This is a genomic window from Bartonella harrusi, from assembly GCF_024297065.1.
GTDB classification, from domain to species: Bacteria; Pseudomonadota; Alphaproteobacteria; order Rhizobiales; family Rhizobiaceae; genus Bartonella; species Bartonella harrusi.
Genome location: NZ_CP101114.1, coordinates 1,266,430 through 1,320,358 on the forward strand (window position 1 = coordinate 1,266,430; position 53,929 = coordinate 1,320,358).

Annotated in this window: 71 protein-coding genes, 1 tRNA gene and 7 pseudogenes (2 of these 79 running past the window's edge); 55 read left to right on the plus strand and 24 right to left on the minus strand. The window is 38.1% G+C overall.

The genetic code is table 11. The features are described 5' to 3' along the window. Together NMK50_RS05940 and NMK50_RS05945 are read right to left on the minus strand one after the other, a co-directional pair. A protein-coding gene (locus tag NMK50_RS05940; RefSeq protein WP_254769709.1) for a sulfite exporter TauE/SafE family protein crosses the window boundary here: on the minus strand, positions 1-701 show its 5' portion. The gene continues 220 nt to the left of window position 1, outside the view; 701 of the gene's 921 nt are visible here — the first part of the coding sequence; it begins with the start codon at positions 699-701; its stop codon lies off the left edge, out of view. A gap of 161 nt (positions 702-862) precedes the next feature. Continuing rightward, positions 863-1,681 carry a hypothetical protein gene (locus NMK50_RS05945; RefSeq protein ID WP_254769710.1) on the minus strand — a complete coding sequence of 273 codons (819 nt, stop codon included), beginning with the start codon at positions 1,679-1,681 and terminating at the stop codon, positions 863-865. Between the two features lie 539 nt (positions 1,682-2,220). Here NMK50_RS05945 and NMK50_RS05950 point away from each other — a divergent pair. The 3 genes from NMK50_RS05950 to NMK50_RS05960 all read left to right on the plus strand — a co-directional run bounded on the left by NMK50_RS05950 (position 2,221) and on the right by NMK50_RS05960 (position 5,622). Continuing rightward, positions 2,221-2,967, plus strand: coding sequence for an electron transfer flavoprotein subunit beta/FixA family protein (locus NMK50_RS05950; protein WP_254769711.1), 747 nt, complete (start codon positions 2,221-2,223; stop codon positions 2,965-2,967). Positions 2,968-3,036: 69 nt separating this feature from the next. After that, positions 3,037-3,957 carry an electron transfer flavoprotein subunit alpha/FixB family protein gene (locus NMK50_RS05955; protein WP_254769712.1) on the plus strand — a complete coding sequence of 307 codons (921 nt, stop codon included), beginning with the start codon at positions 3,037-3,039 and terminating at the stop codon, positions 3,955-3,957. Positions 3,958-3,960: 3 nt separating this feature from the next. Continuing rightward, positions 3,961-5,622 carry an electron transfer flavoprotein-ubiquinone oxidoreductase gene (locus NMK50_RS05960; protein ID WP_254769713.1) on the plus strand — a complete coding sequence of 554 codons (1,662 nt, stop codon included), beginning with the start codon at positions 3,961-3,963 and terminating at the stop codon, positions 5,620-5,622. 644 nt (positions 5,623-6,266) lie between these two features. Here NMK50_RS05960 and NMK50_RS05965 read toward each other — a convergent pair. The 6 genes and pseudogenes from NMK50_RS05965 to NMK50_RS05990 form a co-directional block, all read right to left on the minus strand. After that, positions 6,267-6,491: pseudogene (locus NMK50_RS05965) on the minus strand (Arm DNA-binding domain-containing protein); the annotation flags it as partial. A 471-nt stretch (positions 6,492-6,962) separates the two neighbouring features. Then, positions 6,963-7,754, minus strand: a complete 792-nt coding sequence (locus NMK50_RS05970; RefSeq protein ID WP_254769714.1) for a pyrroline-5-carboxylate reductase — start codon at positions 7,752-7,754, stop codon at positions 6,963-6,965. Between the two features lie 57 nt (positions 7,755-7,811). Further along, a complete protein-coding gene (locus NMK50_RS05975) occupies positions 7,812-8,057 on the minus strand; it encodes a hypothetical protein (protein WP_254769715.1) in 246 nt (81 codons plus the stop codon). Positions 8,058-8,162: 105 nt separating this feature from the next. Continuing rightward, a complete protein-coding gene (locus NMK50_RS05980; RefSeq protein WP_254769716.1) occupies positions 8,163-8,531 on the minus strand; it encodes a YraN family protein in 369 nt (122 codons plus the stop codon). A 23-nt stretch (positions 8,532-8,554) separates the two neighbouring features. Then, positions 8,555-9,442, minus strand: a complete 888-nt coding sequence (gene rsmI / locus NMK50_RS05985) for a 16S rRNA (cytidine(1402)-2'-O)-methyltransferase (RefSeq protein ID WP_254769717.1) — start codon at positions 9,440-9,442, stop codon at positions 8,555-8,557. 810 nt (positions 9,443-10,252) lie between these two features. Beyond that, on the minus strand, positions 10,253-11,347 hold the full coding sequence (locus tag NMK50_RS05990; RefSeq protein WP_254769718.1) for an Mrp/NBP35 family ATP-binding protein: 1,095 nt from the start codon (positions 11,345-11,347) through the stop codon (positions 10,253-10,255). Positions 11,348-11,942: 595 nt separating this feature from the next. On the opposite strand from NMK50_RS05990, the gene rpmH reads away from it, so the two are divergent. The 8 genes from rpmH (at position 11,943) to NMK50_RS06030 (ending at position 18,029) form a co-directional block, all read left to right on the plus strand. Then, a complete protein-coding gene (gene rpmH / locus NMK50_RS05995) occupies positions 11,943-12,077 on the plus strand; it encodes a 50S ribosomal protein L34 (protein WP_011181069.1) in 135 nt (44 codons plus the stop codon). A 130-nt stretch (positions 12,078-12,207) separates the two neighbouring features. Continuing rightward, positions 12,208-12,576, plus strand: coding sequence for a ribonuclease P protein component (gene rnpA / locus NMK50_RS06000; protein ID WP_254771202.1), 369 nt, complete (start codon positions 12,208-12,210; stop codon positions 12,574-12,576). A 13-nt stretch (positions 12,577-12,589) separates the two neighbouring features. After that, on the plus strand, positions 12,590-14,428 hold the full coding sequence (yidC, locus tag NMK50_RS06005) for a membrane protein insertase YidC (protein ID WP_254769719.1): 1,839 nt from the start codon (positions 12,590-12,592) through the stop codon (positions 14,426-14,428). Then, entirely contained in the window at positions 14,425-15,072 is a 648-nt protein-coding gene (gene yihA / locus NMK50_RS06010; RefSeq protein WP_254769720.1) for a ribosome biogenesis GTP-binding protein YihA/YsxC, read from the plus strand. The genes yidC and yihA overlap by 4 nt, the downstream gene beginning before the upstream one ends. 135 nt (positions 15,073-15,207) lie before the next feature. Next, the gene (locus NMK50_RS06015) at positions 15,208-15,900 is read left to right on the plus strand and encodes a glutathione S-transferase family protein (RefSeq protein ID WP_254769721.1); all 693 of its coding nucleotides are present in this window, start codon (positions 15,208-15,210) and stop codon (positions 15,898-15,900) included. Positions 15,901-16,374: 474 nt separating this feature from the next. After that, positions 16,375-17,187: a 4-hydroxy-tetrahydrodipicolinate reductase gene (gene dapB / locus NMK50_RS06020; RefSeq protein ID WP_254769722.1), complete on the plus strand. Its 813-nt coding sequence runs from the start codon at positions 16,375-16,377 to the stop codon at positions 17,185-17,187. Positions 17,188-17,216: 29 nt separating this feature from the next. Then, the gene (locus NMK50_RS06025) at positions 17,217-17,837 is read left to right on the plus strand and encodes a 2,3-bisphosphoglycerate-dependent phosphoglycerate mutase (RefSeq protein ID WP_254769723.1); all 621 of its coding nucleotides are present in this window, start codon (positions 17,217-17,219) and stop codon (positions 17,835-17,837) included. A 107-nt stretch (positions 17,838-17,944) separates the two neighbouring features. Beyond that, positions 17,945-18,029: transfer RNA gene (locus tag NMK50_RS06030), tRNA-Leu, on the plus strand. A gap of 78 nt (positions 18,030-18,107) precedes the next feature. Here NMK50_RS06030 and NMK50_RS06035 read toward each other — a convergent pair. The 9 genes and pseudogenes from NMK50_RS06035 to NMK50_RS06075 form a co-directional block, all read right to left on the minus strand. After that, a complete protein-coding gene (locus NMK50_RS06035) occupies positions 18,108-18,332 on the minus strand; it encodes a helix-turn-helix transcriptional regulator (protein ID WP_254769724.1) in 225 nt (74 codons plus the stop codon). A gap of 230 nt (positions 18,333-18,562) precedes the next feature. Beyond that, positions 18,563-18,916, minus strand: a complete 354-nt coding sequence (locus NMK50_RS06040; protein WP_254769725.1) for a DUF488 domain-containing protein — start codon at positions 18,914-18,916, stop codon at positions 18,563-18,565. 59 nt (positions 18,917-18,975) lie between these two features. Then, a pseudogene (locus tag NMK50_RS06045) lies at positions 18,976-19,598 on the minus strand (lambda exonuclease family protein). A gap of 1 nt (position 19,599) precedes the next feature. Next, on the minus strand, positions 19,600-20,361 hold the full coding sequence (locus NMK50_RS06050; protein WP_254769726.1) for an ERF family protein: 762 nt from the start codon (positions 20,359-20,361) through the stop codon (positions 19,600-19,602). Positions 20,362-20,857: 496 nt separating this feature from the next. Next, positions 20,858-21,289 carry a hypothetical protein gene (locus NMK50_RS06055; RefSeq protein WP_254769727.1) on the minus strand — a complete coding sequence of 144 codons (432 nt, stop codon included), beginning with the start codon at positions 21,287-21,289 and terminating at the stop codon, positions 20,858-20,860. Beyond that, positions 21,286-21,885 (minus strand): LbetaH domain-containing protein, encoded by a 600-nt coding sequence (locus NMK50_RS06060; RefSeq protein ID WP_254769728.1) that lies wholly within the window; start codon positions 21,883-21,885, stop codon positions 21,286-21,288. Before NMK50_RS06060 ends, NMK50_RS06055 begins: the two co-directional genes overlap by 4 nt. Before the next feature lie 12 nt (positions 21,886-21,897). Continuing rightward, complete coding sequence (locus NMK50_RS06065) at positions 21,898-22,626, minus strand: Rha family transcriptional regulator (RefSeq protein WP_254769729.1); 729 nt, start codon at positions 22,624-22,626, stop codon at positions 21,898-21,900. Positions 22,627-22,688: 62 nt separating this feature from the next. Next, on the minus strand, positions 22,689-23,078 hold the full coding sequence (locus NMK50_RS06070; protein WP_254769730.1) for a hypothetical protein: 390 nt from the start codon (positions 23,076-23,078) through the stop codon (positions 22,689-22,691). A gap of 213 nt (positions 23,079-23,291) precedes the next feature. Further along, positions 23,292-23,591 (minus strand): helix-turn-helix domain-containing protein, encoded by a 300-nt coding sequence (locus NMK50_RS06075; protein WP_254769731.1) that lies wholly within the window; start codon positions 23,589-23,591, stop codon positions 23,292-23,294. 92 nt (positions 23,592-23,683) lie between these two features. On the opposite strand from NMK50_RS06075, the gene NMK50_RS10610 reads away from it, so the two are divergent. The 12 genes and pseudogenes from NMK50_RS10610 to NMK50_RS06125 all read left to right on the plus strand — a co-directional run bounded on the left by NMK50_RS10610 (position 23,684) and on the right by NMK50_RS06125 (position 29,978). Continuing rightward, positions 23,684-23,824 (plus strand): helix-turn-helix domain-containing protein, encoded by a 141-nt coding sequence (locus NMK50_RS10610; protein WP_254770610.1) that lies wholly within the window; start codon positions 23,684-23,686, stop codon positions 23,822-23,824. A gap of 240 nt (positions 23,825-24,064) precedes the next feature. After that, positions 24,065-24,388: a dATP/dGTP diphosphohydrolase domain-containing protein gene (locus NMK50_RS06080; RefSeq protein ID WP_254769732.1), complete on the plus strand. Its 324-nt coding sequence runs from the start codon at positions 24,065-24,067 to the stop codon at positions 24,386-24,388. Further along, positions 24,385-24,789, plus strand: coding sequence for a hypothetical protein (locus NMK50_RS06085; protein WP_254769733.1), 405 nt, complete (start codon positions 24,385-24,387; stop codon positions 24,787-24,789). The genes NMK50_RS06080 and NMK50_RS06085 overlap by 4 nt, the downstream gene beginning before the upstream one ends. Positions 24,790-25,194: 405 nt before the next feature. After that, a complete protein-coding gene (locus NMK50_RS06090; RefSeq protein ID WP_254769734.1) occupies positions 25,195-25,653 on the plus strand; it encodes a crossover junction endodeoxyribonuclease RuvC in 459 nt (152 codons plus the stop codon). A gap of 3 nt (positions 25,654-25,656) precedes the next feature. Beyond that, entirely contained in the window at positions 25,657-25,950 is a 294-nt protein-coding gene (locus tag NMK50_RS06095; protein WP_241438038.1) for a DUF1376 domain-containing protein, read from the plus strand. 40 nt (positions 25,951-25,990) lie between these two features. Next, positions 25,991-27,091, plus strand: a complete 1,101-nt coding sequence (locus NMK50_RS06100) for a DUF1376 domain-containing protein (RefSeq protein ID WP_254769735.1) — start codon at positions 25,991-25,993, stop codon at positions 27,089-27,091. Beyond that, the gene (locus NMK50_RS06105; protein WP_254769736.1) at positions 27,009-27,512 is read left to right on the plus strand and encodes a hypothetical protein; all 504 of its coding nucleotides are present in this window, start codon (positions 27,009-27,011) and stop codon (positions 27,510-27,512) included. The genes NMK50_RS06100 and NMK50_RS06105 overlap by 83 nt, the downstream gene beginning before the upstream one ends. A gap of 168 nt (positions 27,513-27,680) precedes the next feature. After that, the gene (locus tag NMK50_RS06110; protein ID WP_254769737.1) at positions 27,681-28,019 is read left to right on the plus strand and encodes a hypothetical protein; all 339 of its coding nucleotides are present in this window, start codon (positions 27,681-27,683) and stop codon (positions 28,017-28,019) included. 270 nt (positions 28,020-28,289) lie between these two features. Continuing rightward, positions 28,290-28,481 (plus strand): Rha family transcriptional regulator, encoded by a 192-nt coding sequence (locus NMK50_RS06115; protein WP_374112213.1) that lies wholly within the window; start codon positions 28,290-28,292, stop codon positions 28,479-28,481. Positions 28,482-28,485: 4 nt separating this feature from the next. Then, positions 28,486-28,824: a hypothetical protein gene (locus NMK50_RS10615; protein ID WP_374112164.1), complete on the plus strand. Its 339-nt coding sequence runs from the start codon at positions 28,486-28,488 to the stop codon at positions 28,822-28,824. Next, complete coding sequence (locus tag NMK50_RS06120) at positions 28,821-29,135, plus strand: hypothetical protein (protein ID WP_309486012.1); 315 nt, start codon at positions 28,821-28,823, stop codon at positions 29,133-29,135. Before NMK50_RS10615 ends, NMK50_RS06120 begins: the two co-directional genes overlap by 4 nt. A 307-nt stretch (positions 29,136-29,442) precedes the next feature. After that, positions 29,443-29,978 (plus strand): annotated as a pseudogene (locus NMK50_RS06125) (hypothetical protein). Here NMK50_RS06125 and NMK50_RS06130 read toward each other — a convergent pair. The 3 genes from NMK50_RS06130 to NMK50_RS06140 all read right to left on the minus strand — a co-directional run bounded on the left by NMK50_RS06130 (position 29,965) and on the right by NMK50_RS06140 (position 31,603). Next, positions 29,965-30,822, minus strand: a complete 858-nt coding sequence (locus NMK50_RS06130; RefSeq protein ID WP_254769738.1) for a hypothetical protein — start codon at positions 30,820-30,822, stop codon at positions 29,965-29,967. The pseudogene NMK50_RS06125 and the gene NMK50_RS06130 overlap by 14 nt on opposite strands. Positions 30,823-31,010: 188 nt before the next feature. Continuing rightward, positions 31,011-31,304 carry a HigA family addiction module antitoxin gene (locus NMK50_RS06135; RefSeq protein ID WP_004856691.1) on the minus strand — a complete coding sequence of 98 codons (294 nt, stop codon included), beginning with the start codon at positions 31,302-31,304 and terminating at the stop codon, positions 31,011-31,013. Between the two features lie 17 nt (positions 31,305-31,321). Continuing rightward, positions 31,322-31,603, minus strand: coding sequence for a type II toxin-antitoxin system RelE/ParE family toxin (locus NMK50_RS06140; RefSeq protein WP_254769739.1), 282 nt, complete (start codon positions 31,601-31,603; stop codon positions 31,322-31,324). A 189-nt stretch (positions 31,604-31,792) separates the two neighbouring features. On the opposite strand from NMK50_RS06140, the gene ssb reads away from it, so the two are divergent. From ssb to NMK50_RS06200, 12 genes are all read left to right on the plus strand, one after another. Beyond that, positions 31,793-32,236 carry a single-stranded DNA-binding protein gene (ssb, locus tag NMK50_RS06145; RefSeq protein ID WP_254769740.1) on the plus strand — a complete coding sequence of 148 codons (444 nt, stop codon included), beginning with the start codon at positions 31,793-31,795 and terminating at the stop codon, positions 32,234-32,236. 118 nt (positions 32,237-32,354) lie between these two features. Next, a complete protein-coding gene (locus tag NMK50_RS06150) occupies positions 32,355-32,588 on the plus strand; it encodes a hypothetical protein (RefSeq protein WP_254769741.1) in 234 nt (77 codons plus the stop codon). Further along, positions 32,548-33,078, plus strand: a complete 531-nt coding sequence (locus NMK50_RS06155; protein ID WP_254769742.1) for a hypothetical protein — start codon at positions 32,548-32,550, stop codon at positions 33,076-33,078. The genes NMK50_RS06150 and NMK50_RS06155 overlap by 41 nt, the downstream gene beginning before the upstream one ends. 69 nt (positions 33,079-33,147) lie before the next feature. After that, a complete protein-coding gene (locus tag NMK50_RS06160; protein ID WP_254769743.1) occupies positions 33,148-33,348 on the plus strand; it encodes a type II toxin-antitoxin system HicA family toxin in 201 nt (66 codons plus the stop codon). Beyond that, a complete protein-coding gene (locus NMK50_RS06165) occupies positions 33,345-33,740 on the plus strand; it encodes a type II toxin-antitoxin system HicB family antitoxin (RefSeq protein ID WP_254769744.1) in 396 nt (131 codons plus the stop codon). Before NMK50_RS06160 ends, NMK50_RS06165 begins: the two co-directional genes overlap by 4 nt. Before the next feature lie 322 nt (positions 33,741-34,062). After that, complete coding sequence (locus tag NMK50_RS06170) at positions 34,063-34,383, plus strand: hypothetical protein (protein ID WP_254769745.1); 321 nt, start codon at positions 34,063-34,065, stop codon at positions 34,381-34,383. Positions 34,384-34,425: 42 nt separating this feature from the next. Continuing rightward, positions 34,426-34,965: a hypothetical protein gene (locus NMK50_RS06175; RefSeq protein ID WP_254769746.1), complete on the plus strand. Its 540-nt coding sequence runs from the start codon at positions 34,426-34,428 to the stop codon at positions 34,963-34,965. Between the two features lie 86 nt (positions 34,966-35,051). After that, complete coding sequence (locus NMK50_RS06180) at positions 35,052-35,303, plus strand: AbrB/MazE/SpoVT family DNA-binding domain-containing protein (protein ID WP_254769747.1); 252 nt, start codon at positions 35,052-35,054, stop codon at positions 35,301-35,303. Beyond that, positions 35,300-35,698, plus strand: coding sequence for a type II toxin-antitoxin system VapC family toxin (locus NMK50_RS06185; protein WP_254769748.1), 399 nt, complete (start codon positions 35,300-35,302; stop codon positions 35,696-35,698). Before NMK50_RS06180 ends, NMK50_RS06185 begins: the two co-directional genes overlap by 4 nt. Positions 35,699-36,022: 324 nt before the next feature. Next, positions 36,023-36,613 carry an antA/AntB antirepressor family protein gene (locus NMK50_RS06190; RefSeq protein ID WP_254771150.1) on the plus strand — a complete coding sequence of 197 codons (591 nt, stop codon included), beginning with the start codon at positions 36,023-36,025 and terminating at the stop codon, positions 36,611-36,613. A 563-nt stretch (positions 36,614-37,176) separates the two neighbouring features. Next, positions 37,177-37,911 carry an antA/AntB antirepressor family protein gene (locus tag NMK50_RS06195; protein WP_254769749.1) on the plus strand — a complete coding sequence of 245 codons (735 nt, stop codon included), beginning with the start codon at positions 37,177-37,179 and terminating at the stop codon, positions 37,909-37,911. Then, the gene (locus NMK50_RS06200) at positions 37,908-38,186 is read left to right on the plus strand and encodes a hypothetical protein (RefSeq protein ID WP_254769750.1); all 279 of its coding nucleotides are present in this window, start codon (positions 37,908-37,910) and stop codon (positions 38,184-38,186) included. Before NMK50_RS06195 ends, NMK50_RS06200 begins: the two co-directional genes overlap by 4 nt. Positions 38,187-38,246: 60 nt before the next feature. On the opposite strand, the gene NMK50_RS06205 is transcribed toward NMK50_RS06200, so the two are convergent. Continuing rightward, complete coding sequence (locus NMK50_RS06205; RefSeq protein ID WP_254769751.1) at positions 38,247-39,293, minus strand: Fic family protein; 1,047 nt, start codon at positions 39,291-39,293, stop codon at positions 38,247-38,249. Between the two features lie 92 nt (positions 39,294-39,385). On the opposite strand from NMK50_RS06205, the gene NMK50_RS06210 reads away from it, so the two are divergent. The 13 genes and pseudogenes from NMK50_RS06210 to NMK50_RS06270 all read left to right on the plus strand — a co-directional run bounded on the left by NMK50_RS06210 (position 39,386) and on the right by NMK50_RS06270 (position 48,908). Further along, complete coding sequence (locus NMK50_RS06210; protein WP_254769752.1) at positions 39,386-39,967, plus strand: hypothetical protein; 582 nt, start codon at positions 39,386-39,388, stop codon at positions 39,965-39,967. Continuing rightward, positions 39,960-41,888: a phage terminase large subunit family protein gene (locus NMK50_RS06215; protein WP_254769753.1), complete on the plus strand. Its 1,929-nt coding sequence runs from the start codon at positions 39,960-39,962 to the stop codon at positions 41,886-41,888. Before NMK50_RS06210 ends, NMK50_RS06215 begins: the two co-directional genes overlap by 8 nt. Before the next feature lie 3 nt (positions 41,889-41,891). Next, positions 41,892-42,140 (plus strand): phage head-tail joining protein, encoded by a 249-nt coding sequence (locus NMK50_RS06220; RefSeq protein ID WP_254769754.1) that lies wholly within the window; start codon positions 41,892-41,894, stop codon positions 42,138-42,140. Further along, positions 42,140-43,528 carry a phage portal protein gene (locus NMK50_RS06225; protein WP_254769755.1) on the plus strand — a complete coding sequence of 463 codons (1,389 nt, stop codon included), beginning with the start codon at positions 42,140-42,142 and terminating at the stop codon, positions 43,526-43,528. The genes NMK50_RS06220 and NMK50_RS06225 overlap by 1 nt, the downstream gene beginning before the upstream one ends. Beyond that, on the plus strand, positions 43,518-44,585 hold the full coding sequence (locus NMK50_RS06230) for a S49 family peptidase (RefSeq protein ID WP_254769756.1): 1,068 nt from the start codon (positions 43,518-43,520) through the stop codon (positions 44,583-44,585). Before NMK50_RS06225 ends, NMK50_RS06230 begins: the two co-directional genes overlap by 11 nt. Positions 44,586-44,695: 110 nt before the next feature. Beyond that, on the plus strand, positions 44,696-44,848 hold the full coding sequence (locus tag NMK50_RS06235; RefSeq protein ID WP_241437293.1) for a hypothetical protein: 153 nt from the start codon (positions 44,696-44,698) through the stop codon (positions 44,846-44,848). Continuing rightward, positions 44,845-45,213: a head decoration protein gene (locus NMK50_RS06240; protein ID WP_254769757.1), complete on the plus strand. Its 369-nt coding sequence runs from the start codon at positions 44,845-44,847 to the stop codon at positions 45,211-45,213. Before NMK50_RS06235 ends, NMK50_RS06240 begins: the two co-directional genes overlap by 4 nt. 12 nt (positions 45,214-45,225) lie before the next feature. Beyond that, positions 45,226-46,302, plus strand: coding sequence for a major capsid protein (locus tag NMK50_RS06245; RefSeq protein WP_254769758.1), 1,077 nt, complete (start codon positions 45,226-45,228; stop codon positions 46,300-46,302). A 1-nt stretch (position 46,303) separates the two neighbouring features. Continuing rightward, positions 46,304-46,654 (plus strand): head-tail joining protein, encoded by a 351-nt coding sequence (locus NMK50_RS06250; RefSeq protein ID WP_254769759.1) that lies wholly within the window; start codon positions 46,304-46,306, stop codon positions 46,652-46,654. A 109-nt stretch (positions 46,655-46,763) separates the two neighbouring features. Beyond that, entirely contained in the window at positions 46,764-47,072 is a 309-nt protein-coding gene (locus tag NMK50_RS06255) for a hypothetical protein (protein WP_254769760.1), read from the plus strand. A gap of 37 nt (positions 47,073-47,109) precedes the next feature. Further along, the gene (locus tag NMK50_RS06260) at positions 47,110-47,595 is read left to right on the plus strand and encodes a hypothetical protein (protein WP_254769761.1); all 486 of its coding nucleotides are present in this window, start codon (positions 47,110-47,112) and stop codon (positions 47,593-47,595) included. A gap of 308 nt (positions 47,596-47,903) precedes the next feature. After that, entirely contained in the window at positions 47,904-48,638 is a 735-nt protein-coding gene (locus tag NMK50_RS06265; RefSeq protein ID WP_254769762.1) for an antA/AntB antirepressor family protein, read from the plus strand. Continuing rightward, positions 48,635-48,908 (plus strand): annotated as a pseudogene (locus NMK50_RS06270) (hypothetical protein). Before NMK50_RS06265 ends, NMK50_RS06270 begins: the two are co-directional and overlap by 4 nt. A gap of 51 nt (positions 48,909-48,959) precedes the next feature. Here the strand turns inward: NMK50_RS06270 and NMK50_RS10690 are convergent. After that, positions 48,960-49,040 (minus strand): annotated as a pseudogene (locus NMK50_RS10690) (BrnA antitoxin family protein); the annotation flags it as partial. Positions 49,041-49,283: 243 nt separating this feature from the next. Here NMK50_RS10690 and NMK50_RS06275 point away from each other — a divergent pair. Both NMK50_RS06275 and NMK50_RS06280 read left to right on the plus strand, forming a co-directional pair. Beyond that, positions 49,284-49,664: pseudogene (locus tag NMK50_RS06275) on the plus strand (hypothetical protein); the annotation flags it as partial. Positions 49,665-49,735: 71 nt separating this feature from the next. Beyond that, positions 49,736-50,653, plus strand: a complete 918-nt coding sequence (locus tag NMK50_RS06280; protein WP_254769763.1) for a YopJ/AvrA family T3SS effector serine/threonine acetyltransferase — start codon at positions 49,736-49,738, stop codon at positions 50,651-50,653. A gap of 42 nt (positions 50,654-50,695) precedes the next feature. Here the strand turns inward: NMK50_RS06280 and NMK50_RS06285 are convergent, their stop codons facing one another. Further along, a complete protein-coding gene (locus NMK50_RS06285) occupies positions 50,696-51,013 on the minus strand; it encodes a type II toxin-antitoxin system HicB family antitoxin (RefSeq protein ID WP_254769764.1) in 318 nt (105 codons plus the stop codon). Next, positions 51,003-51,275, minus strand: coding sequence for a toxin HicA (locus NMK50_RS06290; protein ID WP_254769765.1), 273 nt, complete (start codon positions 51,273-51,275; stop codon positions 51,003-51,005). Before NMK50_RS06290 ends, NMK50_RS06285 begins: the two co-directional genes overlap by 11 nt. Before the next feature lie 59 nt (positions 51,276-51,334). On the opposite strand from NMK50_RS06290, the pseudogene NMK50_RS06295 reads away from it, so the two are divergent. The 5 genes and pseudogenes from NMK50_RS06295 to NMK50_RS06315 form a co-directional block, all read left to right on the plus strand. Then, a pseudogene (locus NMK50_RS06295) lies at positions 51,335-51,884 on the plus strand (hypothetical protein). Next, a complete protein-coding gene (locus NMK50_RS06300) occupies positions 51,865-52,554 on the plus strand; it encodes a phage baseplate assembly protein V (RefSeq protein ID WP_254771203.1) in 690 nt (229 codons plus the stop codon). Before NMK50_RS06295 ends, NMK50_RS06300 begins: the two are co-directional and overlap by 20 nt. Beyond that, positions 52,551-52,892, plus strand: a complete 342-nt coding sequence (locus NMK50_RS06305; RefSeq protein ID WP_254769766.1) for a GPW/gp25 family protein — start codon at positions 52,551-52,553, stop codon at positions 52,890-52,892. Before NMK50_RS06300 ends, NMK50_RS06305 begins: the two co-directional genes overlap by 4 nt. Continuing rightward, positions 52,889-53,716 (plus strand): baseplate J/gp47 family protein, encoded by an 828-nt coding sequence (locus NMK50_RS06310; protein WP_254769767.1) that lies wholly within the window; start codon positions 52,889-52,891, stop codon positions 53,714-53,716. Before NMK50_RS06305 ends, NMK50_RS06310 begins: the two co-directional genes overlap by 4 nt. Next, a protein-coding gene (locus NMK50_RS06315) for a phage tail protein (protein ID WP_254769768.1) crosses the window boundary here: on the plus strand, positions 53,716-53,929 show its 5' end (the start). It continues 893 nt past the right edge of the window; only the first 214 of its 1,107 coding nucleotides appear in the window; its start codon is at positions 53,716-53,718; its stop codon lies beyond the right edge, outside the window. Before NMK50_RS06310 ends, NMK50_RS06315 begins: the two co-directional genes overlap by 1 nt.

Genomic DNA, 53,929 nt, shown 5'->3' on the forward strand with positions numbered 1-53,929 from the left:
TGCAAAACTGTGGTAAAGGAAGACACAAATGTAATCTGAAAAAGTGAAGTTCCAATCACCACACTGGTTGGAACACGTAGAAGATAAATCAGTGCTGGTATCATGAAAAACCCACCACCAATGCCCATAATAGAGGATAACAAGCCAACAATAAGACCAATTCCTAAAACTGGAATGATGCTGACATATATCATTGATGTCCGAAAACGCATTTTGAATGGCAAATGATGGATCCAATTATGTCTCCCAGCAAGACGAATATTGACTTTTGGTGCCTTGCGCTGGTGAAGCATATCGCGCCAACTTTCAATAATCATCAAGCTTCCTACACTGCCAAGAAGAATCACATAAAGAAGTGAAATGATAAGATCTAATTGTCCCCATTTTTTCAGAATAGAAAAAATCTGCGTTCCAAGGATAGAGCCTATCCCCCCTCCAACCACTAAAAAAAGGCCAAGTTTAATATCCAGAGTGCGTCTTCTAAAATGTGTAATTGCGCCGATTATAGATGATGCAATCATTTGGTTAGCGCCTGTTCCAACAGCAATAGCAGGAGGTATATTATAAAAAATCAACAAAGGTGTGATAAGAAAACCACCACCAATCCCAAAAAGACCTGAAAAAAAACCAGCAACGATCCCCATCCCTATCAAAATCAGCATGTTGAGCGACATTTCAGCAATTGGTAAATAGATACTCACTTACAAAACTTTCAAAATAATTTGGTTTTTTAGATAATTTGAGAGCTCCTCTCTCATATTCCTTTTCTCCAGCAATCTTTTTGTCTGTAAAAGAACATTTTAGAAAACCATATATGTCTTTGCAAAATAATAAATGCATAAAACATCTTACATCAATATTCTTAAATCATAAAATTAAAAAGATCTTCTCTTAAAACTCCATAAAAACATAATGTTATCACTATAGTAGATATCATAATTAAAAAATACCAAAAAAAATTCTTAACTGGAAAACGGAACAAAGAGATAGTTCCTTTAGACTCAGCATCTAAAGAAAGAGACAAATTATTCTCCGTGCAATAATCAGATACTTGAACATCGGAGCACTTTTCCTCTATTTTCGAATCCACCACACGCTTCGCAGCCTCTTTTGAAGAAGGCTGCATGACATCTCTTGGCAAAGAACTTTTATGCTCTTTTTGCGAAAAGTTTTCAAGATCTGTTTGGCTTTTGGTTGTACAGCTTTGTCTTGAAACGTTTGGTACTTCTTGGAGCAACGGACGTTCTTGGTTTTCTCCACACGTCATATCAGCAAGCTTCTGCACAACAGAATCAAGCGACTTTGAATGAGACATGCGTTGTTTTATCACTGCTTCTTCTAGATTTGTCTTTTCATTTTGCAAATTCTGAACAAGCGATTTAATCTGCTCCAAGTACTCAAAAAGCTTTCTTTCTCTTTGACGACGAATATAGTGCTCGGCCAAAATTGCCCGACTAATGTCATCCAAATAAGATTTTAAACCCTCTTCCACAAAACTTTGCGATATCAAAGGACGCGGTGAATGTTTCTTCTGCATTTGTGCATAAACCGAGCGTAATTTTTTGGCAATGTCCGACATTGTTATTTCAGTCAGCGTAGCTTCCCTTTCCTTTTTCCCCACAACGCGAAAGGAAGGATTATCTTGCTCCGTCTGCTTTATCGTATGAATCTTTCTATTCAAAAACACTACCCCTCATTGTCTTGCAAAATGCTATATCTCAATTAATCTTCTGCAAAGAATCGTATAGATCATTGGAAAGAATGCTCTATGTTGGTAAATAGAGTTTTAAGAACTTGCTCAAAATATTTATGCGTAATCTTTCATGATAACACTTTATAAGATTCAAATTGAAAAATTATTTTCCATTTTTCTTTTTTACTCTTTTACCCTTAATCTTAAGATCCTTTTGATTTGTAATGAACTGTACATGTGAACCCTCTTGTGAGTTATTCTCATACCATTTACCATTCTGTATCTCTTTTATTTTAAATTCTTTTAAAATTATGATGAGAATATCCATTTAAAATGAATGGAATTTTTATCCAAGCGAAGGTGATAATTATTAAAGTGAGCAACAATAAAAGGAAGACGAATAACCATGATAAACAAGAAAATTTAAGAAAACTTATATAATGATTGTATGAAATTTCATTCTAAAAAATTTGGTTTCTTATAAAGATTACTATAAACTTGTAATCATACAGACAAAGAGGATTGCTATGAAGATAATTGTCGCCGTCAAGCGTGTTGTTGATTATAATATCAAGATACGTGTCAAACGCGATGGTACAGGCGTTGATCTCTCCCATGTAAAAATGTCTATGAACCCTTTTGACGAGATTGCAGTGGAAGAAGCTGTTCGTCAAAAAGAAGTTGGGAAAGTTTCAGAAGTTGTTCTTGTTTCAATCGGACCAGAAGCCGCACAAGAAACTTTGCGAACAGGACTTGCAATGGGTGCCGATCGAGCACTTCTTGTAACAACGAAACAAACACTTGAACCCTTAGCCGTTGCTAAGATTCTTAAGACTATTGTTGATGAAGAAAGACCAGATATGGTTTTCTTGGGAAAACAAGCTATTGACGACGATAACAACCAAACAGGACAAATGCTCGCAGCTCTTCTTGGCTGGGGACAAGCAACTTTTGCCTCACATTTAGACATAGAAAACGATCACGCAACGGTCACTCGTGAAGTTGATAATGGCACACAAACTGTTTGCCTTCCCCTTCCCATCATTATGACAGCTGATTTGCGTTTAAACGAACCACGTTATATTTCTTTACCTAATATCATGAAAGCGAAAAAGAAACCCATCGAACAAAAGGCCCTTGCTGATCTTGGCATAGATACACGAGCACGCTTAACGGTTCTTAGCGTTGAAGAGCCATCTCCTCGTCCATCTGGTGTCAAAATGGCCAATGTAGCAGAACTTGTAAATGCGCTGAAACAAAAAAAGTGCATTTAATAGTCTATAAAATTTAATAGTCTATAAAAAAGTAATCAAAAGCAACACAGCATAAAAAGGTAAAAGCGTATGGCAATTCTTTTATTAGCCGAACAAAATACAGAGCAAACCGCAAAAGTACTCACCGCAGCTCGAAAAATAAGCGATGATATTGATATTTTAGTTTGTGGAACAAAGATTCAAAAAATCATCGAAAACAGTGCTAAGCTTTCTGGTGTACGGCAGATTCTTGTTGCTGAAGCTGATCATTTAGCACATCATCTCGCTGAACCTATGGCAAATACAATTGTCGAATATGCGAATGATTATGATGTGATCATGGCTGCCTCTACCAACATCGGAAAAAATGTCATGCCACGCGTAGCTGCTCTTCTTGATCTTATGCAAATTTCAGATATTGTTGCTGTTCTTGCTCCCGATATCTTTAAACGACCAATTTACGCAGGAAATGCTCTCGAAACTGTGCGCAGCAATGATCGTCAAAAGGTCATAACAGTTCGTACAACAGCCTTCCCTTCAACCGCTTTCCAAAATAACACTGCTCCTATTAAAACAATAACACCAGCGCCCAATCCAAACCTTTCTTCTTTTATAAAAGCAGAAACCAATAAAAGCGATTGCCCTGATCTTACCTCAGCACGTGTTATTATATCAGGTGGGCGTGGTCTTGGTTCACAAGAACAATTTATGGCACTTCTTCTGCCCCTTGCAAACAAGCTAAATGCAGCTTTAGGTGCTAGCCGTGCAGCCGTTGATGCTGGCTATGCCCCTAATGATTGGCAAATTGGACAAACAGGCAAAGTTGTTGCCCCTGAACTCTATATCGCTGTCGGAATTTCCGGTGCAATCCAGCATTTGGCAGGCATAATGGATGCACAAATTATTGTAGCCATCAATAAAGATGCAGAAGCCCCCATCATGCAAATTGCTGATTACGCCCTAGTAGGTGATCTTCATCACATTATTCCTGAGTTGGAGAAAGCTTTATAAGTCATGAATGCATCTTTGCATCAACAACGTGAAAGTATGGAATTTGACATCGTCATTGTCGGAGCCGGACCTGCGGGGCTTTCCGCGGCAATTCGTCTAAAACAAATTAATCCCGAACTTTCTGTCACAGTCGTTGAAAAAGGGAGCGAAGTTGGTGCACATATACTCTCTGGTGCAGTTGTTGACCCCATCGGCATTGATACACTTCTACCAGAGTGGAGAAATGGACATGATCATCCCTTTAACACACCTGTCACCAGCGATCAGTTTTTTTTTCTAAAACCAAAACACGCAACACTCTTCCCTCATATTTTTTACCCTAAAATCTTATCAAATAATGGCTGCTATATTGTTTCACTCGGCAATGTTTGCCGTTGGCTCAGCAAAAAAGCCGAAGAACTCGGCGTTGAAATCTATCCTGGTTTTGCCGTATCTGAGACTATTCAAAATGATAATGGAGCTATCATTGGTGTTCTCACAGGGGATATGGGCGTTAATAAAGATGGAACGCTTGGAAAAAATTATATGCCTGGGATGGCTTTGTTGGCAAAATATACTTTAATTGCGGAAGGAGCACGTGGCTCTGTTGCTAAACAAGTGATACAAAAGTTTGATCTTAGTAAAAACCGTGAACCACAAAAATTTGGTCTTGGTTTTAAAGAACTCTGGGAAATTGATCCCCAAAAACACCAACTAGGTTTAGTTCAACATTTCATAGGTTGGCCCTTAGACAATAATACCGGAGGCGGAGGTTTTCTTTATCATCAGGAAAGCAATGTCATTTCTGTGGGATTCGTGGTGCATTTAGATTATAAAAATCCCTATCTCTCTCCCTTTGAAGAATTTCAACGTTTTAAAACACATCCCAAATTCTATGAGATCTTCAAAGGTGCAAAACGCCTTTCCTATGGCGCACGTGCTATTAGCGAAGGTGGTTGGCAATCTGTTCCAAAACTTACCTTTCCTGGAGGAGCACTTATTGGCTGTTCCGCTGGTTTTGTTAATGTTCCTCGAATCAAAGGCTCACACAATGCCATCTTATCTGGCATATTAGCAGCCGATAAAATTGCTAAAGCTCTCGCTCAAGGACGCACCCACGATGAAGTCAAAGAAATTGAAGAACATTGGCGAAAAGGTCCCATTGGTAAAGATCTTTATAAAGTACGCAATGCCAAACCGCTCTGGGCAAAATATGGCACAAAACATGGGATTAAGCTTGCTGGCTTTGATATGTGGTGGCAACAATTTTTGGGCTTTTCTTTATTCAAAACACTCTCTCATGGAAAAGCAGATTATGCGTGTCTTGAACCAGCAGAAAATTTTAAACCCATTGCTTATGCAAAACCAGATGGTATTGTGACCTTTGATCGTCTTTCCAGTGTTGCACTTTCCAATACGCATCACGAAGAAAATCAACCATGCCATTTAAAAATATCCTCATTAGATAAACAAAAAAATTCTGAATATGCAGTTTATGGTGGACCTTCCACCCGCTATTGCCCTGCCGCTGTCTACGAATGGCTAAACCATCATGATCAGACAACTTATGTTATCAATGCTTCAAATTGCATACATTGTAAAATATGCGATATCAAAGACCCCAACCAAAATATTAATTGGACTTGTCCGCAAGGCAATGAGGGACCACTTTATTTAAATATGTAATCATTGCCAATTCCTCCAAAATGAGGATATAAAAACACAATCAACAAAAGTAATTCTTCTCAAAAATAAGAGCTTCTTTTACATCTTTTATGCACCCGTTCTCTCACGATGTAAAACCTACTCTCTCACGACTCTCCGAATAAAACACTCTTTTGGAAATATTATTTCGTAGAAGAAAAATCTATAACATACTGTTATTAAAAATTTTTACCTCCCAATGTGAAAACTATTTGCACTCTTCTGTTCTATACAGCTGCAAACCATCACTCTTCTCCACACCCTTTCTTTTTAATTTAACTGTACAGTTTTCAAAAACATCCACAAAAATATCTTTGAATGAAGATCGTATAATGCCGTATCACGTTTTTACTTGTTCCATTCTTTCTCCTCACAAAGAACAGTACACTATGACGCTACGCTATATACAAATTTACCTTAGAGGAACGTCTCTAACAGATCTCCTCCCCTTCTCATTTTCCTCCACAAAGAGTATATTGCAAAAACCCATGGACGATATCATCTTTTACATTCCATAGAAGTAGAAACCAACACAACCCTTCGGTTTTTGCACTCAAAATGTTATGCTTATTCTTCCATTATTCAGTTGATTGATAAAAAGCATATTTTCTCCCTTCTTAAACGTTTATGGGATCACAACCTTCATGCAAAACAGAACGCCATTGGGTTGCACATTCACGGGCTTTTTTTAAAGAGATATTTCTTAAAGCCCCCAAGCCCATTTCATGACGGCGCCCGTGGATAGTATAGCGTAAAAGCCATTGAGCACTACCATCTTTACGCTTAAGAAGCGTGCAAACCGGCCCCCAATTGCAACAATTCTTGCTATTTAGATGATTCATAAGAAACATTTTTACTCCTTTCTTTAACGTTTTTTACCCACACGATAAACCCGCTTATGACGTGCAAATAAATGATTATGATTAATTCAACAAAAGCAGGTTTGAGATGAGAGAATCTTACGATATTCGGGGGATCTCATTCAACATACAAAACAATGAATTATCATTTACAAATCAATATCTTGTATGTTTATTCATCGATATATGAATGCTTTTTATAACGTATAAGCAAATATTTTTTATTCATGATGAGAAAGGATTAAAATAAAAAAGCTTTTTGTCTTCAATGTTCTCATACAAGATAGAAATAATGAATTGTTTTCATAAATCAGCTTATGACTATAGAAAAAATCTTGAAGATCAATCTTCTTGCTCTTCAAATATCTATAGCAGATAATTTGCTAGAGTTGCGTTTAAGTAATTCTTAAAGAATAAACCAATATTTTTCTCATTGAAAACAAAAAATATGAATCCAACATTTTAATGAGAAAACGAAGCCTTCATTTTTTGCAAGGTCGTCTCAAGGGCAGTTATTAAAGCGTTTTTTCCCCCTTGACGAGAAAAACAGTTCGACAAAAGTTCATTTGTTCCTCCTTTCGTCGAAAACTCTTTCTCAAGCAATGAAAAATCAAGAGAGGTAGGACCATCTATTGCTATAATTTTGCGCATTTCATCGGTAAGATTTCCAAACATCATAGCAAGAAAATCCGCTGATTGTTGCTGTTCTAATCCCTGTTTTATAAACCATTGATGTGCTGTTTCTATAAAATTAAAATATACCCCCATGAGTGAACCAGCGGTCATGAAAAGATTAAACTGTTCTTCTGCATTCAACACCAATGTCCCCCCCATCGCATCAAATAAACGACATAAAAAAGGATGATCAGGATAAATTGGCGTTAAATTTTTACATTCTGCTACAAAAGGAAGTGGAACAGCACGATAAACTTCATGGTTAATCCACTCTGCAACTTGTGTTGCTTTTGCCATAGCAAGAACGGAGACAACCAGCTGTTCACGACGGAAACGAAGAGAACGTAAGACTTCTTCAGCCATTTGGTTAGGCAAACAAAGGAAAACACAATCACTCACATCGAGCAATGCTTGATTATTTTCAGCAATGATAACTTTATCATATTCGAGCGAAAGGCGTTCTGCCATTTGCGCATTGCGAGGTGAAATAATGAGTGAAGAAACGTCAAATTTGCTTTTCATTAAGCCATCAATCATTGAAGAGCTAATTTTACCTGTCCCCAAAAAGCCAATTTTCATTTCTACTCCTTGCTCTTCATAAATTTTAAAGAAAACTTCACCAACAGTTCATCGATTTTAACTCACATAAACAGTAATCGAGGAAGCAACACATAACATAGCAACAATAATCAATGCCAAATAGACTTTGGGTTTATCAAAAAGAACTGCAAAAGCAGAAAACCAACCAACGATGGCAGCTGTTAAGGCAAATAAAAAACCTGGCTTATTCATAAGAACGATATGCATTGCCATTAAACCACCAATGATCAGCGCTCCAAAAACAATCAACAAACCCGTTGCAAATTTTTCATAATCGTCCATATTTTGCTCCTCATAATGCTTATATTGTGGCACACTTTCCTAACCCATCTGTCTATAAAAATGAAATGTTTTTCATTTACTATGGTTAAAATAATATAGGAACTTTTATTTATCAGATGTAAAAAATGCCGGAATATGCTGTGGTAAACGCCATGGTAAAATTGCAATGAGATCAAAACGCACACATAAAAGAGCATGATCTTTTTGTCGTGCTAACCAAATATCAGCCGCAGCTTCAATACGTCTCTCATTTTCACGGGAAACTGCTGCCATTGCTTCAGCTAAGGTTGAACGTGCTTTGACCTCAACGATTAAAACAAGATTTCCACGCCGCGCAATTAAATCAATTTCACCACACTTTGTTTTAAAACGAATTTCAGCAATATGAAATCCTTTGAACCGTAACCACCAAGCAGCCCATTTTTCTGCACGAATACCGCGATAAAAAGACTTTTGCCTGCGCTCTTTTTGCATAAGCTTATAAACCCTTTAAATTTTTAGCTATCTTTCAAAAAATTTAACCGCTGAAAAAGCTCTTGCTTTTTTAAACCAGTTTTCTTAGCCATTAAAGCAGCTGCTTGAGCTGCAGAATGTGTACGCGCCAATTCTAATAACATGCCATCAATTTCTTGATCACTCATCACTTCCAAAAAAGGAGGAACTTCTCCAACAAGAACAACAATCTCACCTCGAATATGAGACTTTTTCCTGTAACTTTCCAACAAATTCGCTAAATTGGAAACATCTACTGTTTCAAATTTTTTTGTTAATTCACGACAAATTGCCGCAGGACGATTGGCCGAAAAAACAGAAATCATATCTTGTAAAGTCTCAACAAGACGATGCGGAGATTCATAAAAAATTAAAGTCGCGGGGATCGTTTTTAATTGTTCCAAACGCTTTTGGCGTTGTACCTTGCGTGCACTTAAAAAACCCGCGAAAAAAAAGCTATCAGTGGGAAGTCCCGTCGCAACAAGAGCGGCTAAAAGAGCTGAAGTACCAGGAACTGGAATAATTTTGTAACCAACTTTGCGCGTTTCTTCTACCAGTCGAAATCCAGGATCAGAAATAAGTGGTGTGCCAGCATCTGATACAAGTGCTACACTTTTGTTTTCTGCTAAAACTGCTAATAACTTCTGCCCTGCCTTTTGTGCATTGTGTTCGTGATAAAGGAAAGGTTTTTTCTGAATACCATAGCGTTCCAACAAAACACGCGTTACTCGTGTATCCTCACACGCTAGAATATCAACTCCCGCCAAAACTTGCAAAGCACGAAGAGTGACATCTGCTAAATTTCCGATAGGCGTTGATACGAGATAAAGCGCCGGCTCTATGACAGGCGCAGAATAAGCATGCGTTCCTATAAAATATGTTTTTTCACACATACCCTTCTTTCAACAGCAAGAAACCTTACTTTTATCAACCTTCACCAAAACTTTTACCTGCGAATATTATCTATTTCTACCAACTTTGTTGTTATCAGCAAAGAATAAACCTCTCGAATAACGCGCGTGCCATCATAAAATAGTTTGCAACAATATCTACACTTTTCTTAGTCTCATAACGCGTTTTCAATCATCACGACACTTCCAATAGAATACATTCCCAATATTCCCCATACCACATCAGTCCCTATCACTTTATATGAACCTTTTCCTCATGAACCGAAGCTAAATTGTCTCCCTCCTCATCCCTTGAGCTTATCCAATCTTTTTAAGAGCTAAATTTTTTGAATTCTTTCTATTGCTTGGATTTTAAAATCAGCCTCATTTATCGATATCAAAACTATCAACCCAAGTAAGTACAAATCGCTCCTTCTCAATAATGATTGCCCGTAATGATTGCCTATGTCATTGCGAAATAAATATGACACACTCGCGCCATAACACCCCATATTGTTATACTCTTTACAACTTTTGCAATGGTATAATCAATACACCAAATTTCATAGTGAAAAATACATTTTTATATCTACATCGAAACTTTAACCTATTCACTCTTCTCACCAAAAACCAACAAATAGTTTATGTTGATAAAAATAAACCTTATCACCCGCTGTATAATAAGCTTCTCTGTTTATTTCACATCTGAAACCTCTATTCTCCAATAAAATCCATGTTTCGTCATGCCTATAAAATAGCTCTTTATATTTTTAAACAGCGGATTTTAGCTTCCTGTCTGAGAAAAATGTGCATTTATAAAAATCTATTTTTTATTTGACCAACCATCGCGCGATAAAGCTTAGCCTGCTCCTCATCTGGTTTAGAAACAAAGATTGGCACACCATCATCTGAAGAAGATCGTAAAGCTGCATCAAGCGGCACTTCTGCTAAGAAAGGTATCCCTCGGCGTTCTGCTTCAGCACGCGTACCACCATAACCAAAAATATCGTAACGTTTTTGCGTATCAGGAGCAATAAAGTAACTCATGTTCTCAATGAGCCCTAAAATGGGAACATCAACTTTCATGAACATTTCTATTGCTTTACGTGCATCAACCAAGGCAAGATCCTGTGGAGTAGAAACAATCAATGCCCCTGTCAACTGTACTTGTTGCGCAAGTGTCAATTGTGCATCACCTGTCCCTGGAGGCATATCAACCACCAAAACATTGAGAGGTCCCCATAAAACATCTCTTAACAATTGCGTTACAGCCGCCATTACCATGGGACCACGCCATACCACAGGCTTTTCCTCCTCAACCAAAAAGCCCATCGACATCAATTTAAGCCCAAATTTTTCAAGAGGTTGAAGTTTTTTCCCATCAATAAGCCGTGGTTTTTCATTAACAAGTCCTGTTAAACGTGGCAAAGACGGACCGTAGATATCTGCATCCATCAAACCCGTTTTAAAACCAGAATCGTGTAAAGCAAGAGCAATATTCATTGCCATTGTCGATTTACCAACTCCTCCCTTTCCAGAAGCAACAGCAATCACATGCTGAACACCTTCTATCGGCATTTTCACAGGCAATCCACTTATTCTACGTTTTGGCTTAGAAAAAACTGTCTTTTTATGCACAGAAGACGATACCATTGTTTTTTTTTCTGCCGTAAGTGTGACAACAACAGATTCAACTCCATCCATAACACAAACCACTTCTTCAGCAGCACGACGCAACGCTTCCCATTCTTGTATACGTCCATCTGGAACAGTAATGGAAAAAAAAACTTTTCCATGAGCAATTAATATTTCTGAAAGAAGCCCCGATGATACAATATCACTTTCAAAATCTGGTCTTTTGATTTGATGCAATGCATTGCGAATAGCCTCGCGTGTGATAGGATTCACATTCTTTCCTCTCTATAAAAACTTAGAAAATAGAGCAATAAAGGTGAAAAAAACTTCAACTTAGACACCCTAAAACTTCCCACGTTATGAGAATTGTAAAGTGCAAATATCTTATATCATATCTCTTGTAAAATACGAAAAAAACCTCAAATAAAAACCTAGAGTGTAAAATCCCATTAACCAGAGTGTCGTTCGATTGTTTTACGCATGTTTCTATAAAAATTTTTAAAAAGCAAAATTGAGCGAACCTCTAATGTAAACAGACACTGCTATTGTATAATAATAAATTTTGATTCTTTCTTTACTCTTAATGAACAATGTGAATACTCCATTGTATTGTAAAAAATAGCTGTAAAATTATTCATTGAAAACAGCAATTATTTCCCTTAACTTTTAAAACTTTTATGAACAAAGTGCCTTTATAGCACAGTGTTTTTTGCATTTTTTTAAAAGAAAGAAAAATAATCTGAGATTGACTTTTTTTATTTTTTTCCTTATGGGATAGTAACCGTACAATAGGATATATCACTGTTCATCTAGCGCATAAATTTACCCATAGAATTAAGAAGGGCCGCACTCCGCGGTATTTAAATAAATGAAACGTACTTACCAGCCATCTAAATTGGTCCGTAAACGCCGCCATGGGTTTCGTGCACGTATGGCAACAGCCAGTGGTCGTAAAGTTATTGCTGCAAGGCGTGCTCGTGGACGTAAGCGGTTATCCGCTTAAGCGTTTAATTTAACCATTTACATTTTCACAATGGTTGAATATCACCTTCATTTCTTCATTGTGAAACTTTCGTCATGAACCTTCAATGTTTGTGTTCTCAGGCATTTAATAGAGTTGCGAAATGCTCTGTATGAAGAAAAAACATCCCTGCCGCATTCGTAAAAGAGCAGATTTTTTAGCTGTACGAACAGGAGAAAAGCGGCGCGGTCCTTTGTTTTTGCTGGAAGTTAAATCTCATGAACAAACAGCAGAAATAGAATCTCCTCCTGTTGCGCGTGTGGGTTTTACAGTTACGCGTAAAAATGGCAATGCTGTTAAACGTAATCGTATTAAAAGACGTCTACGGGAAGCGGTTCGGGTTGGACTTATAGAGAAAATGGAAGGAGGAACAGACTATGTCATTGTTGCGCGTCCTGATGCACTTCATGCGCCTTTTACATCTCTCATCAATGAACTAAACCGACGGATAAAACAAAAAACAAAATACCAACAACGGTAACAGGATAGTACGAATGGAATATAACCGCAATTTCTTTATCGCCATTGGATTATCTTTCATTGTGCTTGTCGCATGGCAGTTTCTTCATGTGATCCCTAAACAAGCTGAATTACAAAAAAAACAAGCAATTGCACAGCAATTGTCAAAACAACAATCAGCACTTTCCACTCCTACAACAAATTTTTCTGATGCTACACCAACACACGGATCAGCTTCTATCATTGATCATAAAATGACTCCTGAAATGCGAAACGCTGTGTTGTCAAAAACAAACCGCGTTACCATCAAAACCAATGAACTTGAAGGTTCTATTAATCTTGTTGGTGCACAATTCGATGATCTTCATCTCAAAAGATATCGCCTGACAGTAGAAAAAAAATCACCCGAAATTGCTCTGCTGAATCCCAAAGGGTTCACAACAACCTATCTTGCCGAATTTGGTTTTACAAGTTCGTCTTTATCAGCAGAGGCTTTGCCGCAATCTGATACTCAATGGCAAATAGAGGGTAATAATACAATACTGACTCCTTCTACACCTGTTACTCTCATTTATAACAATGGTCAGGGACAGATTTTCCGCCGTATCCTTTCTGTCGATGATCACTACATGTTTACCATTGAAGATTCTATCAGCAATGAAGCAGATAAACCGATATACCTCTCGTCTTATGCTCGTGTTGCACGTGCTTCTCCACCAGAACATACAAATGCAACCTATTTGCTTCATGAGGGTATGATCGCTATTGCAGGTGATTCACTTAAAACTGAGAAATATAAAACTTTAGCAGAACTTGATCCGAATCCTGATAATGGTCAAAAAAGTATGATTTTTTCTAAAGTGACAGGAGGTTGGATTGGTATTACCGATAAATATTGGGCTGTCGCAGTTATTCCTCCACAGGATAAAGAATATACAAGTCGCTTTATTTATTTTGATCGCTTGCAAACACATTATCAGTCTGACGTGTTAGGGACGCTTATAACGATTGCACCAAATGAAACAAAAACTGTTACAAATCGTCTGTTTGCTGGTGCAAAACAAGTTGAAATTATTAATCACTATCAAGATGATTTGAAAATCAAGAAATTTGCTCTCTTAATCGATTGGGGTTGGTTTGATTTCATTACCAAGCCAATGTTTTCTCTCATTGATATTCTTTATAAGCAAACAGGCAATTTTGGTGTTGCCATTCTTCTTGTTACGGTGCTCTTAAAAATACTTCTTTTCCCTCTAGCAAATAAATCTTATAAATCTATGGCACGCATGAAGCTTATACAACCGCTGTTGCTGGAAATAAAAGAAAAATATCCAGATGACCGTACCAAGCAACAACAAGCAATTATAGAACTGTATAAAACCAAAAAAATCAATCCTCTCGCAGGTTGTTGGCCCATGTTGGTTCAATTTCCTATATTTTTTGCTCTCTATAAAGTTTTGTATATTACCATTGAAATGCGACATGCACCTTTCTTTGGCTGGATTAAAGATTTAGCAGCACCCGATCCGACTTCTGTTTTTAATCTGTTTGATCTTTTGCCATACACAACTCCAACATTTCTTATGATTGGTGCATGGCCTTTGATTATGGGAATAACGATGTTTTTACAAATGCGTATGAATCCAGCTCCACAAGATCAAACACAAGCTATGATTTTCGCATGGATGCCTGTTATCTTTACCTTTATGCTGGCTTCTTTTCCTGTTGGCCTTGTCATTTATTGGGCGTGGAATAATGTATTATCAATGATTCAGCAAGGAATTATGATGAAACGTCAAGGAGCTAAGATTGAGCTTTTTGATAATCTTAAAGCTATCTGGCAAAAATCTCCTGAAAAAGAAATGCATAAATGACAAAGTGTTTTTCTCTTTCTGGCGTTTTTTCTTATAACTGGATTTTTATTCGTGGTGTACCAGCAATACACTTTCTTCCACCAGAAGGCCCCCCCGAAATCGCATTTGCGGGACGTTCTAATGTTGGAAAATCTTCTCTTATCAATGCACTTGTTCAACAAAAAGGTTTGGCACGTACCTCAAATACACCAGGACGTACGCAGGAACTTAATTACTTCGTACCCGATGGTTTCAGTGGAAAACCTGGGGATCTCCCCCCTCTAGCACTCGTAGATATGCCAGGCTATGGTTTTGCCAAAGCTCCTAAGAATCTCGTTGATGCGTGGACACATTTGATTTTTAGCTATTTACAAGGACGCACAACGCTAAAACGTGTTTATATTTTAATTGATTCACGCCATGGAATTAAAAAAAATGATGCAGAAGTTCTCGATCTCCTCGATAAAGCAGCTGTTTCGTACCAAATTGTTTTAACGAAAAGTGATAAAATAAAATTGAACATCCTTGAAAAATTAATAATAACCACAAAAAGACAGCTTCTCAAACGCCCAGCCTCTTATCCTGAAATTCTTGTGACATCTTCAGAAAAAGCATGCGGTTTGGAAGAATTACGTACTGCTATTTTACAAACGATCGGAATATAATATTCCTGTTATTAAAAGTTTATTAAACATAATGACTCGCTTTTGCTAATAATCTTGTACTTCTTGTAAAGCATCTTTATAAAAATTCTTGTTACTTGAAAGAATTTTCATCAACTCTATTTGATACTGTAGATCATGCTGACACTTTTTCATTCTCCCCTATCTTCTGCCTCCCGTTTCATACGCCTTATTCTTGGAGAATATGGTATAACTGCTCAACTCATTGAAGAACATGAATGGGCCAGGAGACATGAATTTCTTGCGCTTAATCCAGCTGGTCATGTTCCCGTTCTTCTTGATGAACATGAAGTTCCATTATCAGGAGCTATTGTTATCTACGAATATTTAGATGAAACGCATGGGAGTTTACGACAAGAGAATAAACTTTTTCCGGAAAATCCTCTAAGTCGTGCTGAAGTACGTCGTCTTAATGATTGGTTTTTAAATAAATTTGAAAATGAGTCTACACGTCATATTGTACGAGAACGAATCTATAAACGTGAAATGCCACTCGCTATTGGTGGTGGTGCCCCTAATTCACAAATTTTACGTAATGCACGTGCTAATATTCTACCGCATATGAGCTATCTCAATTGGCTCTGTGCATCTCGTGACTGGTTAGTCGGTTCTGAATTATCCTATGCGGATCTCGCAGCAGCAGCTTCTGTGTCTGTACTTGATTTTCTTGGGGAAATTGACTGGGAACAATCACCCGCCGCCAAAGATTGGTATACGCGGATTAAATCACGACCTTCTTTTCGCTCTCTTTTAACAGATCGCGTACGAGGAATTGTAGCAAGTCCTCATTATACAGATCTAGACTTTTAATCACCTTTCTCAACAAGGAAAAACAATATTCATTGTTTAAAAAAGACGCTTCTACATCAATAAAAGCGCATACGTTTTATACATCATATCATTAAGCATTAACTTATAAAAATAATTTGTCCTTTTATCACTTGATGAGATCATAAAATGCAGGCGTTTTTTTATCTTATAATGAATCAAAAAGTCATTTATTATACATCATAAATGCAATCATCGTACAAATAAAAAATGGACAATAGAGTAATATGATACCGATTTTTAATCCTATAATCTGCAAAACACATATTATATAATCTTCATATTACTCGTTCTATAATGTGCATAATGGTTCCTCACCAACTGCTTCTATAAACTAACAATCCCTGTACATCACTAAAGAAAGCAAAAGTTTTCTTCTATCGAGAAAAGAACTGTTGGAAAGAAAGAGGGATTTTGCCTATACTACAAGAAGTAAAGTGTTGTAAGGAGAAAAATATGCGCCTTACCGTTGTTGGTGCTAATGGAAGAATGGGACGCGAGCTTATTTCAGCTATCCATCGGAGGAATGATGTAGAACTTTATGCGGTGCTTGTGCGTAAAGGATCACCTTTTGTAAACAAAGATGCCAGCATATTGATTGGTTCAGATGCCCTTGGTGTTCACATCACTGATGATCCTGAAAGCGCTTTCTCTAACACAGAGGGTATTGTAGATTTCTCACAGCCACAAGCCAGTCTTCTTTACGCCAACTATGCGGCTCAAAAGGGTCTTGTGCATATTATTGGTACAACGGGGTTTAGTAAAGCAGAAGACGAGCAAATTGCAGATTTTGCGAAATATACGACTATTGTCAAATCTGGAAATATGAGCCTTGGAATCAATCTTTTAGCAAATCTTGTAAAAAGGGCTGCAAAAGCACTAGAATCTAATGATTTTGATATTGAGATCTATGAGATGCATCATGCCGACAAAATTGATGCCCCTTCTGGAACAGCTCTTCTTCTTGGACAAGCTGCCGCTGAAGGCCGCAATGTTATGCTAAAGAATGTGTGTATCAACGAGCGCAATAGCCATACAGGTAAACGTGAAAAAGGAACGATTGGCTTTGCCTGTTCACGAGGTGGAACGGTTGTTGGCGATCATAATGTTACTTTTGCCGGCCCAAATGAACGCATCGTTCTTTCACACGCAGCGCAAGAACGCTCTATCTTTACCAATGGCGCCTTAAAAGCAGCCTTATGGGCAAAGAATCATGAAAATGGTCTTTATTCAATGCTTGATGTTTTAGGATTGAATGATGAACTTTAAACAATCAAGATAACGCAGGAAATTTGCGCATGGAACGCACACTTGTACTCATCCGTCATGGACAAAGTGAATGGAATCTCAAAAATCTTTTCACCGGCTGGAAAGATCCAAGTTTAACAGAAAGGGGGCATGCAGAAGCAATAGCAGCAGGAAAAAAACTGAAAGAGACTGGTTTAAAATTTGATGTTGCGTATACGTCTACCTTACAACGTGCACAAAAAACGGCACAGCACATTTTAGAACAAATGGAACAATCAGACTTAGAAGTTGTTAAAACCCCCGCATTGAATGAACGTGATTATGGTGATCTCTCTGGTCTAAATAAAGATGAAGTACGCCAACAATGGGGAGAAAAGCAAGTGCAAATATGGCGTCGCTCCTATACTATTGCACCTCCAAATGGAGAAAGCCTACGCGATACTTGTGCTCGTGTTGTACCCTATTATCTTCACCATATTCAACCACATATTTTACGCTCTCAAACTGTTTTGGTCGCGGCACATGGCAACTCTCTTCGTGCTCTTATGATGGCACTTGAAGGTCTAAACAGTGAAGAAATTATCTCTCAAGAATTAGCAACTGGTATTCCTATTATCTATACTTTTCATTCCGACTCAACAATTGCATCAAAAATAATCCTCACGCCTTAAATTTCCAAAATTGTGGTAACTACAAGGAACTCAAGAGCGTTTATCTGCAAAATAAATTCTATAATTTTATTGACAGAGTAATATCGCAAGCTTAAATGAGTTTTATAGCCCGGATGGCGGAATTGGTAGACGCGCAGGTTTCAGGTACTTGTGCCGCAAGGCATGGAGGTTCGAGTCCTCTTCAGGGCACCATTTATCATCCTCAACATATTGAAATATATAATTTTTTTCTTAAAAAAGCCAATTTCAGAGCACCTTTTAGACCACCTTCTACAGTTTATACAACTTTACCTCATTTGTTGTTATTTGCTGCTTATTTTTCTTCGGGGTAAAGGCCAAGATTTCTTTTTTTCTCCATCTTACCGCTCTCCCTAGCTTATAAGGCTCAGGAAACACCCCTTGAAACACCCAATTGCGAATCGTTGTGGTTGATACGCTAAAAAGCTCTGCACATTCGCGTGTTGTCACATATCTATCACCATCATCAAATATCATCTCATGACCTTTCACTCTTTTACGTTACATAATGGGCGGCCATACTAGGAAACATATGGAGCTTTCCCATTTTTAAAAATTTGTATGCTTATTTTTTAGATATGCTTAATTTCATATTTCCAATCCTGTAATTGTGTAAGAGCCAAGGCTATTTGCCCTCTATGGCACATGCATACATTGGCTTCAAAACAAGTAATTGCAACGCGCTTTTTGTTTAAAAAGACTTGATATCATGTGTTTATTGCACACAAATGATTTTTGAGTGTTGTCTTTTGATATTCTTCAAAAAGACGTTCGTAATCTTTTTGTGTTTTCAAATTTTGTCGTTTTTCAGAGGCAATGCCAAGTTCAGGCATATGCATATATTCAATATTAATGTTGTTTACAGCTTTCTCCAATTGTCTTTTCGAAAACCCATGTTTTCTACTTATTGGATTTCTACGAACATCACATAAAGTTTTGATATTGTTTTCTATGAGACAATCAAGATAATTCTCAAGGGACTTTCCTTCATAGCCAATTGTAAAAAAACAAGCTTTCTCATCTTTAGCTGGGTGTAGGATACTCTGTTTGATATTACACACGTTTTACTTCCTTACATAATGGGTGTGGGTGCTGAGAGGAGGAGAGCACCCCCATAGGGTTATGCAGCTTTTGTCAAGATCTGCTTCATGTCTTGCTCTATTTCTGCTAAAAAGACCTCGACTGCTTTAGTAATCTGTTCAATTTGTTCATCATCACGGTGGATGCGTTGGATTTTATACGCAAGTGAGATGACCTCTCTACAAATTGTGGATTATAACTGATGAAATGACACCATTTGCGCCCTGTACAAGCCATTTGGAATTGCATCTGCACTCTGTATTCAGGCTTAATCTCGTCATACATAAAAAAACGAAGATGTGTCGTTGATTGTGGACATTTGACTTCAACTAAACCGTCTTCACCAATCAAACCATCCGGACTAGCCCCCGCCATTTTGATGGTAGGATGAGGTATAAAACCGCATTTTATGACATCGGCATCATAAATGAATTCATATTCTTTCAGGGCGTCCTCTTCATGTTCAATCCCCCATTGCATAGATGGTGTTATATAAGATTGGCTTATTTCCCCTGTTAAGCGTTCTGTCATGAGTTTCATTTTGTAGTCTTCATATTTGCTTGTCGGCAATCCTTTGGCTGTTCTACTGAGGACATTGTAAACATTAGACGCGGTAATTTTCCCTAATCTTGCTTGAAACCATTCTGCTGTTCTTTGTTCCATCTCACGCACCTAATCTTTGTTTTGCTTCAGAAGCTTGACGGTTTTGTTTTTTATACAAATTATTCAGGACGGTTTGCGCTTGTTCAAAAGTCATTTCGGAAATGCTATTTACATTTACAGAAGCCAACATTTTTGTTTCGTTTGCATTTGTTTTTTGGACTAATCGTTTAATGTCTGCCATTTGTTGAGGCGAAGCTGGTCCTGAGAGTTTTGTTTTGTTACCATCTGTATCATCTTCTTTGCTTGCGACATTGAGAAGCATGCCTAACAAATAGCGGCGCGCATAAGTGATGGTTGATCCTATGGATTGAATATCTGTTTTGTTGCCTTTCCCATCAAGAGGGAATGTTCCTTCTGTAGAGATTTTATTTCCTGATGGATGAACCAAAGTCATCTCTATAGTAACCTGTGCATGAGTTTGATTTTTAATACAGGAAAACAAAGCAAAATGATGTTCTTTTAGTGCCTCCTTGATACTCTCGATATAACAGTCGAGAGTAGCGTATTTGCTTAGGGTATAGGCGTTTGTGGATTTTGCTGTGATTTCCTTATATTTGGATTGCATATCTGAAAGATCAGAAACAAAACTTTTATAAAGCTGTCTATTGATTTCTTTTTCTCTCAAGGAGATAAGGCGTTCGAGACGATCCATATCAACATCATTTTCTAGGGCTCTTGTTAAAATGAGATCCATAGCTGTTTGTTTAACTGCTAAATTTGGATTTTCTTTAACTTCTGTTAGGTTCGTGTTTTGTTCATTCATTATGTTTTCCTCCATTGTGCGCAATTCACCCGTTGCGTGAATCACGCTTGTGTTAAAAGGGTCGTTGTTTGTTGCTAGAGTTTTGTCTTTACGGGTTGCACAATCCGATCAATTGGAATGCATTTTAGATATGAACAATGATCAGAATATAGCGTCAATATAAAACTTTCATCTGAGATTGGTGGTATCATTTCAAATCCAGTACACGCAAATGGTCTGAATTCGTATGAGAATGCAAAGCATTGCGATTTTTTAAGTTCCATTTGCACGACATTATCTTCATTTAAAAAAGCATCTACTTTCTCTTTCGAAATTATGGTATCTACATAGGGCTCGCCCTTATCTCCAGAAATAGCAATACAAAGTTCACCTGAATTGTGAGTGCTTCTCACAACCAGCTGCGAACACAAAGTAGGTTTAATTTCATATTTATACATGATTTATTGTCTCTCACCCGTTGTAATAATACTGTTTCCATGAACCTCTATGTTTGTTGTTAAATTTTTATGTCTTCAGGAATTCTCGTGTTGCCGCGAATATTAGCCAATCCACAAACCTTAGCATTTCTAAAAATCTTGACTTCATCACGGATATAAGCACTATCATAAACTTGTGCATTTTGATAAATGCGCACACTACCATAAACTTTAGCATTGCAATAAACTTTGGCATTGTCATAAACATAGGCATCGCCGCTAACATCGGCATCACCATAAACCTTAGCATCTCCCAAAACACAGGCATCACTGTAAACCTTAGCATCGCCTCCAACCCAACAATTACCTTCGTGACTGAGGTTCTTTTCCCTTTCTATCCAACCGCCTAAATCACCTTTTTTGACATCACCAAAGTCTTGCAATGCAAGGATACGGCGAAGAGTTCTACTAGAAACCTCTATTGTTTCACCTGTAAATTCGTATTTTTTCATATGGTTTTTTCTCCAGTTGAGATGGACTGATTGCCGCCAATACATGCGTTCCAACAGATACATGCATCTCCATAAATCTTTCCAAGAGCGTAAACCTCTGCCATACCCTTAACTTTTGCATTTTCATAAACTTCTGCATTATTATAGACACGTGCTTTGTTGTAAACTTGTGCATTTCCATAAACACGAGACTTGCCACAAACTACCGCATTACCGAAAACTTGTGCATTATCACAAACCATAGCATTATCAAGGACTTCTGCTTTTCCGTAAACTTTTGCTTTATTTAAAATACACGCTTCAGATTCAATACAAGCATTTCCAAAAACATTTGCATTGTCACTAATATATGCTCTGTCTGCAATGCGTGCTTTTTCAAATACTCTTGCATTACCGCAAACTTTAGCATTATGAGAAACACAAGCATCATCCCCAACCCAACAATCCCCCTCATGGCTTAAATTGCCTTCATGCTCTATAAAACCGCCTAAATCACCTTTTTTTACATCACCAAAGTTTTTCAATGCACGGATACGGCGAACCTTACGCCTATAAACTATATCGATTGCATCAGTGAATTCGTATTTCTTTTCCATGATGGTCACCCCTTAATGCACGCTTTGTCTTTTGATTTCTTGAGAAAGCACACCAATGCCTTTTGTTGTGATTTTTGCAGAAGGAATGACTTTATTCATTCCACCAGAAGTTTGAATAGTGATGGTAGGACAATCCATCAGACCTTTTTGGATTTTGTCTTGATAAGGTAACAGATGCCCATTTGCCATGCGTCGATAGACCCAACCCTTTTGCTGTAAGAAGAGAATGAACTGTTTTGGTTGCATTTCGAGTATTTTAGCAGTCTCGGTAAGACCAAAGAGCCCATCATGGCGTTGTAAACTTTCAAGAGCCATTGCCTTTGGTTTTAATTCTGCAATCATATTGTCTTTTTGTTCATTCTCATTTTTGAGATAATTTAAAACCCCTAACATGACTTGTGGACTAGAGTAATCGATTTGCGGTGCCACTACTTGCTGTTCTAATTGTTGCCACCGATCTATGATCTTTGCTCGTAATGCTGTGCTGTAACCTGAGACGAGGATTAAACATTCGTGTTTTGGAAGATTATAACAATTTTGAGGTCTACCTTGCGTGTCTAAATAGGTCCCCCCAAATTTGGGGAGACCCCCTTCATAGTATAATTCTTCAAGCATTTTCTTGATATCACGCATAACATGGTCATGCCGTTTACTACACAAATCGGCAATTTCAACACTCGATATGGTTTGAATAGCTTCGTTCTTAAAAGGACTTTCTGCTGTTGTGACAAGATTATGCATGCCTGTGCTCCATTTGTGATGATATTTGAAAGAAAGGAAAGGAGGCGTTTTTAAAAACGCCCTTAATAGTTTGGATAATTTGGAAGAACATCCCAAAAAGTCAGGCGGTGCTGCTCTTCATAAGTACCGTAGACTTCATCATTATATTTTTCGTCTGCAATTTCTTCTAAAAGACTATCGTAGGCAGCGCTTTCACCTACATAATAATGAACCTTACTGTCCTCATCGAGAAATTCTCTGTTTTCTTTTATGTATACTTCTGCGATTTCTTCAGAAATATCTTCGCAACTGTTTTCAGAAGGATTTATGCGAAAGATTTTTATGGCATCATCTGCCTCGTCAATCATTTCTAAAACTTGGCTTTCATCAAGTGGGCCCGAATGCCCAATGTGTTCATCATCACAGACAACTAATAAAATTTCATCGGAATTAATAAGAATTGGCTTATCCATAATTTCCCCTCCCTGATGCCTCTTGGCGATCTCTTGTGTTTGGTTTATGGATATGTTTATACCGTAATGGTAATATTTAGTCAATACCAAAATGGTTATTTTTTGTATTTTTATATTTGAAAGAGGGACAAATGATAGATAAAAATCTACTGATTAATGCACAAATACTAGCGTTTTGGGAAAAATTAACAGAGGAAGAAAAAAAGAAATTCATTACTTTTTTTCTTGATAAAATGAAGAAAGAAGATCAAGAAGCTTAACTTTATTATCATAGCTTAGGTGTTCAAGCATATCTTCTATTTGTTCATCTAAGCTATTTGTTTGTTGCTCTGAAAACATTAGTTGTTTAGGTGTAACAGCTAAGTGAGGTGCTAAACGTATAGCCCATTCTTTTGTTAATTTTCGCTGTCCATTCTCTAAGCGAAAAATCTGTGGCTGACTTGTGCCGGCTAATTCGGCTAATTTTTTGGAGCTTAACCCCATTTTTTCTCTGAAAAATTTTAAATTATTCATGATTCTTATCCTATTAAAAAAAAATATCTTTCAAATACCAATGTGGTAAAAATCTTCTTACATTGAGATTACCGTTATGGTATTATTAGCGAATGTTTAAGCTAAAATCATATTTATTGAAGAATAATATTACTTACGCTGAGTTTGCAATTTCTGTAGGTGTTACACAGACATCAATAGCACGTTACATAAATAACAAGAGATTTCCTCAGCCTAGAATAATAAAAAAATAGCGAAGATTACGGATAATTATGTAAGTCCTAATGATTGGTATCAAGAAAATTTTGCTACTGTAATGCAAAAAAAAAGCAACATTACAAGCACCCGCATTTGTTGATGATTTGTCTGTTCGTGTAAAATCACCCAAACAACGTAGCATGTCGCAACAGCACAATTCACACTCTTAAAAGAGATCAAATTAATTGTGCGCCATCATGGTGCACACATATAACACGCACTGTAGGGGGATAATCATGGTTTTAAAAGCACATAAGAATGATATTGGTAAACCGCGTGTTGATCTTATTCCACCACTAACGTTGCTTGATATTGGTCGTGTTTTAGAGTTTGGAGCAAACAAATACAGTGCTAACAATTGGCGTCATGGCATGAACTGGAGCCGTTTGTATGGAGCTGCTTCACGTCATTTATTAACATGGTTTGGTGGAGAGGATAAAGATGTCGAGAGTGGTTTATCACATTTGGCACATGCGGCTTGTTGCCTTCTTTTCTTAATGGAATGCGAAGCAAAACAGATAGGTCATGATGACCGCGTTAAGAGCAATGGACAGAGATGACTATGCGTTTAAATGCTAGTGAGATTTTATTAGCGGCAGCATTCTTGATGTTTATAGTGTTGCTTTTTAGCGGGGTGATGTTTCGTTTTGCATTGCATTATCGTGACCAAGTTAAAGCGCTTAAAGAGCAGCTCATAACTTTAAAAAACAGTATGAAAGCTGTTGATAAACAATACACATGGGCAATGAGTAAAGCTTCAAAAAACGTGGCAAAGACAGTTAGTGATCGGAATATTGCGGTAAAAGAGCGAGATGAGACTATTACAGCATTGAGACAAGATCTTGAGTGGTATGGTGAGATGCTTAAAGCACGCGATGAGGAAATTGAAAAACTGAAACAAGATCTAAAGATGCGTAGTGAAGTGGTTAAAACGCCATCCCATAAGAAGAAAAGAAAGTGAGGAAAAAAAGATGAGTGAGACAGAGATAGCTTTAGGTATTGTATTTGTGATCTCTGATTTAATTATAATCTCCGTTGTTGTCGCGGAAATATTAAACAAAAAGAATGATAAACTCCGTGAGATCATTTCGAAAAAACAGAAAATTTTACACGATTTGAAAATGCATATCTTTAAGAATGGGGTGGGAACATGAATCTAGGTGAATTAATACTCTACTTATTCATATCAATAAATGTAGTGTTTTTTACTGCAATGATGGTTTTTATATTTTTAGTTGCACCGATTTACATAGTGTATACTTCTGCGCAACCCGTCATAAAAAAGAAGAAAATTCTTAAGGAATTAGATGCTGAGATTGAGAGTTTAAAACACAAGATTAATGAGAAGTAGGTACTGGTAATTTAGATGTCTCATACAATTCTTTGCCTTGATCTAGGTACCAAAACGGGCTGGGCAATATGCGGTGCAGATGGTCACATATTCAGTGGCACGGTTAATTTTCAATCACGCCGTTTTGCAGGCGGGGGTATGCGTTATCTGCGCTTTAAACAATGGCTTACAGAAATGAAATCAACAGCCGGTAGTATTGATGCCGTGTATTTTGAAGAAGTGCGCCGGCATGTTGGTACTGATGCGGCGCATGTTTACGGTGGTTTTCTAGGTCATTTAACAGCTTGGTGTGAACATCATGAGATACCTTATGAAGGCATCCCTGTTGGCATAATTAAGAAGGCAACGACAGGAAAAGGAAATACCTCAAAAGAAGAGATAATACAGGCGATGTGTGCAAAGGAACACAAGCCTAAGGATGATAATGAAGCGGATGCTTTAGCAATTTTAGATTTAATGAAAGAAGGGGAATAAGTAATGTCTGAAAAAACATCTTGGATAAAAATTAATGTAGAAAAATGGCTTCTTGACCTCGCTGCTTTGCCCCCTACTGAAGGCAATATTTACATGAGGTTGCGATTAAGAATGCTACATACTGGCAAACCTCTTACGAACAATTTACGAGCATTGGCTTCATTAGCACGCTGTTCAATTGACGAGCTTAATGATGCATTTGATCTCTTATCTGAAACTGGACACATCTTTCTTTTGGATGACGAACATATCTGGAGTGTAGATGTTGAAGAAGAGCTAAAAAATAACACGCAATAATCAGAAGCCATATGGCATAAGCACAAGAAAGAACAAGAGAATGGCTAATCAATTACCTTGGGTCCGTAATTTTTATCAAGAGTGGATTATGGACTTTGCTGGTACTGATGCAGCAGAGAAAGCTACTTATAGTACACTCACTGCTCTCATGTATCGAGCCTGTGAACCGATTTATGATGACACTTCTGCTTTAGCACGCATTGTTGGTTGTTCAGTGCAAACGTTTAAAAAATCATTAGAAAAACTCATTCGAAAAAAATTAATTCTTCAATTAGAAGATGGCAATTTGTGGAGTACACAAGTCGAAGAAGAATTAAAAAATTGTAATGAAAATTTAAACAGGCTTTCGGAAAAAGCTATCAAAGCTGCAAACACTAGGAAAAATAAGCAGAAAGATAATGCATCAAAAGAATATGATGCGTCTATCATGACATCATCACAAGATCATGATGATGTCATCATGACCTCATCACGACAACACATTAACAATAACATTAACAGTTATAATAAAAAAACTAACACTATCGTGTTAGCAAAAAAAGAAATTGATTTTGAAGATTTAGAAACAAACGAACAGGTTGACGAGCCTTCAGAAGATCATGATTGCGAAAAGCGAGCAGATGCAATCGAAACGGTGGCAGAGGATCAACCTCTCATTCACGAGCAAGAAAACGTTCCCAAAAAAGCCAAGCGTTCTCAAACCAATCGTGGTTGTCGATTACCGGACGATTTTGAACCTAATTTGCAATACGCAATCGATAAAGGCTTAACGCATGATGAGGCGCTGTTAGAAGTAGAACGCTTCAGAAATTTTTGGCAGGCGAAATCAGGAAAGGATACGACCAAAAGCGATTGGCAAAAGGCGTGGTACAGTTGGATTACACATCCGGATTATGGACTATTAGCCAAGAAAAAAGAAAAATTAGAAAGGGAAAAACGGTATGGAAAACCGATCATTGAAAACACGAGAGAACAGCGCGGTAAATCTTATCGAGTTGCACAATACATGTCCGATATCAAAAATTCAGACAGTGCGTACAAGTTTTTATTCGAGGACGATGAAAGAACCACCATTCCTTTGGTTACCGGGACAAAAACCCTCGATTGCAGAAGCGGAGAGAATTACCTCATTAGCCAATGATGCGTTGAAAAAACTTGAAAACAAAGCAACTGAAGAGGAAATCCAAACCACGTATCTAGTGTTGTCAAATGGTCTCAAAAGCCCATCAGAATATGATGAAAAATCAACAGCGCTTGCGTATTTTTACACGCTGGACGGTATAAGCAGCTGGGCATTGCAAACGGCAACAAAGAACGCTTTGAGAGGCAAAGCAGAAGGTTTAAATGCAACTTTTATGCCATCAACAGCCGATTTTTATCGCTATTGTGAACAGCTTGAAAGCAACATACACATGAATATCGATTACCTCGTTAGAAGCCTTCAAAAACCTGAGATACAGGACAAAGGGAAAGAGATGCCTTTAACACCAGAGGGTGCAGAAAAGTTTGAAGCAGAGCTGAGTGAAGTTTTAAAGGGTCTTGAAGACGAGATAGCAAAATAGTGAAAAGTGCTGATCATTTTGTGATTGGATATGTGTTTAAATCGACAAAAAGAGACCATACAAAGCAATCTAAAGATTTTTTGATGCCCAAACATAAAAATCTAAAAACGCTCTGTACAGTCAATTTTGAGGCAAATAGACCAAGTGGTAAAATTATGGACTAAAAACATGAGAATTTTCAAAGATTTGTTTTTAACAAAACGTAAGCAACCGCAAAAAAAATTTGTTGCAACAGCTGTCGGATATGTACCATGGGGGGATGGAGCAGCTGAATATTTTTACAATCTCTACGAATACGAAGATGGCGCAAGAGAGTGTGAAAAATTTGATGGTGGGCAGTATTACACTATACCAAAAAATGCAGATTACAGTACCAAAGCGCAAGTGAAAGCATGGCTATATGGTGGTAGAGTGCCTAAAAGCGTCCTGAATTACGAGCCCCTCATAGATGAAATCAACAAGGAAATTAAAGCCCTTGCAACCCAAAAGGACACGATAAAATGCTAGATGATTTCATGAACAGCTTGACAAATTTTTTAAAGCTATTAGGTTACAAGGTAGGCTTAAAACACCTGTAACCAATCGGTTCAACAGTATCCCGAAAGATCTGTTGCTCTTCATTTAATTAGTCCAGGGTCTTCACGTGGATGTCCAAGGGTAACCTAAAGACGTGAAGGACTGAATTGGTTCGGTTGTTTTAGCCCTGGATACTTAAACTTTTAAAACAAAGGAACCAATATTATGAATACTTTAGTACATACTCAAACTACGTTAACAATGTCTAGCCGTGAAATTGCAAAGTTGTGCGATAAAAGGCATGACAATATTGTAAGAGATATTCGGCAAATATGTACTGACCTCAAAATTGAGGTGAGTGCATTTCAAGGAACTTATAAGGATTCTACAGAACGTAAATTAGTCTGCTACAACCTTCCTAAACGTGAATGCCTTATTTTATTCGGGGTATAGTACAGTGTTACGTGCTAAGATCATTGATCGCTGGATAGAACTTGAGAGACAAACACAAACCGATTATGATAATGATACACGCTTTGATGATTTTAACTATCTTCGCCAATATGTTTTGACAAATTATCCTAAAATCATGGGTATAATTTTTGGTCGTCTTTTAAAAATAGATGAAATTGAAAAAGAGCTTGATCATTACAAATCCGTCACAAAAGAAGCTAAGCGCGTTTTAACGAAGGTGTCGTCAAGGCAGCGTAAACAGACGCCTAGGCGCGGCGGGGGCGCCTCTTTTCAAATTCTTATTAAAATTTTATCAACTATTAGATTAGGAACTTACCTATGACCACTATAAATGTATCTAAAAAATATGAATTTACAGATAAAACCAGAAAAATTGAAAGTGTCACACTTTATCGCATTCGTGCCTTAAGAGATTTTGGAAATGTTAAGGCTGGTGATCTTGGTGGTTTTATTGAAAAAGAAGAAAACCTCTCTCATGATGGCAATTGCTGGGTTTATGATGATGCTATAGTTGCAATGAATGCCGTCATTTCTGAAAATGCAAAAATATTTGGCAATGCGTATGTTCGTAATGAAGTGAGTGGTGATGTTATAATCAATAGTCGTGAAAAAACTTTAGAACACGTAGTATAAATAATGGCACGGGGGGTGCCTTTTTATTACAAAAAAGCCGTGTCATATAACGACGCGGCTTTAATTAAAAAAAAATAAACAATTGAAAAGTAAAAAATGGGATTCATATTGTAGATTCAATATGTTATAATGATTTTATTTGTGATTACAACCCGTAATGTATTAATACTTTTATATTGTGTAAGATTTCAGTTCATTCCCATATAAGGATTTCAAGTAGATGCAAGAGAAGACAAGGTGGTTTGTAACTTTATATAAAAAAATAATTTAAGAAATTGAGATCATAATTTTTCTAGGGGAAATAGATATGTTTACACATAAGCAGCTAAGAGCCTTGTTAGGCGTTATAAGTTTTATATTTTTATGTTTTTTAGGAATAAAAAAAATATTGACTTTATTCAGACTATTTTGACATTCGCGTCTGTTTCTTTGGTAATAGTAACAATTGTTTTTGCAATTTTATGCAATTCTCATATTCCTTATGAATTGCAAAATAATCTAAAATATCAATGCGGCAATACAACAGGTTGGCAGAGATTAACACGTGATTTACAACAATATATGCATAGGCTCTTAAAGCTCATAACTTTAGCGCTTGTCGTTTTAATTTTTCCAAATAGTTATAAAGAAACGGTTTCTTTGCCCGTCATTTCTCAGTACGTAGAGCACAAGCTTTCTTTTTCATTGGATAGTGTACTTTGGTACTTAGATATTGCTCTTTGGTATTTAAATATTGTACTTTGGTATTCTTTCTTAGTCTGTGTATTATTTCTTATTTTACGTACACGCAGTTTGATAAATATATCTATTTACACACTACAGTGCTCCATTAAAAAGCCATAGTAAAATTTCCGATTTTACACTTTAATTCTTCTTTTACAGAGTCTTTATTATACATACCATTATTATCTTTAGATGCTTTAATATCAATTTTATGTTGAAAATTTTCAGTATTAAATATTATATCAAAATCATTATATGTATTTCCAACAAAATATAATTTTTTTAATGCGGGGTTTATTTCATCTTTTTTTAAAAAGTTCCAAAAAAAATTATTTAAAGTATTTTTTTCTTTAAATTTGATATCCAAGCCGAATTCTATTTCAGAAAAATCATCAGTGGGAAGTCCATCAAGAGTTTTTTTAGCCATCTCTATCAAGTCTGCTTCTGATGGCATTGTAAAAAAGTCTGATTGTTTTGGTTGTTTATACTTCAGTTTCATTTCTGTAATTGAACGCAATATTTTTTCGAACTCTTGCTTATTAACAATGTCAGGTGAGATATCAATCATTCCCTGGGAAAAAGATTCTTTGTAGTATAGTTGCAATAATTTATTTAGCTTTTTATTTGAAGAAAAAAGAGTGACCTCTTTAGGAATCAAAATTCCAAAATATTGCTGATTCTGTTCAACTAATTTTCTAGGACGTGGGTTAGGAATATTTCGAAAGTCGTTTTCGGAATCAATCACCTCAGGATTATAAGGGCTTTTTTCTCCCGTTAAAACATAAATCCAATAACAGATATTCGAGTTCACAAAGAACTTTTCGATTATTAAGGTAACACATTGATTATCAACTATAGGATGGTATATTCCTTCCTCTAAAAATTTATCAGCACAATTTATATTAGCTAATTCTGATTCTGTATCTATTTTATATTTATAAGAAAGGAATTTAATGGTATTCATAAAGTTAACACAATGTTTATAGTTGTCAGGTTGTGAGTAGTGTACAAGTTATCTCAGTGATTATGAGAAAGTGGGTTATCTCAGAAATTGTTTAGAATCATTTAGTTAGGAAAAAAAGATATAAGCTTTTAATTGCAAAAGCAACACGAGTGTTAGAGAACTTTGCAGTGAAAGATGTTAAGTTTTTTCTAAAGATGCCCTACTTGCTCTAAAGGTGAAATATGTGGAATTGGGCTATTATGACGCGCTTGCCAGAGATCATGCTTTTGTTGCAATTTAAGCCAAAATTCCGCATCATTTAACCCCGCCTTTTCTAAGCGTAAAGCTAAGTTGATACTAATCGCTGCATGACAATTTAAGACGCGTGATAAAGTTAAACGCGCAACACCAAGACGATTTGCAGCTTCTGTTACTGTTAACCCTAATTCATCAAGCAGCTCTTCTTTCAAAATACCACCAGGGTGCGGAGGATTGTACATCATCATAATACCTCAAAAAATCAATGATAATCTTGATAATCAACAAGTTCAACATCTGTCCCAATGAAACGAAAGGTAACCCGCCAATTGGCATTGACACGCATTGACCAATAACCTTTTAAATCGCCTGTAAGTTCATGGAGACGATACGATTTTAGGGTTACTTGTTCAGGAGCTGATATCGTATCTAAAATTACCAAAATATTTGCTAATTTTTTAGCATGAGTGGGTTGTATACCTTTGCAAGACCCTTTTTCGAAAAAGATTTTCAACCCTTTATGCTTAAAACTAACAATAGCCATATATTTCCCTTTTGGTACTTGATACTATACACCATGCACTTATGTCAATCGATCTTTATTTTAAAGAGTGCTATAAAACATAATTTAATATGTTAAAGAACAATAATATCCTTTTGAATTATTTGATAAAATATACAAATAATGCTAAGATTTAGCATGTATAAAAGCACAAATTTAAGGTAAAAAAACATGCTGAACAAAGTGACATTAATCGGGCATTTGGGGGCTAATCCCGAAAGCAAAACAATGAATTCTGGAGCAGAAGTGGTCCATTTTCGTATGGCTACTTCTGAGAGCTATACTGATAAGGCAACCTCTCAAAGAGTCGACAAAACCGAATGGCATTCTATCGTCATTTTTAATCCACATCTGGCAAAAATTGCTCTTCAGTATCTCAATAAAGGTTCAAAGGTCTATGTAGAAGGCAAATTACAAACACGCAAATGGAAAGATAGAAATGGTAGTGAACATCTTGCAACAGAGATTGTCTTGCCACAATTCAAAGGCGAGTTGAAGCTTTTAGATAGTAAAAATGATGACGATCAAGAACACGCATCGTCGCCTTATGACAAAAGCTACAAACGACCTCTTGATATGCCTACAAACACTTTAAATGACGAGATTCCTTTTTGATTAGGGGTATTAATGAATAAAGCTGTTACAAGTGCAAGGCATAAAATATTATTTTATAACAGAGCAACAGATAGAGGCATTAAAGTATCATTATAGATTGCAAAAGAATTTTAGCAGCATGGTATGTGTTATAATGGTGGTGCTATCTTTTACCATTTTGGCTTGGTTGCGTGGTGGAGTAGAAGAAAAAATTATTCCACTTTTTATCATAGGTTTCGGTTTAATAATATGGCTGTTCCTTTTGGATCAAAAAACACGATCAATGTCAGATAAGATTTGGCAAAATATTCAACAAACATCCGAGGACATAAGTGAAAAAGAAACGAGCAAAACGTGGACGTCCACGAATTAAGGGATGTGTAAGAGAACCAAATGGACGCATCTCAAGAGCAAAAACACCGCGTAAACCTGTTGATCAATTGGCTATAGAAATGCGTGCTAAACGCTTTGGTTTGTCCATAGAAGATGCCAAAAATCCGCTTGCTGGTACCTATATCGGGCGGCTTTATTTGCAAGGTCAACTTACTCAAGATCAATATGAAGCTGCACAAAAATACCTTGAAGTAAAAAATGATTATCTCTGTGCAAAGGCATTGCCTAATGCGGTTTATAATGAAATGCCATCCTCTTCTGATGATAGAGCAAGAGAGAAATGGGTTGAATTTGCAACCGAACAGTTTTTAAGTATGCAAGACGTAGTAAAAGAAACACAAGCTTTAAATCGACAGTTTAATCTTTACGCTGCGTTACAATACCTTATTATAGAAGATCAAATGCTACCGCATCTTGTTAATTCACTCTGTATTGTACTTGATGCGCTTCACAAACATTTCAACCATTAAACAAAGAATTGACATCAGATGAAAAATTGACTAAAATGTGTATATATTTACACATTATGAGTTTAGATAATGGAACAAGATAGCCGAAAAATCATTGCAAAATTAAAGCGTGATGGCTTTGAACTTGTGAAAGTGAGAGGTTCTCATCATAAATTTAAAAAAGATGATAAAGTTGTTATTGTCCCACATCCTAAAAAAAATCTTCCTATTGGTACAGCACGTTCTATTGCGCAACAAGCAGGCTGGTTGAAAAAAGGAGAAGAAGAATGAAAAGATTTTTTGCTCTTGTTCATAAAGATGAAGATTCTGCTTTTGGTGTTCAGTTTCCTGACTTTGAAGGACTTTTTTCTGCTGCGGATGAAGAAAAAAATCTCATCACAAATGCAACTGAAGCCCTTCAACTTTATTGTGAAGATATGGATACAGTGCCTATACCCTTAAAATTTGAAGAAGTCATACAACAGCAATCTGTCAAAACAGCTTTGGCAGAAGGAGCTTTTTTAATACAAGTCCCCTTTATTGAAAATGATGCTGAAGTGGTACGTATGAATATATCTATTGAACGAGGGCTTTTACGTGCCATTGATAATTGTGCACAAGAAAGAGGCTTAACAAGATCTGCTTTTTTGGCAACAGCAGCGCGTCACGAGCTTAATATTTAGAATTTCTTGCTTTTTGAGTGCGTCAACATATGCTATTTTGTTTCTAAAAACACCAGATTTTGATTAAAAAAATAAAAAAAATACTAGATTATGATTTTTTCTGTTGACATCGTGTAAAAAATCGTATTTTATGACGGCACGGCACTAGTTGTATTGTGTCTAAAATTCAAAAATGTTCCCCAAAAATTTAGTAAGATGTAGACTTGAAACAGGGCTAAAGAGCCTGGTTTTCTTGGTAATTCTGGCTTGTCCATTCTTTCAAATCGTAACAAGTAATATTTGACGCATGATGTCATTAAATCATTCCTCAAAAGGAGCAATAATGAAAGCTATCATCACTAAACCAATCTGTGTCGTTGGCGACAATAAAAGCACCGTTCGTTTTGAACCTTCTACACAAAATACCCCTTTTGTTGAGGTTTCAAATCAGGTCTATGCTCGTCTCAAGCGTGCCAATGCTGCAAAACCTTTTGTTGAAAGCAAAACAAATGCAAAGCCTGATACGACAAGTAAAAAGGTTGAAAAAGAAGAAAATAAAAATGGTCAAATATCAACTGAAGAAGTGGTAGAGGAAATCACACCCAAACAAACCAAAACATCTAAAGTTTTTAAGCCAGCAACATCTACTCCAAAAAAGGCTTAGACGTTGAAATTAATTATCCACCAAAAATGGTATCTTCAACAAATGAAAGATACCTTTACAAATCTTCAAGCACCACGCCTGAATTGGGCTTTGCGTAACGCTGTAAATACCGCAGCAAAACAAGTGGAGCGCTTTGCCGAAAAGAAAGTTTCTGAACTTACATCAGCCAAATCAAAGCGTATCAAGAAAGGTGTTTATATTAAAGGCAAGGCTACAGCACAGCTTCTCGAGACAGATATCATTGGCTCTGGAACACCGATACCTCTTAAATTTTTTAAAGCAAGAGAAACAAAACATGGTGTGACCTACACAATGTTTGGTAAGAAAGAAATCTTACCCCATGCTTTTATTCGAGGTGGAAGTTTTCCTAAGCGTGTTGAATTAAAAATGGGCAACAATGTTTTTCAAAGAGCCGATGGTGATCAATTCCCTATTGCCAAACAAGAAGGCCCCTCAATTGCTGGGGTAATGTCCAAGCCAGAAATTGCAAATACTATTACACAATATGCCAATGAGAGATTAATCAAAAATATCCAGAGACAACTTGATCGTCAAAAATATGTTGCTAATAAGAAACATTAAACCGTATTTTAAACTCTTTTATAGTAATTGAAATTCACATTCTATATATTTATGTTTATAAATACTCAAATAGAAAAGGATTTTTCATGGTTTCACTAACTGTTACGACAAAGGGGCAAATTACATTAAAGCGAGATTTATTGCAACATCTCGGTGTCAAACCAGGTGAGCAGATCAATTTTGACAAGCTACCAGGTGGTGAACTTCGGGTAAAAGCAACACAAGCTGTCGGCACAATTGATAATTTTATAGGACGACATGCTGGAAAGGTAAAAAAGCCGCTAACCATTGAGGAAATGAACGAAATCGTTGCTTCTGGTTGGGCGGGTGAAGAATGAAAATTTCTGTTGATACAAATATTTTAGCTCGTGCTGTTTTGCAAGATGATGAAAAACAGAGTAGATTAGCGAGTAAGCTCTTAAAGCATGCTTCACTCATCGCTGTTTCTCTCCCTTGTCTATGCGAGCTTGTTTGGATACTTCGTCGAGGTGCTAAACTTTCAAAAGAAGATATAGCGATAACACTTCGTGACCTTCTTACGGCTAGTAATGTAGTAATGAATCGACCTGCTGTTGAGGCAGGGCTTTCTATTCTTGAAGCTGGTGGTGATTTTGCGGACGGCATTATGGCTTATGAAGGCAATTGGTTAGGTGGTAAAACTTTTTTCTCATTCGATAAACAAGCTATCAATTTACTAACGAAAAAAGGACAGAAAGCAAAATTTCTTTCCTAATATTTTTGTTATGATTTGTCTGATTTCAGTAAAATATATTTTCTTTCTTGACAAGATTCACGGAAAGGATATATCGTTAAGTCAGGTGCCTAGAAAACACCTCAAAACAACAAGCGGATTGGTTACCGAAATAATCAGTCTTCTGTACATTAAAGACTTTGACTCGTTATATGCTACACGCATATAATAGCTTTGTCGGGTGTGGTTATGCTATACAATACCCTTTCGGGGGAAAGGCATAACGACGGGCTTGTTGCCGTGTTTTCTAGCGCCCGACATCTTCTTTGGATGTCAATAGAAAACCTTAACAACAAGGAGTTCATGATGAACACTCTTATTAAAATTACAGAACCAATTATTGATCAAGAAACTGTTCAAGCTGTCAATGCACGCGAACTATATACGTTTTTGGAAGTCAATTCTAATTTTAGAGACTGGATAAAAAACCGTATTAAAGAGTATGGTTTCTTAGAAAACAAAGACTTTATGAGTTTTACTAAAAATTTAGTAAAACCTAACACCTCTCAAGAAAAACAAGACTTGGTGAGTTTCGGTAAAAATTTACCGAAATCTAAAAGTGGTCGTCCAAGTACAGAATATTATATCACTCTAGATATGGCGAAAGAGCTCTCAATGGTTGAAAGAAATGAGAAAGGTAGGCAAGCTCGTCGTTACTTTATTGAGTGTGAAAAGAAACTAAGAAGCCAATCTGTTGATTATGATAATGATACACGTTTTTCTTTTCCAAAAGATTGGGAAAAAATGTCCCCTACTAAAAAGGCTGTTTACATTTATGGACCTCTTCATATGCATCTTGTCAAAGCTTTTACATTAGCAGAAGAAAGCAAGCACTATAAAACTTTAATCAAAGAAGCTAAACAGGTGTTAGCAAGATCTATGACAAAAGCTGCTTAGATAAAATATAATCTCATCTTCTCCACTTTTAGAGTGGGGAGGATGCTAATTAAAAGAAAATTGTCAATTATGTCTCTTCTATTCCATAAAAAATGCAATAAAATCAATGCAAAAGGCACTTCCCAGCGGGTTGGGAGTGTTGCGGGGCAGGACAGCGCGAACTATCGCTAGCGTTAGAATTTTTTAAATTGGCTGTACATTGTACACATAACACATTGATAAATAACGATTTCAATATGTGTACTGTACAATATATGATTATTTAAAGACAAAAATTATCGAAAGAGACTTGACATTATTTCTGTAATATATATTTTCGAATCAGGTGCTTCAAAAACACTTTAAGCAACTAGCGGATGGATTGCCGAAACAGTCTCTTCTCCGCCGATTAAAAGTTTTGACTCGTCGTATGCATATAGCATATAAGCGAATTTGTCGGGTGTGGTTACATCATACAATACCCTTGCGGGGAAAGTGTAACGACGGGCTAGTTGCCGTGTTTTTGAGCACCCGGCACTCCTTTAGAGTGTCAATCAAAAACGTCTAACAACTAGGAGTTCATCATGAATACTCTTATTCCGATATCGGAACAAACAATTGATCAGGAAACTGTTCAAACAGTCAACGCACGTGAGTTGCACACATTTTTAGAAATCACATCAAAGTTTGCAGACTGGATTAAAAATCGCATTAAAGAATGTAAGTTTCGGGAAAATATAGACTTTATAGGTTTTTCTAAATTTTTAGAAAAAGGTGGGCGCCCAAGCATAGAATACTACCTCACGTTAGACATGGCTAAACACCTTGCTATGATCGAGCGTAATGACAAGGGATATCAAGCAAGAGAATACTTCATTGAGTGTGAAAAACTTGCAAAGCAAGTAGCAACACCACAGATTGATTATTCAAGTCCTCAAGCAATGATTGGTTTCTTGAATCACTTACAAAGCCAAATCGAGCAGAAAGATCATGTGATTGCCGAGTTAGAACCTAAAGCAAAAGCACTTGATGGTTTAAAACGAAGCGATGGTTTGTTTGGTTTGATTGAATCCGCAAAAATGTTAGAAGTACGACCAAAAGATTTAACCGATTATTTGCGTAAACATGATTGGGTCTATCGACGGGCTCCGGGTGCTCCTTTGTTACCCTATCAGGATAAGATCAAAAAAGGTCTCATGGATTGCCCTGCTATCACTATTCAAAGACCAGATGGTACAGAAAAGGTCCTGCCTTCAACAAAAATCACATCCAGAGGATTAGCTTGCTTGAGAGAACAAATCCATGGAGGTGTGCAATGAAGGTAGATACCAATTTTTTATGTGATTTGTGGATGACGTTGTCTCAATTTTCTAACCATCCAGACCTTGGATATGAAGACCGTAAGACATTGGTTGCGGTCATGAACGTAGTGGAAAACGTTTTGATCTTGAAACTTCAAGATGAAGTGCCGAGTATTACAAAGATTTTAGCAGTTCTCACAGACTTTGGAGCTTCAGAGTTTCCTACAGTTATGTACCCGTTGTTGAAAGCTTACCAGCCAAATTTAGAAAACCCTATTAAAAAGGTTGCTTAAGTAAAACATGACTCCCCTCCCCATTCTCAAAAATGGGGAGGTATCAATAAGGTAGTAAAATTAAGGTAAGCTATACCAAATTGATCGTCCACCACCATGACGTATCAAAAGACCTTTTTCAACTAGTGATGTAAAGGTTGCTTTAAGTGTGTTTGGGCTTGCACCAATTTCACGCACCATATCACGGGTTGTAACGCGCCCATGATCACGGACATAATCAAGAATATTAAGAGCCAATTCAGATAAGGAAAAAAGAGCATTTTTTTCACTTTCTATTTTCATAGCTAATTGTCGTTTTTGTTGTTGTAAAGCACGTAAAAAAAAGAGTATCCAAGGCTGCCAATTAGGTGTTTTAGTATAAATTGTTTTTTGAGTTTGATTCAAAGCTAAGTAATAGCTTTCTTTATTATTCTCAATAATACTTTCAAGTGACGAATATGGTACATAAACATAACCTTTTTGTAATAAAAGCAGAGTGGTTAAGATACGACTTAAACGTCCGTTTCCATCCTGAAAAGGATGGATAGCTAAAAAAGTGACATTAAAAATACCAATCGTAAGTAAAGGGTGAAGATTTTTCAATTCATTGGTTTTATTAAACCAAGCAATAAGCTCTTGCATTCGATATGGCGTATCAAATGGTGTGGCTGTTTCAAAAACAATACCAACCATTTTTCCTTGAGAATTAAATGCTGCTACATCATTGCGCAAAACCTTATATTCACCTCGATGTCGTTCATCTTTATCGCTATGGCATAAAAGATCACGATGAAGTTGTTTTATATGATTTTCTGTAATGGGAATATCATTCCAAGATTGGAAGATTGTCTCCATAACCTTGGCATAGCCTATAACTTCTTGTTCATCGCGACTCTTAAAGTGTTGAATTTCTAAATTTACCAAAAGCTGTTCAATTTCACGGTCTGTTAATTTGCTGCCTTCAATGCGCGTAGAAGATCCAATACTTTCAACAGTAGCAATATGACGAAGAGCGTTCAATCGCTCAGGTGCAAGAGTACCAAGAGCGCGCCATGCACCTTTAAATTCATCAATCTCAGTAATGAGATTCAATAATTCTTGTGTAATTTGAAGTGTGTCTGTTTGCATACCGGAATATATACCCGATTATACCTGATTGTCAATTATTCATAACGCCGTCTTACTTCTTCGGGCATAGAAGAAGGCAAGGAGAAATTTTGATGAACAAGAAGCATCGTGAAGGTCTCTCGGTTCGCGCTTTTGCCAAGAAGATGGGTGTGTCGCATAATGCGGTGGTTTCTCGGATTAAAACAGGCAAATTTGATGCTGCTCTTTTTGAAGATGGTTCAATTGATGAAACCCTTGCAACAGCGATATGGAATGAGAATCCTACAAAGCGCACTGCTTCACTTTTAGCACCTGATGGACAACGGCGGACAAAGATCAAAAAAGCTTCAACAGATGGAGCCAACGAATACAAGATCAAACTGGAGAGAATGCAAGTTGCACTTGAAAGAGAGAAGATTGCTCTGGAAAAGTTACGCGAAACAACTGTTGACCGTGAAGAAATGAAAAAAGCAGCGCGTGAATTTGGAAGAGCACACCGTGATGCCATGTTAAAATTTCCTCACCGTTTCGGTGCAAGCATTGCAGCACAAGTGGGATGTGATGCGGCGAGCCTTATTGGTGCCATTGATTATTACATGAGAACAGCTTTGCTTGAGGCAGTTAACATTCCAGTGCCTTTTCATGATCCTCATTCTCCGGAGTTAGAAATCTTGCAAGAAACGAATAATGGATGAAAATGCAATCAAAGAATTTTTCGCCTATGCCAATGACGCACGACAACCAGATCCACCGTACACGGTTTCGCAATGGGCGGATAAGAATAGATACCTTAGCACCGTAGCAAGTGCAGAGCCTGGATTGTGGAGAACAAAGCGTACCCCTTATTTGCGCGAAATCATGGATAACCTTTCCTCTTACATGCCAATTGAAACAACAAGTGTCATGAAAGGAGCGCAAATTGGAATGTCTGAAGCAGGATTGAACTTCTGCGGTTATGCTATTCATTATAGTCCGGGACCCGCTCTTTATGTGATGCCTACTGTCGAGACCGCGAAGAAACTGTCAAAAACGCGTCTTGATCCAATGATTATGGCAAGCCCTGTTTTAAGTGAACGCATTGCCCCTGCCCGTGCACGCGACAGCGGAAATACAATGTTTTCGAAAGAATTTGATGGGGGAGCATTGATGCTTACCGGAGCAAACAGTGCTGCTGGTTTGCGTTCCATGCCTATTCGTTATCTGATTTTGGATGAAGTTGATGCCTATCCTCTCAGTGTGGATAACGAAGGTGATCCCGTGATGATTGCCGAAAAGCGTACCTCAACCTTTGTGCAGAGAAAGATTTTTAAATTGTCCACGCCAACACACCGTGACACAAGCCGTATTGCCAAAGATTTCGTGCTTGGTGATCAAAGATATTACAACGTCCCTTGTGATAAGTGTGGGGTTCTACAGCCCATTGTTTGGTCGCAAATCAAGTGGCCGAAAGGTGCCCCCGAAAAAGCTGTTTTTGTTTGTGCCCATTGTGGTCATGAACATGCCGAGCACAGAAAAACTGATCTCATGAGTGAGGACAGAGGTGCGTGCTGGGTTCCTACAAGTGAATCAACGAGACCGAATTTACGCTCTTATCATATTTCGGCACTCTATTCACCTTGGCTAACGTGGGGAGAATGCGCAAGAGAGTTTTTAGAAGCGAAAGATGATCCAGCGCTTTTGCAACCTTTTGTTAACACAGTGCTTGGAGAGCCATGGGAGGACAGAACAGGTGACGTTGTTGATCCTGATAGCCTCTATGCAAAACGCGAAGATTATCCCATTGCACCGCCGCAAGCCGTGTTATTGACCGCCGGCATCGATGTGCAAAACGACCGCTTAGAGCTTGAAGTGGTTGGATGGGGGCGTGGTGAAGAAAGCTGGCACATTGATTATCAAGTCATTCCCGGTGATCCATCTTCTTTTGAAGTATGGGACCAACTGGATGAATATCTGACAAGACGCTGGTCACACCCTGGTTACAAAGATGGCATCAGAATAACAGCGGCTTGTATTGATACCGGTGGTGGACATACACAAGCCGTTTACAATTATGTACGCCCCCGTGAAGGACGACGCATCTGGGGAATTAAAGGACAGGCGGGATGGCGTGCGGTATGGCCACGCCGTCCAAGCAGAAACAATAAAGGACAGATTAATCTCTATATTGTTGGTGTTGATGCAGCAAAAGATATTATCACGGCACGATTAAAAAAATCCGGTCCTGAAGCATCGGGGGCTGGTGCAACACACTTTCATAAAAGCCTTGATCGGGAATATTTTGACCAGCTCACGGCTGAAAGAAAAGTCATCAAATATTTTAAAGGCTTCAAGCGCATAGAATGGCAAAAAAGTGAGAAAGCAAGAAACGAGGCTTTGGATTGTAGGGTCTATGCTTATGCCGCTTTACAGGGGCTAATTTCGGCAGGAATAAATCTTAATCGAGAAGTTGATATCTTAGAAGAGCGTTTGGAAAAACTTAAAGTTGACGCTTCTTTAGAGCAGCCAACATCAGGGATTTCTTCATCCACTTCTCCCAAAAGAACACAGGCAGCACAGCCTCAAAAGAAAAAAATCAGAATGGTGATCAGCCCTTATATGCACGGGGATTGGAGGTAATTTGTGGATGAAGAATTGAAGCAAATAAACAGCAAAACTGACAGACTGGAAAGTTTAAAAAGGCGGCGCGAACAAATTGAAGAGGCTCTCTATTCGGGAGCACAATCAGTGCGTCATGGCGATAAGCAAGTAAGCAACCGTTCTGTTGAAGAATTGCGCAGAGCACTTGAGATGCTGAATACACAAATAGCCAACCTTGAAGGACGCAAGCGTTCACGTGTTTTCTATTTTAATATATCACGAGGCTATTAATGGCTGGCTTTATCAATAAACTCACGGACTTTTTTAAAATTTCTCGTCAACACAATCCGCCTTTTGAGGCTGCAAGCAAAAGCCGTCGCATGGGTGGGTTTGACCCCGCAAAAAAACACATCAATAAAGCAATTGAAGAATGCGGTGATACCATTACTGCTCGTTCAAGATGGCTTTATGACAATGAATCTCTTTATGGCTCGGCAACAGAAGAATGGGTTTCCGCAGCTGTGAGTGATGGGATTAAACCTTATCCTCGCATTGAAGGGTTTCAAGAAGAAAAGAAAAAGCTTTTAGACTTATGGTGGCAATGGGTTGATGAGGCGGATTATGATGAGGATGCGAGCTTTTATGGTCTGCAAGCAACAATTGCACGAGAAGTCTTTTTAACCGGCGAATGTTTTGTAAGACTGCATTATGTTGACCTTTATGGACGCTCTGGGGTGCCTCTTCAATTACAAATCTATCCAACCGAAATGCTGGACCTCACTTACAATGGACCTGCGGAAATTAAAGGCAATTACATTCGTATGGGTATTGAATTTGATGCCAGTGGCAAGCGTGTTGCTTATCATTTCTGGGAATACCACCCCTATGATGATTGCCCTGCAAACAGTGCATTTAAGAGCCAAGAGCGCGTGCGTATCCCCGCAAGAATGGTCCTTCATATCAAAGAGCGCCGTATTGCCGGACAATTGCGCGGTTCTCCTAAAATAACACGCAGTATGACAAAGATCTTTCAACTGGAATCCTATGATGATGCAGAGCTTGATCGAAAAAGAACAGCAGCTCTTTTCGCGGCATTTATCTCAAGAAATCCCCCAAACGACGCCAAATTACTTGATAATCGTAACGAAAAAGACGTTGAAGAAGAATCCGAATTACCTGTCATTGAACCAGGTGGATCATTTTATTTAGGAGAGAATAGAGAGATAAAATTTTCAAATCCTGTTGAAGTTGGTGGTTCTTATGAAGCCTTTCAATTCAACCGTATTGTCTGGGAGCGCTTTGTGGAAATGGCTGTCCTTGCTGGATGCGTAAAATTACCGGGATGGGAAGAAAATCCCTTGCCATGGCTTCAATGTGAAAGCTTTGCGCCCCCGCTTGAAATGATTGATCCAAACAAAGATATCTCGGCAGAAAAAGAAGAAATTCGCGCCGGTTTAAAAACACGACGAATGGCACTTGCCGAACGGGGTTTTGATATCGACAGCATTCATGCCGAACTTGAAGAAGAGCACACCGATGCTCGCGCCCGTGGTTTATCTTTTGATACCGATATGGCGGCACCCTCTGGTGAAAATCAAACGACGAATTTCACAGATTCAGATCCTTCTGAGACTTATGAAAGCAACCAAGGCAGTGAGGCGCACAAAAATGACCAATAATCTTGACATGCCGTTTTTAGTATCACGGCTTTTTGGTGTTCCACATATGCGTGCCTCGACAAAGCTTGATGTCATTCTTAATGCTCTTGCACCGCGTCTTTTTGCTGGAGAAAAGTTTACCCCTCAGGCTTTTTCGCAAGGGGATAGCGCATCTTTCAAACCACCTGAGAGTTACGTGGTGCGCAATAATGTTGCCATCCTACCTGTTCATGGCACACTGGTGCGCCGCGGTGCATGGCTTGGTGCCCTTTCAGGGTTAACCTCTTATGAAGGCTTAAGCGCCTCCTTTCGTGAAGCCATTAAACAACCTGATGTCCGAGCTGTTTTGCTCGATATTGACAGTGGTGGTGGAGAAGCCGGCGGGGTGTTTGATTTGGTTGAAGAATTCCAAGCACTCTCACAACACCATCAGAAACCAATTTGGGCGCATGCCAATGAATTTGCCTGTTCTGCTGCTTATGCCATTGCCTGTTCTGCTTCGCAAATATGGGTTGCTCGCACAGGCGTTGTCGGCTCAATTGGGGTGGTTTGTGCACATCTTGACCAATCAAGCGCCGATGAAAAACAAGGGCTTAAATGGACCTTTGTCTTTGAAGGTGATCACAAGGTTCATGGTAATCCTCACGAACCATTGGCTGATACCGCGCTTAAAAAAATGCAAGCAGATTGCGCCCTGCTCTACGAAATGTTTGTCGATTGGGTAGCACAAAATAGACCCCTGAATACTGATGCTATTCGTGACACAAAGGCAGAAACTTTTATAGGCACCCAAGCTATCGCGCTTGGATTAGCAGATGCGCAAGGCACTCTTGCGCAAGCTTTGGAATCCTTAACGGATTTCATCTCACCAAACCCAACAGTAACAGCAAAAGAAGGACAAAACACATGGCACGCACACAATATCGCGCCCAACAAGAAGATGATGAAAGGATTGTCGACATCCTCGATGAAGAAGAGGATGAAAATGATCACGACATCGATAAAAACGCCGAAATCTTTGACGACAACGAAGACGAAGAGGAGGATGAAGACAATGAGGACAAGCGCGAAAACATAAAAGCCATCCTTGAACAAGAAAGAAAGCGCGCTCAAGCCCTGACAACCCTTGAAAGGCAAGCAAAGCGCCTCAGCGTTTCTTTCGATGCCGCAAAGGCTATTCAAAACGGTATGAGTATCGAGAAAGCACGCCAGTGCGTCTTGACAGAGGCTAGCTCTCAAAGCGCCTCTTTAAAACTATCGCCTTATGTTCCTCATGCTGATGGAGAGAGCAAGGCAAAAATTCATACAAAATGGCAATCAATTTGGAAGGTAATAAAATGAGTCATATTATTTATGAAGATGTTCGCAATGGCGCTTATCTTGGGCGCTACGACCCTGACATGTCAAATGAACAAGTGGTATTTGCATCAGGAGCCTTCATTGAGGCGGGGACTGTCATGGGAAAGATAACAAAAACGGAAAAATATGTCCCTCTTAATCCGGCAGCAGCAGATGGCAGTGCGGTGCTCGCAGGGATTTCTTATGCTACTGTTGATGCAACAGGTGAAGAACAACATGCCGTCATTACAGCGCGTTTGAGTACTGTAAAAGCTTCGGAACTGATCTGGCCCGATGCAATACTCGAGCAAGAAAAAATGGCAGCTATTCAGTCTTTAGAAGACAACAATAAAATTCTGTTGCGATAGGAGAATGCGCACATGGATATGAATTTTTTTAAACATGATGCTTTCTCAACGATAACAATGATGAAAGCGATTGAAAACTATGAGTTTCAACCGGGTCTTGTAAGCTCTCTCAATCTTTTTGAAGACGTTGAAACCAGCACCACAGTGGTTGGTATTGAACGGCGTGACAATACATTTTCGCTTATTCAAACCAGTGAACGCGGAGCCCCTTTAGCAGAAGGTGACAGAGACAGTCGTAATCTTCGGTTTTTTAAAACAACCCGTATTGCCAAAAGTGATACTGTGAAATCAGAAGAAATCCAAGACCGGCGTGAATTTGGCACAGAAGATCAGTTAGAGACGGCAATGAAATATATTGCCAGAAAACAAAAGAAACTGATTTCTGAAATCGAATTGACATGGGAAAATATGCAGCTTGGTGCTGTTCAAGGTGTTGTCCTTGATGCTGATGGTTCGGTGATTGTCGATTGGTACAAGGAATGGGAAATTACACCACCAAAGCCAATTGACTTTAAACTGGAGAGTGAAACAACCAATGTTGCTGATAATGTTGATCAGGTCATTATGAGAATGATTGAAGCTTCAAAAGGAGCGTTCTCTGACCGTTCACGGATTATTGGACTTTGTGGGAATGAATTCTTTTCCAAACTAAAAAACCATAAAACCATTCGTGAAACCTATTTAAACACAACCTTAGCGCAAACACTCAATAGCGCAGGAGGTGTTGCAACACCAAGTGCTCTTGGTACGGGGAGCTTTGGCAGTTTTGACTTTGCCGGTGTGACCTTTATCAATTATCGCAGTATTCATAACTATAATGTGAGTGCAAAGGCTGGGACAAAGCGTGCGATAGGAATTAAGCCTGATGAATGTCAATTCTTTCCTGTTAATGCGCCTGGTGTATTCCAGAAAACCTTTGCACCTGGTGAAAGCTTAGATTTTGCCAATACGGTTGGAAAACCTCTCTACACGATGCTAATCGTCGATCACGACCGTAATGCATGGGTAAAGCCTGAAGTCTACAGCTATCCGCTTTACATTTGCACACGTCCTGAAATGCTGTTCAAAGCCGTCATTGGAGGGAAATAACATGCTATGGCACGGGCTGCTTAACAAAATGGTAAAAGAGGTACGCAACACCTTTGGGCAGCCCGTCATCTATACGCGAAAGGATAACCAGCAATCTTTTCGGATTACAGCGATTTACGGCATCAAACATTCTGAATCGGATGCTGGTGGCAGAATACCGACAACAATTCCAAGAAAAGAACTTGATCTTTGTATCAATGATATTGGCGGATTGCCACCAAAAGCTGAGGATAGTGTCGTTGTACTTGCTTCTGAAAACACTGAAGATCCCTCTCAAGAGCGCTTCGTTGTCACCGATGTCCAAGCCTCTGAATCCGGTATGTATAAGCTTATTTTAAGGGAGGTTCATTGATAGCCAAGCGAGCATAGAAAAAATGAATAAACATTCTTATCAGGTGTTTTCTATTGCCTACATGAAACGTTTAGATTAAGAATAGAGATATCAATAGGAGATATTCTCTATGAAGAAAGAATTACCAAAAAGTTATATGACTGATGCTGAACGTGAAGAATTATTGGCAGCTCGTGTATCTCAAAATGTTATCTATCTTGCTGAATCGGAAGCCTCTGCAAAAGCTAAAGACAAAGAAGCAACATGGGGATGGCTTGCATTAGTAGAATTTCCAGCTCATGCACTTTTAAGTCTTAAACAACGGCGTGGAGCGCAATTTATTCGTGATATGGGATTTTCTACGAAAAAAGCTGATGCAGAATATGGACCAGATTGGCTAGATCGAGATGCTGTTGTAGGGATCACCGTTTTTGATTGATGAATTAGATTGGATCTTGCTCAAAGAAAATGGATACATGGAAAGTCTTGATGAGACAATTGAAGCAAGAAGATTATACGGTGCACGGAGTGATTTATGTAATCTTATTTGTGCTATAGGTAGAAGTGGTGATTTATCGTTACTTCTTGCTGCTGAGTGCAATATTATTGCAGAGGATTTGAACCGTCATGCTAATAGTTCGGCAATGGTTAGTAGTCTGAAAACAGCATTGATTGAATTAAATGTCATTAAGAAACATGTGAAATTTGTTGCTGATTCTGAAAAATATCAGCTGATAAACGAAGGTTATAGCTTATCAAAAAATCGGAAAAATGGATTACCCTATGATGAGGCACGGCAGGCAATGGCGTCACATTATGCACGATTAAGTAATCTGGACAAATCGCGTTTAACAGCAGTTGAAAAGTCCATTATTGACGCACGAAAACAAAATATCAAGACAGCACAGCGACTTTACGAGAAAATGCAAGAAAAAGCTATTGGGTTAAAATATAGCTGCTAGTTGCGTATATAAATATTTGATATATTTTTTTATTGACAAATATATAAAAATATGTATATTATCGAATCAGGTGCCTCAAAAACACCTTAAAACATCAAGCGGATTGGTTGCCGAAATAATCAGTCTTCCGCAATTTAAAAGCTTTGACTCATTATATGTTACGTGCATATAATAGCTTTGTCGGGTGTGGTTATGCTATACAATACCCTTATGGGGAAAGCATAACGACGGACTTGATGCCGTGTTTTTGAGCACCCGGCGCTCTTTTAGAGTGTCAATCAAAAACGTCTAACATCAAGGAATTCATTATGAATACACTTATAGAGATTAAAGAACAAACCATTGATCAGGAAACTGTTCAAACGGTCAACGCACGTGAGTTGCATGCATTTTTAAACATCACATCAAAGTTTGCAGACTGGATTAAAAATCGCATTAAAGAATGTAAGTTTCGGGAAAATATAGACTTTATAGGTTTTTCTAAATTTTTAGAAAAAGGTGGGCGCCCAAGCATAGAATACTACCTCACGTTAGACATGGCTAAACACCTTGCTATGATCGAGCGTAATGACAAGGGACATCAAGCAAGAGAATACTTCATTGAGTGTGAAAAACTTGCAAAGCAAGTAGCAACACCACAGATTGATTACTCAAGTCCTCAAGCAATGATTGGTTTCTTGAATCACTTACAAAATCAAATCGAGCAGAAAGATCACGTGATTGCTGAGTTAGAGCCTAAGGCAAAAGCGCTTGATGGTTTAAAACGTTCTGATGGCTTGTTTGGTTTGATTGAATCTGCAAAGATGCTTGAAGTTCGACCTAAAGATTTAACCGATTATTTGCGTAAACATGATTGGGTCTATCGAAGAGCTCCGGGTGCTCCTTTGTTACTCTATCAGGATAAGATCAAAAAAGGTCTCATGGATTGCCCTGCTATTACTATTCAAAGACCGGATGGTACAGAAAAGGTACTCCCTTCAACAAAAATCACATCCAGAGGATTGGCTTGCTTGAGAGAACAAATCTTTGGGGGTGTGCAATGAAGGTAGATACCAATTTTTTATGCGATTTGTGGATGGCTTTGTTTCAGTTTGTCAATTGTGAAGATATTAAAGATAAAGACTGTAGCGCACTGGTTGAAGTCATGGGCATTGTAGAAAACACTTTGATTTTAAAACTTCAAGATGATGTACCAAATATTACATTTTAGCAGTTCTTACAGGTTTTGGAACTTCAGAATTACCGCAGCGATAGATCCTTTTTTAAAAGCTTACCAGCCGAATTGGGAAAACCCTATTAAAAAGGTTGCTTAAGTAAAAACATAACTTCTCTCCCCGTTCTCAAAAGCGGGGAGGTAGTCTGGTTTAGCAACCGCTTGCTTTTTTTAAGACTTCACCCATACGTGCGCGCCAATCTTTTCCTTGTTTTTTAAAAGAGGCAATAACGTATAAATTCATAATGAACTATATAACAAACCTGATCCCATTGCTATTACTATTACACTTAGGACAAATGCATACATAGCTGTAATCATAATCCACCTCTTAAATAATTTTAACCATTTGGTGCTGCCACTTAATTGACTTTCTTAAATGATAAATATGTTAGCAATATGTTTTCATCTTAAAAAAATCATATTCACCACATTACACCGTAAAACCTCATTTTTAGAATAAAGAGACTACCTAATGAACAAGAAGCATCGGGAAGGTCTATCGGTTCGCGCTTTTGCCAAGAAGATGGGTGTATCGCATAATGCGGTGGTTTTTCGGATTAAAACAGGCAAATTTAATGCTGCTCTTTTTGAAGATGGTTCTGTCAATGAAGCCCTTGCAACAGCGATATGGAATGAGAATCCTACTAAGAAAGCTCATCAAAAATCTACACGAATTAAACAGGATTCCGTGAAAGCAGCCAATGAATTTGAGATCAAACTGGAGCGAATGCAGGTTGCGCTAGAAAAGGAAAAAATTGCTCTAGAAAAATTAAGAGAAACAACTGTTGATCGTGAAGAAGTGAGGAAAGAAGCATGGCGCTTTGGAAGAGCGCATCGAGATACAATGCTCAATAATGTAAGACTCTTTTTAATCACAATTTGAAACTAACTTCCTGTGATAATTCTTAATGTGAGAGTCAATATATGCCGAAATTAAGAGATTTACTAAGAAGAATCTGTGGTTCAAAACAAGAAAGAGAAAATGTTGTATCTGAAAAAAAAGAAAGTGTTGTACATAGAAAAAGACACGACTTTGTATTTAGAGAAGATGAACCATTAGAAAGTATTATTGTTCGTCTAGAGAATGACATCGCTAATGGCCACTGGATTGATACCCTTTATGGAACAATAGATCTCAAAATGATGCCTGCCCTCGTAGATCAAGCCAACAAGAAATATCCTGAAATGAAGCTTCAATTTGCTGTAACACCAGAGGATATTCCTACATTCGTCAAAAATACGATCGACGGTGGGATTCAATCTTCTAGAATGATCGTTAATCTAGATGATAACCAAGTCCATTTTGCAGTCATCGATCATAAAACTGTCAATGATCAAATATCCTTGCTGTTATTTGAACCTGTAGCATTCAAGCATATGCCACCTACAATGTTAGCAATGAGGGCAAAAATAGCTCTTGAAGAGAGCCAACTACCTAATTGTCATTTTTCTATGGTGGAATTGGATATTCAACGGAGTGCTTCTGAATGCGCGATTTTTAGTTTATCCCTCGCTAAAAAACTTTATCGCGAATTTGGTAAATTAGAGAGGTTACATAAAGATAACATTGAGGGTCTCTTATGTAACCCAGATGGTTTTTTTGTAGATCCTGATCAGGTAGATCGTTATCTTCCAGTCAATTTTTATAAACATACGCAAGGTATAAATCGCCTCAATAAGTATATAGAATCAAATCCACGAGCTAAAAAGGAAATGATTAACAAGAAAGGTGAACGTATTTACGAAAGGTTTAATAAGAATTTAGTTGTAATAGATGGTAAAAATGTATCTGTTTCGTCACATCAAAAAAGGATTCGTGAATTTAAATCACTAATAAGATGAATATAAAAATTACTTTTCTTTTAGTGCATATAGATCAAAACTTTAAAGTTTAGAGGAAATATATCTGTTTAAACTTACACCATTTTCAGCAGCTTGAATTGCAAGCTTCCTATGGAGTTCTGGTGGTATTCTTAATTGGAACTTACCACTATATTTACCATGTGACAAAGGCACAGGAACTTCTTCTCCATTGTGTTGCATGTCCTCAACAACTTCTGAAACGAGATCCATAATACCTTTTAAAGCTTTCTCTGCTTGAACATCTAACCATGAAAGGGATGGGAATTCTGCACACAAACCGACATATTCCTTATCTTCTTGCGACCACAAAACACGATATGTATAATGATTATTGTTCATGTTTTATCCTTTCTATCGCTTGTAAGACTTGCTTGACCTGATAAGCTTTTGCTTTGTTACCAGTATCTTTTTGAATATTCACACGGGGATCACCAAGCCACGGTGTTTTAAAAACAAAATGGCTTGTACCGTTGTTCCGCGGTTCTCCAAAAAAATGCACACACACAGCTAACAAATCTGAAAACTTGATGTTCTTTGGTGAGGCTTTCATCAAGCTGATTATTTTTTCAACTTTATTGTTCATAACTAATAATAGTATCATTATTAATCCTAGTCAACCATTTTTAGAGTAAAAATGGCATCAATTAAACAGGAGCTTTTATGCATCCGAGAGAGACGATAAGAGAAGGTTTTGTTGCATTGATCAAAGCAGCAAAGACGACGGCTGGTGACAATGTGTTTAATATGCGTGATTTCAACTTTTCCGCTAATAATACACCGGCAATTAATATCTCAACACAAAGCGAAACAATTGAAGATGGCTATGAGAATGCAGTAAGGCGCCGTGTCTTAACCGTGGATGTTGAATGTTATGCGACACAAGAAGATGGTGCGCGTTTTGTCGACCAATTAGCATGGGAAGTTGAAGAGATCTTCTACGCCAATCCCAATCTCAATAACAGCGTGGAAACATGCTCCCTGCAAAATATTGCTTTTGCCTTTGGCGACAATGGTGCTCTAGCACTCCATGGGGCAATTTTAACCTTTAAGGTCACTTATGTGACCAATATCCCCTCCCCTGAAACACAAGAAGATGGTGCAACCGCAAAACCTGTTGAACCTTTTCTAGGTTTTACACCACAAACAGGCGTGGGCAATGAAGACAAATATCCTAAAATCGAGGTCCCCCCATGTTAGAGCGGCGCGATAAAGACATCACCGATTTAAAAAGACGTCTCGCAAATATGGTTGTGGTGGGCACAATTAGCCATGTCGACCATAAAAACGCACGCTATCGGGTAAAAAGCGGCAATCTTGTCAGTGACTGGATTCCAGATACCCAAGCCCGCGCCGGGAAAACATGCTCTTATGAAGGGCGTGATATTGGAGAACAAGTGGTGGTGGTTGCATCATCAGGGGATTTAGCGCAAGGGGTGATTGTTGGTTCCATCCATACCGATGCTCATCAAGCAGCCGATAAAGGCAATATCCATAGAACAATTTATCCCGATGGCACCATCCTTGAATATGATGATGAACAAAACAGCTATAGCATGCAGATCAAATCAGGCGGAAAGTTCATTCTTACAATTACGGATGGCGTGTCTCTTAAAGGTGATGGTGGCAAGCTAGAACTTACCGCACCTGAAGGCATAAAAATTGTTTCACAAAGCGATATCAATTTCAATGCAAAGGGCAACATCTCTTTACAGGCTGGTGGTGGCGTTTCACTTCATTCGGATGAGAGTCTCTCTCTTCATTCCGCTCGCAATGTTGCCATGAACTCAAGTGGTTTGACCCATAACGGCACCAATGTAGGAGCAACCCATGTTCACGGTGGTGTTGTTCCCGGTGGCTCCATGACAGGAGGTCCCAATTGAATACAGGAATGGATCGTAGCACAGGAAAATCCTTGACCGGCATTGAACATTTGCGCCAATCCATCCTTGATATTTTATCAACACGCATTGGCACGCGTGTAATGCGTCGTGATTATGGTTCACACGTTGCGGATATTATTGATGCACCGGTCAATGACGCCTTCGCTGTTCGCCTTTATGCCGCTATTGCCGAGGCTTTAGACAAGTGGGAACCACGTTTTAAACTAAACAAGATTGATTGTAAATGGAATGAGAATGGGCAAGTTTCCTTGTCCTTTGAAGGTCTTTATTTGCCCTCAGGCAAGCCCATCACCATGGAAGGATTGCTGATAAAATGAATGGAGCACTTGCAAAACCAGAAATCATTACAGAAATTTCCTTTGAAGAAATACGTGCAGCAGCTCTTGACCATTTAAAACAACTGTTGCCCGGATATAGTGTTCTTGAAAGTGATCCAACCGTAAAAGTTATTGAAGCCTTTAGCTATCGAGAACTGCTTTTAAGGCAACGTATTAACGAAGCCGCGCGCAACAATATTCTTGATTTTGCAACCGGTGAATCTCTTGACGCTTTGGGTAACTGGCATGGAATTGCCCGCATGGAGGGTGAAAGTGATGAGAGATATCGCGAACGCATAAGACTTCATGCTCGTGGTGGCAAGGGAAGCGGAACAGAACCCTATTACAAACTGATAGCCATGTCCGCAGATAGCCGTGTTAAGGATGCCATTATTTACCGTAAAAGCAAAGATCCAACCATCTATGTTGCGCTTTTTGGTAATAATGAAGAAGGCACAGCTTCTGAAGATCTCATACAAACAGTCTCACAAGCCCTTCATAGAAAGAATATCATCATGACCAATGATACAATCATTGTGCATGCTGCTGTCAAAAAAGTGGTGGATTTGCAAGCCGATGTTTGGCTGTTACCCGAAACTTCTTTGAAAATTCTCACGACAATGGAAACAAATTTAAGAGCAGCATGGCGAAAAGAACAAGCTATTGGTCGTGAATTAAGCCTCTCATGGTGGGTTTCTAAACTGATGATTGCGGGTGTCCAGAAAGTGATTGCCATTACACCAACACAAGACAGCACCGTCGGTGATGAAGAGGTTTTAGCGATTGGTAAGGTCACCTTAAACTTCAAAGGACGGGCACGCTAATGGTTGGCGCCCTCCTCCCAAACAATGCAACAGAATTTGAAAGGCGCCTTGCCGATGTTTGCGACTTTCATCAAGATGTTGATGGTGCTGTTTTGGGGATTTCACGCTCTAAGCTTATCACCCGCCCTCCTCGCTTCTTGCCATGGTTGATTGAAGAATATGGGCTTGGCGAGCTTACACCTTATGTTCCAAACCTCTATGATTTGATTGACC

What these genes read in the sequence shown, in the direction of transcription:
- NMK50_RS06265 (WP_254769762.1), top strand. Translation starts at nt 47,904, where the DNA reads ATGAATACACTTATAGAGATTAAAGAACAAACCATTGATCAGGAAACT.
- NMK50_RS06255 (WP_254769760.1), top strand. Translation starts at nt 46,764, where the DNA reads ATGAAGAAAGAATTACCAAAAAGTTATATGACTGATGCTGAACGTGAA.
- NMK50_RS06185 (WP_254769748.1), top strand. Translation starts at nt 35,300, where the DNA reads ATGAAAATTTCTGTTGATACAAATATTTTAGCTCGTGCTGTTTTGCAA.
- NMK50_RS06195 (WP_254769749.1), top strand. Translation starts at nt 37,177, where the DNA reads ATGAATACTCTTATTCCGATATCGGAACAAACAATTGATCAGGAAACT.
- yidC (WP_254769719.1), top strand. Translation starts at nt 12,590, where the DNA reads ATGGAATATAACCGCAATTTCTTTATCGCCATTGGATTATCTTTCATT.
- rnpA (WP_254771202.1), top strand. Translation starts at nt 12,208, where the DNA reads ATGAAGAAAAAACATCCCTGCCGCATTCGTAAAAGAGCAGATTTTTTA.
- dapB (WP_254769722.1), top strand. Translation starts at nt 16,375, where the DNA reads ATGCGCCTTACCGTTGTTGGTGCTAATGGAAGAATGGGACGCGAGCTT.
- NMK50_RS06120 (WP_309486012.1), top strand. Translation starts at nt 28,821, where the DNA reads ATGACCACTATAAATGTATCTAAAAAATATGAATTTACAGATAAAACC.
- NMK50_RS06160 (WP_254769743.1), top strand. Translation starts at nt 33,148, where the DNA reads ATGGAACAAGATAGCCGAAAAATCATTGCAAAATTAAAGCGTGATGGC.
- ssb (WP_254769740.1), top strand. Translation starts at nt 31,793, where the DNA reads ATGCTGAACAAAGTGACATTAATCGGGCATTTGGGGGCTAATCCCGAA.
- NMK50_RS06135 (WP_004856691.1), bottom strand. Translation starts at nt 31,304, where the DNA reads ATGATGTACAATCCTCCGCACCCTGGTGGTATTTTGAAAGAAGAGCTG.
- NMK50_RS06110 (WP_254769737.1), top strand. Translation starts at nt 27,681, where the DNA reads ATGAGAATTTTCAAAGATTTGTTTTTAACAAAACGTAAGCAACCGCAA.
- NMK50_RS06215 (WP_254769753.1), top strand. Translation starts at nt 39,960, where the DNA reads ATGGATGAAAATGCAATCAAAGAATTTTTCGCCTATGCCAATGACGCA.
- NMK50_RS06055 (WP_254769727.1), bottom strand. Translation starts at nt 21,289, where the DNA reads ATGAAAAAATACGAATTTACAGGTGAAACAATAGAGGTTTCTAGTAGA.
- NMK50_RS10610 (WP_254770610.1), top strand. Translation starts at nt 23,684, where the DNA reads ATGTTTAAGCTAAAATCATATTTATTGAAGAATAATATTACTTACGCT.
- NMK50_RS06170 (WP_254769745.1), top strand. Translation starts at nt 34,063, where the DNA reads ATGAAAGCTATCATCACTAAACCAATCTGTGTCGTTGGCGACAATAAA.
- NMK50_RS06310 (WP_254769767.1), top strand. Translation starts at nt 52,889, where the DNA reads ATGAATGGAGCACTTGCAAAACCAGAAATCATTACAGAAATTTCCTTT.
- NMK50_RS05970 (WP_254769714.1), bottom strand. Translation starts at nt 7,754, where the DNA reads ATGAAAATTGGCTTTTTGGGGACAGGTAAAATTAGCTCTTCAATGATT.
- NMK50_RS05975 (WP_254769715.1), bottom strand. Translation starts at nt 8,057, where the DNA reads ATGGACGATTATGAAAAATTTGCAACGGGTTTGTTGATTGTTTTTGGA.
- NMK50_RS06205 (WP_254769751.1), bottom strand. Translation starts at nt 39,293, where the DNA reads ATGCAAACAGACACACTTCAAATTACACAAGAATTATTGAATCTCATT.
- NMK50_RS06115 (WP_374112213.1), top strand. Translation starts at nt 28,290, where the DNA reads ATGTCTAGCCGTGAAATTGCAAAGTTGTGCGATAAAAGGCATGACAAT.
- NMK50_RS06210 (WP_254769752.1), top strand. Translation starts at nt 39,386, where the DNA reads ATGAACAAGAAGCATCGTGAAGGTCTCTCGGTTCGCGCTTTTGCCAAG.
- NMK50_RS05950 (WP_254769711.1), top strand. Translation starts at nt 2,221, where the DNA reads ATGAAGATAATTGTCGCCGTCAAGCGTGTTGTTGATTATAATATCAAG.
- NMK50_RS06225 (WP_254769755.1), top strand. Translation starts at nt 42,140, where the DNA reads ATGGCTGGCTTTATCAATAAACTCACGGACTTTTTTAAAATTTCTCGT.
- NMK50_RS06285 (WP_254769764.1), bottom strand. Translation starts at nt 51,013, where the DNA reads ATGAACAATAATCATTATACATATCGTGTTTTGTGGTCGCAAGAAGAT.
- NMK50_RS06280 (WP_254769763.1), top strand. Translation starts at nt 49,736, where the DNA reads ATGCCGAAATTAAGAGATTTACTAAGAAGAATCTGTGGTTCAAAACAA.
- NMK50_RS06175 (WP_254769746.1), top strand. Translation starts at nt 34,426, where the DNA reads ATGAAAGATACCTTTACAAATCTTCAAGCACCACGCCTGAATTGGGCT.
- NMK50_RS06300 (WP_254771203.1), top strand. Translation starts at nt 51,865, where the DNA reads ATGTTAGAGCGGCGCGATAAAGACATCACCGATTTAAAAAGACGTCTC.
- NMK50_RS06085 (WP_254769733.1), top strand. Translation starts at nt 24,385, where the DNA reads ATGACTATGCGTTTAAATGCTAGTGAGATTTTATTAGCGGCAGCATTC.
- NMK50_RS06060 (WP_254769728.1), bottom strand. Translation starts at nt 21,885, where the DNA reads ATGGAAAAGAAATACGAATTCACTGATGCAATCGATATAGTTTATAGG.
- NMK50_RS06260 (WP_254769761.1), top strand. Translation starts at nt 47,110, where the DNA reads ATGGAAAGTCTTGATGAGACAATTGAAGCAAGAAGATTATACGGTGCA.
- rpmH (WP_011181069.1), top strand. Translation starts at nt 11,943, where the DNA reads ATGAAACGTACTTACCAGCCATCTAAATTGGTCCGTAAACGCCGCCAT.
- rsmI (WP_254769717.1), bottom strand. Translation starts at nt 9,442, where the DNA reads ATGTGTGAAAAAACATATTTTATAGGAACGCATGCTTATTCTGCGCCT.
- NMK50_RS06095 (WP_241438038.1), top strand. Translation starts at nt 25,657, where the DNA reads ATGTCTGAAAAAACATCTTGGATAAAAATTAATGTAGAAAAATGGCTT.
- NMK50_RS06140 (WP_254769739.1), bottom strand. Translation starts at nt 31,603, where the DNA reads ATGGCTATTGTTAGTTTTAAGCATAAAGGGTTGAAAATCTTTTTCGAA.
- NMK50_RS06130 (WP_254769738.1), bottom strand. Translation starts at nt 30,822, where the DNA reads ATGAATACCATTAAATTCCTTTCTTATAAATATAAAATAGATACAGAA.
- NMK50_RS06180 (WP_254769747.1), top strand. Translation starts at nt 35,052, where the DNA reads ATGGTTTCACTAACTGTTACGACAAAGGGGCAAATTACATTAAAGCGA.
- NMK50_RS06240 (WP_254769757.1), top strand. Translation starts at nt 44,845, where the DNA reads ATGAGTCATATTATTTATGAAGATGTTCGCAATGGCGCTTATCTTGGG.
- NMK50_RS06075 (WP_254769731.1), bottom strand. Translation starts at nt 23,591, where the DNA reads ATGAATAATTTAAAATTTTTCAGAGAAAAAATGGGGTTAAGCTCCAAA.
- NMK50_RS06230 (WP_254769756.1), top strand. Translation starts at nt 43,518, where the DNA reads ATGACCAATAATCTTGACATGCCGTTTTTAGTATCACGGCTTTTTGGT.
- NMK50_RS06165 (WP_254769744.1), top strand. Translation starts at nt 33,345, where the DNA reads ATGAAAAGATTTTTTGCTCTTGTTCATAAAGATGAAGATTCTGCTTTT.
- NMK50_RS06025 (WP_254769723.1), top strand. Translation starts at nt 17,217, where the DNA reads ATGGAACGCACACTTGTACTCATCCGTCATGGACAAAGTGAATGGAAT.
- NMK50_RS06235 (WP_241437293.1), top strand. Translation starts at nt 44,696, where the DNA reads ATGAGTATCGAGAAAGCACGCCAGTGCGTCTTGACAGAGGCTAGCTCT.
- yihA (WP_254769720.1), top strand. Translation starts at nt 14,425, where the DNA reads ATGACAAAGTGTTTTTCTCTTTCTGGCGTTTTTTCTTATAACTGGATT.
- NMK50_RS06290 (WP_254769765.1), bottom strand. Translation starts at nt 51,275, where the DNA reads ATGATACTATTATTAGTTATGAACAATAAAGTTGAAAAAATAATCAGC.
- NMK50_RS06090 (WP_254769734.1), top strand. Translation starts at nt 25,195, where the DNA reads ATGTCTCATACAATTCTTTGCCTTGATCTAGGTACCAAAACGGGCTGG.
- NMK50_RS05955 (WP_254769712.1), top strand. Translation starts at nt 3,037, where the DNA reads ATGGCAATTCTTTTATTAGCCGAACAAAATACAGAGCAAACCGCAAAA.
- NMK50_RS06015 (WP_254769721.1), top strand. Translation starts at nt 15,208, where the DNA reads ATGCTGACACTTTTTCATTCTCCCCTATCTTCTGCCTCCCGTTTCATA.
- NMK50_RS06200 (WP_254769750.1), top strand. Translation starts at nt 37,908, where the DNA reads ATGAAGGTAGATACCAATTTTTTATGTGATTTGTGGATGACGTTGTCT.
- NMK50_RS06100 (WP_254769735.1), top strand. Translation starts at nt 25,991, where the DNA reads ATGGCTAATCAATTACCTTGGGTCCGTAATTTTTATCAAGAGTGGATT.
- NMK50_RS06190 (WP_254771150.1), top strand. Translation starts at nt 36,023, where the DNA reads ATGAACACTCTTATTAAAATTACAGAACCAATTATTGATCAAGAAACT.
- NMK50_RS06245 (WP_254769758.1), top strand. Translation starts at nt 45,226, where the DNA reads ATGGATATGAATTTTTTTAAACATGATGCTTTCTCAACGATAACAATG.
- NMK50_RS06070 (WP_254769730.1), bottom strand. Translation starts at nt 23,078, where the DNA reads ATGGATAAGCCAATTCTTATTAATTCCGATGAAATTTTATTAGTTGTC.
- NMK50_RS06080 (WP_254769732.1), top strand. Translation starts at nt 24,065, where the DNA reads ATGGTTTTAAAAGCACATAAGAATGATATTGGTAAACCGCGTGTTGAT.
- NMK50_RS06150 (WP_254769741.1), top strand. Translation starts at nt 32,355, where the DNA reads ATGGTATGTGTTATAATGGTGGTGCTATCTTTTACCATTTTGGCTTGG.
- NMK50_RS06035 (WP_254769724.1), bottom strand. Translation starts at nt 18,332, where the DNA reads ATGATATTTGATGATGGTGATAGATATGTGACAACACGCGAATGTGCA.
- NMK50_RS05960 (WP_254769713.1), top strand. Translation starts at nt 3,961, where the DNA reads ATGAATGCATCTTTGCATCAACAACGTGAAAGTATGGAATTTGACATC.
- NMK50_RS06250 (WP_254769759.1), top strand. Translation starts at nt 46,304, where the DNA reads ATGCTATGGCACGGGCTGCTTAACAAAATGGTAAAAGAGGTACGCAAC.
- NMK50_RS06065 (WP_254769729.1), bottom strand. Translation starts at nt 22,626, where the DNA reads ATGCATAATCTTGTCACAACAGCAGAAAGTCCTTTTAAGAACGAAGCT.
- NMK50_RS06050 (WP_254769726.1), bottom strand. Translation starts at nt 20,361, where the DNA reads ATGAATGAACAAAACACGAACCTAACAGAAGTTAAAGAAAATCCAAAT.
- NMK50_RS05980 (WP_254769716.1), bottom strand. Translation starts at nt 8,531, where the DNA reads ATGCAAAAAGAGCGCAGGCAAAAGTCTTTTTATCGCGGTATTCGTGCA.
- NMK50_RS06105 (WP_254769736.1), top strand. Translation starts at nt 27,009, where the DNA reads ATGAAAGAACCACCATTCCTTTGGTTACCGGGACAAAAACCCTCGATT.